At 34.7% G+C, this 55,440-nt stretch carries 76 protein-coding genes, 1 tRNA gene and 1 pseudogene (2 of these 78 running past the window's edge); 16 read left to right on the forward strand and 62 right to left on the reverse strand.

Going from position 1 to position 55,440, the window contains the following annotated elements; all coding sequences use genetic code 11:
- Positions 1-970 carry the 5' portion of a TraB/GumN family protein gene (locus LQ50_RS07190; RefSeq protein WP_034627604.1) on the reverse strand. The gene continues 206 nt to the left of window position 1, outside the view, so the window shows 970 of its 1,176 coding nt (coding positions 1-970); it begins with the start codon at positions 968-970; its stop codon lies beyond the left edge, outside the window.
- A gap of 205 nt (positions 971-1,175) precedes the next feature.
- Here LQ50_RS07190 and LQ50_RS07195 point away from each other — a divergent pair, with 205 nt between their 5' ends.
- Positions 1,176-1,586: an SET domain-containing protein gene (locus tag LQ50_RS07195; protein ID WP_034627606.1), complete on the forward strand. Its 411-nt coding sequence runs from the start codon at positions 1,176-1,178 to the stop codon at positions 1,584-1,586.
- Positions 1,587-1,659: 73 nt separating this feature from the next.
- Here LQ50_RS07195 and LQ50_RS07200 read toward each other — a convergent pair whose 3' ends face one another.
- Positions 1,660-4,773, reverse strand: a complete 3,114-nt coding sequence (locus tag LQ50_RS07200; protein WP_034627608.1) for an efflux RND transporter permease subunit — start codon at positions 4,771-4,773, stop codon at positions 1,660-1,662.
- Between the two features lie 16 nt (positions 4,774-4,789).
- Positions 4,790-6,199, reverse strand: a complete 1,410-nt coding sequence (locus LQ50_RS07205) for an efflux RND transporter periplasmic adaptor subunit (RefSeq protein WP_034627612.1) — start codon at positions 6,197-6,199, stop codon at positions 4,790-4,792.
- A 302-nt stretch (positions 6,200-6,501) separates the two neighbouring features.
- Between LQ50_RS07205 and LQ50_RS07210 the strand changes: the two genes are divergently transcribed.
- Entirely contained in the window at positions 6,502-6,936 is a 435-nt protein-coding gene (locus tag LQ50_RS07210) for a hypothetical protein (RefSeq protein ID WP_034627615.1), read from the forward strand.
- A gap of 65 nt (positions 6,937-7,001) precedes the next feature.
- Here LQ50_RS07210 and megL read toward each other — a convergent pair whose 3' ends face one another.
- Positions 7,002-8,186, reverse strand: a complete 1,185-nt coding sequence (gene megL / locus LQ50_RS07215; RefSeq protein WP_034627617.1) for a methionine gamma-lyase — start codon at positions 8,184-8,186, stop codon at positions 7,002-7,004.
- A 252-nt stretch (positions 8,187-8,438) separates the two neighbouring features.
- Here megL and LQ50_RS07220 point away from each other — a divergent pair, with 252 nt between their 5' ends.
- On the forward strand, positions 8,439-8,804 hold the full coding sequence (locus LQ50_RS07220) for a hypothetical protein (RefSeq protein WP_034627621.1): 366 nt from the start codon (positions 8,439-8,441) through the stop codon (positions 8,802-8,804).
- 97 nt (positions 8,805-8,901) lie between these two features.
- Positions 8,902-9,066, forward strand: a complete 165-nt coding sequence (locus tag LQ50_RS25350) for a hypothetical protein (protein WP_161784661.1) — start codon at positions 8,902-8,904, stop codon at positions 9,064-9,066.
- A gap of 339 nt (positions 9,067-9,405) precedes the next feature.
- Here the strand turns inward: LQ50_RS25350 and LQ50_RS25180 are convergent, their stop codons facing one another.
- Positions 9,406-9,642 carry a hypothetical protein gene (locus LQ50_RS25180; RefSeq protein ID WP_152608174.1) on the reverse strand — a complete coding sequence of 79 codons (237 nt, stop codon included), beginning with the start codon at positions 9,640-9,642 and terminating at the stop codon, positions 9,406-9,408.
- A gap of 339 nt (positions 9,643-9,981) precedes the next feature.
- On the opposite strand from LQ50_RS25180, the gene LQ50_RS07225 reads away from it, so the two are divergent.
- Entirely contained in the window at positions 9,982-10,179 is a 198-nt protein-coding gene (locus LQ50_RS07225) for a hypothetical protein (RefSeq protein ID WP_034627625.1), read from the forward strand.
- Positions 10,180-10,354: 175 nt separating this feature from the next.
- Here the strand turns inward: LQ50_RS07225 and LQ50_RS07230 are convergent, their stop codons facing one another.
- From LQ50_RS07230 to LQ50_RS07240, 3 genes are all read right to left on the reverse strand, one after another.
- Positions 10,355-11,089 (reverse strand): FixH family protein, encoded by a 735-nt coding sequence (locus tag LQ50_RS07230; protein ID WP_034627628.1) that lies wholly within the window; start codon positions 11,087-11,089, stop codon positions 10,355-10,357.
- 209 nt (positions 11,090-11,298) lie between these two features.
- Entirely contained in the window at positions 11,299-11,559 is a 261-nt protein-coding gene (locus LQ50_RS25730) for a hypothetical protein (RefSeq protein WP_052144632.1), read from the reverse strand.
- Between the two features lie 104 nt (positions 11,560-11,663).
- Positions 11,664-12,569 carry a phosphatase PAP2 family protein gene (locus tag LQ50_RS07240; protein WP_052144633.1) on the reverse strand — a complete coding sequence of 302 codons (906 nt, stop codon included), beginning with the start codon at positions 12,567-12,569 and terminating at the stop codon, positions 11,664-11,666.
- A 198-nt stretch (positions 12,570-12,767) separates the two neighbouring features.
- On the opposite strand from LQ50_RS07240, the gene LQ50_RS24885 reads away from it, so the two are divergent.
- Positions 12,768-12,851 (forward strand): YjcZ family sporulation protein, encoded by an 84-nt coding sequence (locus LQ50_RS24885; protein ID WP_034627631.1) that lies wholly within the window; start codon positions 12,768-12,770, stop codon positions 12,849-12,851.
- A 348-nt stretch (positions 12,852-13,199) separates the two neighbouring features.
- On the opposite strand, the gene ykzS is transcribed toward LQ50_RS24885, so the two are convergent.
- From ykzS to LQ50_RS07265, 4 genes are all read right to left on the reverse strand, one after another.
- Positions 13,200-13,394, reverse strand: coding sequence for a protein YkzS (ykzS, locus tag LQ50_RS07250; protein ID WP_034627634.1), 195 nt, complete (start codon positions 13,392-13,394; stop codon positions 13,200-13,202).
- 58 nt (positions 13,395-13,452) lie between these two features.
- On the reverse strand, positions 13,453-14,844 hold the full coding sequence (locus LQ50_RS07255; protein ID WP_034627637.1) for a PAS domain S-box protein: 1,392 nt from the start codon (positions 14,842-14,844) through the stop codon (positions 13,453-13,455).
- Between the two features lie 231 nt (positions 14,845-15,075).
- Entirely contained in the window at positions 15,076-16,197 is a 1,122-nt protein-coding gene (gene ald / locus LQ50_RS07260) for an alanine dehydrogenase (RefSeq protein ID WP_034627640.1), read from the reverse strand.
- Positions 16,198-16,331: 134 nt separating this feature from the next.
- A complete protein-coding gene (locus LQ50_RS07265) occupies positions 16,332-16,751 on the reverse strand; it encodes a hypothetical protein (RefSeq protein ID WP_034627641.1) in 420 nt (139 codons plus the stop codon).
- Between the two features lie 142 nt (positions 16,752-16,893).
- Here LQ50_RS07265 and LQ50_RS07270 point away from each other — a divergent pair, with 142 nt between their 5' ends.
- Positions 16,894-17,325: a DUF2621 domain-containing protein gene (locus LQ50_RS07270; RefSeq protein WP_034627644.1), complete on the forward strand. Its 432-nt coding sequence runs from the start codon at positions 16,894-16,896 to the stop codon at positions 17,323-17,325.
- A 126-nt stretch (positions 17,326-17,451) separates the two neighbouring features.
- Positions 17,452-17,568, forward strand: a complete 117-nt coding sequence (locus LQ50_RS25950; RefSeq protein ID WP_237563665.1) for a DUF6254 family protein — start codon at positions 17,452-17,454, stop codon at positions 17,566-17,568.
- Between the two features lie 583 nt (positions 17,569-18,151).
- Here LQ50_RS25950 and LQ50_RS07275 read toward each other — a convergent pair.
- Complete coding sequence (locus tag LQ50_RS07275; RefSeq protein ID WP_034627646.1) at positions 18,152-18,661, reverse strand: CcdC family protein; 510 nt, start codon at positions 18,659-18,661, stop codon at positions 18,152-18,154.
- Between the two features lie 213 nt (positions 18,662-18,874).
- Between LQ50_RS07275 and LQ50_RS24890 the strand changes: the two genes are divergently transcribed.
- Positions 18,875-19,045: an aspartyl-phosphate phosphatase Spo0E family protein gene (locus LQ50_RS24890; RefSeq protein WP_084138650.1), complete on the forward strand. Its 171-nt coding sequence runs from the start codon at positions 18,875-18,877 to the stop codon at positions 19,043-19,045.
- A 42-nt stretch (positions 19,046-19,087) separates the two neighbouring features.
- On the opposite strand, the gene LQ50_RS07280 is transcribed toward LQ50_RS24890, so the two are convergent.
- From LQ50_RS07280 to LQ50_RS07295, 5 genes and pseudogenes are all read right to left on the reverse strand, one after another.
- Positions 19,088-20,881, reverse strand: a complete 1,794-nt coding sequence (locus tag LQ50_RS07280) for an ABC transporter ATP-binding protein (protein WP_034627649.1) — start codon at positions 20,879-20,881, stop codon at positions 19,088-19,090.
- A complete protein-coding gene (locus tag LQ50_RS07285; protein ID WP_034627651.1) occupies positions 20,871-22,634 on the reverse strand; it encodes an ABC transporter transmembrane domain-containing protein in 1,764 nt (587 codons plus the stop codon). The genes LQ50_RS07280 and LQ50_RS07285 overlap by 11 nt, the downstream gene beginning before the upstream one ends.
- Positions 22,635-22,865: 231 nt before the next feature.
- A complete protein-coding gene (locus tag LQ50_RS07290) occupies positions 22,866-23,420 on the reverse strand; it encodes a DUF3231 family protein (protein ID WP_034627653.1) in 555 nt (184 codons plus the stop codon).
- Between the two features lie 285 nt (positions 23,421-23,705).
- Positions 23,706-23,786: pseudogene (locus LQ50_RS25185) on the reverse strand (YneF family protein); the annotation flags it as partial.
- A 147-nt stretch (positions 23,787-23,933) separates the two neighbouring features.
- The gene (locus tag LQ50_RS07295; RefSeq protein WP_034627656.1) at positions 23,934-24,215 is read right to left on the reverse strand and encodes a hypothetical protein; all 282 of its coding nucleotides are present in this window, start codon (positions 24,213-24,215) and stop codon (positions 23,934-23,936) included.
- 194 nt (positions 24,216-24,409) lie between these two features.
- Between LQ50_RS07295 and LQ50_RS07300 the strand changes: the two genes are divergently transcribed.
- Entirely contained in the window at positions 24,410-24,652 is a 243-nt protein-coding gene (locus tag LQ50_RS07300; protein ID WP_237563666.1) for a helix-turn-helix domain-containing protein, read from the forward strand.
- 51 nt (positions 24,653-24,703) lie between these two features.
- Here the strand turns inward: LQ50_RS07300 and LQ50_RS07305 are convergent, their stop codons facing one another.
- From LQ50_RS07305 to LQ50_RS07330, 6 genes are all read right to left on the reverse strand, one after another.
- Positions 24,704-24,931 carry a helix-turn-helix domain-containing protein gene (locus LQ50_RS07305; RefSeq protein WP_052144634.1) on the reverse strand — a complete coding sequence of 76 codons (228 nt, stop codon included), beginning with the start codon at positions 24,929-24,931 and terminating at the stop codon, positions 24,704-24,706.
- On the reverse strand, positions 24,924-25,091 hold the full coding sequence (locus LQ50_RS25355; protein WP_161784662.1) for a hypothetical protein: 168 nt from the start codon (positions 25,089-25,091) through the stop codon (positions 24,924-24,926). Before LQ50_RS25355 ends, LQ50_RS07305 begins: the two co-directional genes overlap by 8 nt.
- A 210-nt stretch (positions 25,092-25,301) precedes the next feature.
- Positions 25,302-25,493 (reverse strand): hypothetical protein, encoded by a 192-nt coding sequence (locus LQ50_RS07315; protein ID WP_034627659.1) that lies wholly within the window; start codon positions 25,491-25,493, stop codon positions 25,302-25,304.
- 293 nt (positions 25,494-25,786) lie between these two features.
- Positions 25,787-26,314: a hypothetical protein gene (locus tag LQ50_RS07320; RefSeq protein WP_034627661.1), complete on the reverse strand. Its 528-nt coding sequence runs from the start codon at positions 26,312-26,314 to the stop codon at positions 25,787-25,789.
- 14 nt (positions 26,315-26,328) lie between these two features.
- Complete coding sequence (locus LQ50_RS07325) at positions 26,329-26,925, reverse strand: replication-relaxation family protein (protein ID WP_308417916.1); 597 nt, start codon at positions 26,923-26,925, stop codon at positions 26,329-26,331.
- Positions 26,849-28,153: an FtsK/SpoIIIE domain-containing protein gene (locus tag LQ50_RS07330; protein WP_052144636.1), complete on the reverse strand. Its 1,305-nt coding sequence runs from the start codon at positions 28,151-28,153 to the stop codon at positions 26,849-26,851. Before LQ50_RS07330 ends, LQ50_RS07325 begins: the two co-directional genes overlap by 77 nt.
- A 303-nt stretch (positions 28,154-28,456) precedes the next feature.
- On the opposite strand from LQ50_RS07330, the gene LQ50_RS07335 reads away from it, so the two are divergent.
- Positions 28,457-28,687, forward strand: coding sequence for a hypothetical protein (locus tag LQ50_RS07335; RefSeq protein WP_034627664.1), 231 nt, complete (start codon positions 28,457-28,459; stop codon positions 28,685-28,687).
- A gap of 39 nt (positions 28,688-28,726) precedes the next feature.
- Here LQ50_RS07335 and LQ50_RS07340 read toward each other — a convergent pair whose 3' ends face one another.
- The gene (locus LQ50_RS07340; RefSeq protein WP_202595362.1) at positions 28,727-28,924 is read right to left on the reverse strand and encodes a superinfection immunity protein; all 198 of its coding nucleotides are present in this window, start codon (positions 28,922-28,924) and stop codon (positions 28,727-28,729) included.
- Between the two features lie 152 nt (positions 28,925-29,076).
- Between LQ50_RS07340 and LQ50_RS07345 the strand changes: the two genes are divergently transcribed.
- The 3 genes from LQ50_RS07345 to LQ50_RS07355 all read left to right on the forward strand — a co-directional run bounded on the left by LQ50_RS07345 (position 29,077) and on the right by LQ50_RS07355 (position 30,840).
- The gene (locus LQ50_RS07345) at positions 29,077-29,433 is read left to right on the forward strand and encodes a YhjD family protein (protein ID WP_034627668.1); all 357 of its coding nucleotides are present in this window, start codon (positions 29,077-29,079) and stop codon (positions 29,431-29,433) included.
- Between the two features lie 272 nt (positions 29,434-29,705).
- Positions 29,706-30,584, forward strand: coding sequence for a hypothetical protein (locus tag LQ50_RS07350; protein WP_034627671.1), 879 nt, complete (start codon positions 29,706-29,708; stop codon positions 30,582-30,584).
- 16 nt (positions 30,585-30,600) lie between these two features.
- Positions 30,601-30,840, forward strand: coding sequence for a hypothetical protein (locus LQ50_RS07355; protein WP_034627673.1), 240 nt, complete (start codon positions 30,601-30,603; stop codon positions 30,838-30,840).
- Positions 30,841-31,092: 252 nt separating this feature from the next.
- On the opposite strand, the gene LQ50_RS07360 is transcribed toward LQ50_RS07355, so the two are convergent.
- The 15 genes from LQ50_RS07360 to LQ50_RS07425 form a co-directional block, all read right to left on the reverse strand.
- Complete coding sequence (locus LQ50_RS07360) at positions 31,093-33,249, reverse strand: phage tail tape measure protein (RefSeq protein ID WP_034627676.1); 2,157 nt, start codon at positions 33,247-33,249, stop codon at positions 31,093-31,095.
- Positions 33,249-33,497, reverse strand: a complete 249-nt coding sequence (locus LQ50_RS07365) for a hypothetical protein (RefSeq protein ID WP_034627679.1) — start codon at positions 33,495-33,497, stop codon at positions 33,249-33,251. The genes LQ50_RS07360 and LQ50_RS07365 overlap by 1 nt, the downstream gene beginning before the upstream one ends.
- Before the next feature lie 65 nt (positions 33,498-33,562).
- Complete coding sequence (locus LQ50_RS07370; RefSeq protein ID WP_034627681.1) at positions 33,563-33,889, reverse strand: hypothetical protein; 327 nt, start codon at positions 33,887-33,889, stop codon at positions 33,563-33,565.
- A 58-nt stretch (positions 33,890-33,947) separates the two neighbouring features.
- The gene (locus tag LQ50_RS07375) at positions 33,948-34,499 is read right to left on the reverse strand and encodes a hypothetical protein (RefSeq protein ID WP_034627684.1); all 552 of its coding nucleotides are present in this window, start codon (positions 34,497-34,499) and stop codon (positions 33,948-33,950) included.
- Between the two features lie 7 nt (positions 34,500-34,506).
- Positions 34,507-34,950, reverse strand: a complete 444-nt coding sequence (locus LQ50_RS07380) for a hypothetical protein (protein WP_034627687.1) — start codon at positions 34,948-34,950, stop codon at positions 34,507-34,509.
- Positions 34,947-35,282 (reverse strand): HK97 gp10 family phage protein, encoded by a 336-nt coding sequence (locus LQ50_RS07385; RefSeq protein WP_034627689.1) that lies wholly within the window; start codon positions 35,280-35,282, stop codon positions 34,947-34,949. Before LQ50_RS07385 ends, LQ50_RS07380 begins: the two co-directional genes overlap by 4 nt.
- Entirely contained in the window at positions 35,282-35,602 is a 321-nt protein-coding gene (locus tag LQ50_RS07390; RefSeq protein WP_034627692.1) for a hypothetical protein, read from the reverse strand. Before LQ50_RS07390 ends, LQ50_RS07385 begins: the two co-directional genes overlap by 1 nt.
- Positions 35,599-35,904: a phage head-tail connector protein gene (locus LQ50_RS07395; RefSeq protein WP_034627695.1), complete on the reverse strand. Its 306-nt coding sequence runs from the start codon at positions 35,902-35,904 to the stop codon at positions 35,599-35,601. The genes LQ50_RS07390 and LQ50_RS07395 overlap by 4 nt, the downstream gene beginning before the upstream one ends.
- Positions 35,905-35,917: 13 nt before the next feature.
- Positions 35,918-36,106, reverse strand: a complete 189-nt coding sequence (locus LQ50_RS07400) for a hypothetical protein (protein WP_034627698.1) — start codon at positions 36,104-36,106, stop codon at positions 35,918-35,920.
- A 63-nt stretch (positions 36,107-36,169) separates the two neighbouring features.
- Positions 36,170-37,093 (reverse strand): major capsid protein, encoded by a 924-nt coding sequence (locus LQ50_RS07405; RefSeq protein ID WP_034627701.1) that lies wholly within the window; start codon positions 37,091-37,093, stop codon positions 36,170-36,172.
- 32 nt (positions 37,094-37,125) lie between these two features.
- Complete coding sequence (locus LQ50_RS07410; RefSeq protein ID WP_034627705.1) at positions 37,126-37,710, reverse strand: DUF4355 domain-containing protein; 585 nt, start codon at positions 37,708-37,710, stop codon at positions 37,126-37,128.
- A 132-nt stretch (positions 37,711-37,842) separates the two neighbouring features.
- Positions 37,843-38,697 (reverse strand): phage head morphogenesis protein, encoded by an 855-nt coding sequence (locus LQ50_RS07415; RefSeq protein ID WP_034627709.1) that lies wholly within the window; start codon positions 38,695-38,697, stop codon positions 37,843-37,845.
- Positions 38,681-39,205: a phage portal protein gene (locus LQ50_RS26220; protein WP_152608176.1), complete on the reverse strand. Its 525-nt coding sequence runs from the start codon at positions 39,203-39,205 to the stop codon at positions 38,681-38,683. The genes LQ50_RS07415 and LQ50_RS26220 overlap by 17 nt, the downstream gene beginning before the upstream one ends.
- Positions 39,202-39,963: a phage portal protein gene (locus tag LQ50_RS26225; protein WP_152608177.1), complete on the reverse strand. Its 762-nt coding sequence runs from the start codon at positions 39,961-39,963 to the stop codon at positions 39,202-39,204. Before LQ50_RS26225 ends, LQ50_RS26220 begins: the two co-directional genes overlap by 4 nt.
- 12 nt (positions 39,964-39,975) lie before the next feature.
- A complete protein-coding gene (locus LQ50_RS07425) occupies positions 39,976-41,610 on the reverse strand; it encodes a hypothetical protein (RefSeq protein ID WP_052144637.1) in 1,635 nt (544 codons plus the stop codon).
- A 177-nt stretch (positions 41,611-41,787) separates the two neighbouring features.
- On the opposite strand from LQ50_RS07425, the gene LQ50_RS07430 reads away from it, so the two are divergent.
- Positions 41,788-42,465, forward strand: a complete 678-nt coding sequence (locus LQ50_RS07430) for an SH3 domain-containing protein (protein ID WP_034627711.1) — start codon at positions 41,788-41,790, stop codon at positions 42,463-42,465.
- Between the two features lie 324 nt (positions 42,466-42,789).
- On the opposite strand, the gene LQ50_RS07435 is transcribed toward LQ50_RS07430, so the two are convergent.
- Positions 42,790-43,206 (reverse strand): phBC6A51 family helix-turn-helix protein, encoded by a 417-nt coding sequence (locus LQ50_RS07435; protein ID WP_034627715.1) that lies wholly within the window; start codon positions 43,204-43,206, stop codon positions 42,790-42,792.
- Positions 43,207-43,263: 57 nt separating this feature from the next.
- Here LQ50_RS07435 and LQ50_RS07440 point away from each other — a divergent pair, with 57 nt between their 5' ends.
- On the forward strand, positions 43,264-43,914 hold the full coding sequence (locus tag LQ50_RS07440) for a V-type proton ATPase subunit F family protein (protein ID WP_034627718.1): 651 nt from the start codon (positions 43,264-43,266) through the stop codon (positions 43,912-43,914).
- Between the two features lie 53 nt (positions 43,915-43,967).
- Here LQ50_RS07440 and LQ50_RS25360 read toward each other — a convergent pair whose 3' ends face one another.
- The 21 genes from LQ50_RS25360 to LQ50_RS07520 form a co-directional block, all read right to left on the reverse strand.
- Positions 43,968-44,117 (reverse strand): hypothetical protein, encoded by a 150-nt coding sequence (locus LQ50_RS25360; protein WP_161784663.1) that lies wholly within the window; start codon positions 44,115-44,117, stop codon positions 43,968-43,970.
- Positions 44,110-44,373 carry a hypothetical protein gene (locus tag LQ50_RS07445; RefSeq protein WP_034627721.1) on the reverse strand — a complete coding sequence of 88 codons (264 nt, stop codon included), beginning with the start codon at positions 44,371-44,373 and terminating at the stop codon, positions 44,110-44,112. Before LQ50_RS07445 ends, LQ50_RS25360 begins: the two co-directional genes overlap by 8 nt.
- An 18-nt stretch (positions 44,374-44,391) precedes the next feature.
- The gene (locus LQ50_RS07450; RefSeq protein ID WP_034627724.1) at positions 44,392-44,619 is read right to left on the reverse strand and encodes a hypothetical protein; all 228 of its coding nucleotides are present in this window, start codon (positions 44,617-44,619) and stop codon (positions 44,392-44,394) included.
- Positions 44,620-44,778: 159 nt separating this feature from the next.
- Positions 44,779-46,200 carry a toll/interleukin-1 receptor domain-containing protein gene (locus tag LQ50_RS07455; RefSeq protein WP_052144638.1) on the reverse strand — a complete coding sequence of 474 codons (1,422 nt, stop codon included), beginning with the start codon at positions 46,198-46,200 and terminating at the stop codon, positions 44,779-44,781.
- Between the two features lie 180 nt (positions 46,201-46,380).
- The gene (locus tag LQ50_RS25365) at positions 46,381-46,554 is read right to left on the reverse strand and encodes a hypothetical protein (protein ID WP_161784664.1); all 174 of its coding nucleotides are present in this window, start codon (positions 46,552-46,554) and stop codon (positions 46,381-46,383) included.
- 70 nt (positions 46,555-46,624) lie between these two features.
- Positions 46,625-46,698 (reverse strand) — tRNA-OTHER (locus tag LQ50_RS07460).
- Positions 46,699-46,724: 26 nt separating this feature from the next.
- On the reverse strand, positions 46,725-46,937 hold the full coding sequence (locus tag LQ50_RS07465) for a hypothetical protein (RefSeq protein WP_034627727.1): 213 nt from the start codon (positions 46,935-46,937) through the stop codon (positions 46,725-46,727).
- Positions 46,934-47,098 carry a hypothetical protein gene (locus tag LQ50_RS25370; RefSeq protein ID WP_161784665.1) on the reverse strand — a complete coding sequence of 55 codons (165 nt, stop codon included), beginning with the start codon at positions 47,096-47,098 and terminating at the stop codon, positions 46,934-46,936. Before LQ50_RS25370 ends, LQ50_RS07465 begins: the two co-directional genes overlap by 4 nt.
- Entirely contained in the window at positions 47,091-47,336 is a 246-nt protein-coding gene (locus tag LQ50_RS25200; RefSeq protein WP_152608178.1) for a hypothetical protein, read from the reverse strand. The genes LQ50_RS25370 and LQ50_RS25200 overlap by 8 nt, the downstream gene beginning before the upstream one ends.
- Positions 47,333-47,581 carry a hypothetical protein gene (locus LQ50_RS07470; RefSeq protein ID WP_152608179.1) on the reverse strand — a complete coding sequence of 83 codons (249 nt, stop codon included), beginning with the start codon at positions 47,579-47,581 and terminating at the stop codon, positions 47,333-47,335. Before LQ50_RS07470 ends, LQ50_RS25200 begins: the two co-directional genes overlap by 4 nt.
- 105 nt (positions 47,582-47,686) lie before the next feature.
- Entirely contained in the window at positions 47,687-47,965 is a 279-nt protein-coding gene (locus tag LQ50_RS07475; protein ID WP_034627733.1) for a hypothetical protein, read from the reverse strand.
- Positions 47,965-48,351 (reverse strand): hypothetical protein, encoded by a 387-nt coding sequence (locus LQ50_RS07480; protein ID WP_034627736.1) that lies wholly within the window; start codon positions 48,349-48,351, stop codon positions 47,965-47,967. The genes LQ50_RS07475 and LQ50_RS07480 overlap by 1 nt, the downstream gene beginning before the upstream one ends.
- Before the next feature lie 279 nt (positions 48,352-48,630).
- Positions 48,631-48,843 carry a hypothetical protein gene (locus LQ50_RS07485; RefSeq protein WP_034627737.1) on the reverse strand — a complete coding sequence of 71 codons (213 nt, stop codon included), beginning with the start codon at positions 48,841-48,843 and terminating at the stop codon, positions 48,631-48,633.
- 389 nt (positions 48,844-49,232) lie between these two features.
- The gene (locus tag LQ50_RS24270; RefSeq protein ID WP_152608180.1) at positions 49,233-50,315 is read right to left on the reverse strand and encodes a hypothetical protein; all 1,083 of its coding nucleotides are present in this window, start codon (positions 50,313-50,315) and stop codon (positions 49,233-49,235) included.
- A 128-nt stretch (positions 50,316-50,443) separates the two neighbouring features.
- The gene (locus tag LQ50_RS24275; RefSeq protein WP_052144640.1) at positions 50,444-52,126 is read right to left on the reverse strand and encodes a hypothetical protein; all 1,683 of its coding nucleotides are present in this window, start codon (positions 52,124-52,126) and stop codon (positions 50,444-50,446) included.
- Between the two features lie 236 nt (positions 52,127-52,362).
- Positions 52,363-53,457, reverse strand: coding sequence for a hypothetical protein (locus LQ50_RS07495; protein ID WP_034627738.1), 1,095 nt, complete (start codon positions 53,455-53,457; stop codon positions 52,363-52,365).
- The gene (locus tag LQ50_RS07500) at positions 53,454-54,053 is read right to left on the reverse strand and encodes a hypothetical protein (protein ID WP_034627739.1); all 600 of its coding nucleotides are present in this window, start codon (positions 54,051-54,053) and stop codon (positions 53,454-53,456) included. Before LQ50_RS07500 ends, LQ50_RS07495 begins: the two co-directional genes overlap by 4 nt.
- Positions 54,054-54,110: 57 nt before the next feature.
- Complete coding sequence (locus LQ50_RS07505) at positions 54,111-54,320, reverse strand: hypothetical protein (protein ID WP_034627740.1); 210 nt, start codon at positions 54,318-54,320, stop codon at positions 54,111-54,113.
- Between the two features lie 63 nt (positions 54,321-54,383).
- Positions 54,384-54,938, reverse strand: a complete 555-nt coding sequence (locus LQ50_RS07510) for a hypothetical protein (protein WP_034627741.1) — start codon at positions 54,936-54,938, stop codon at positions 54,384-54,386.
- Positions 54,938-55,249 carry a hypothetical protein gene (locus LQ50_RS07515; protein WP_034627742.1) on the reverse strand — a complete coding sequence of 104 codons (312 nt, stop codon included), beginning with the start codon at positions 55,247-55,249 and terminating at the stop codon, positions 54,938-54,940. The genes LQ50_RS07510 and LQ50_RS07515 overlap by 1 nt, the downstream gene beginning before the upstream one ends.
- Before the next feature lie 133 nt (positions 55,250-55,382).
- Positions 55,383-55,440: the final stretch of a hypothetical protein gene (locus LQ50_RS07520; RefSeq protein ID WP_034627744.1), read on the reverse strand. The gene runs 542 nt beyond the window's last position; only the last 58 of its 600 coding nucleotides appear in the window; its start codon lies beyond the right edge, outside the window; its stop codon occupies positions 55,383-55,385.

Raw genomic sequence — 55,440 nt, forward strand, 5'->3', positions numbered from 1 at the left:
AACCAGCAAACCACCCAGCTGCAAGGAGTGGATACAAAGAAGTCAGTGGGGCCACAATAAATGCGGTAATCACCGTTAATGGATGCCCAAAAGCAATAGCTGCACCAATTGCGGCGAAAAAGCCATTCCAAAGCACCCAACTCATCGTTAAATTAACACCAACAGCTGGGTTGGCATAAAACGTATAACCTATAATCCCAAGTATTAGCAAGGGAATAAACCATGCAATTAATTTAGGGGTAACGGACTTAGGCGGTCTCTTGGATAAAGCATCTAAGTCATGATCTCTTTTGATTTCTTCTTTAATACCAGGAACATGCGCAGCACCTAATACAGCCACAATTTTATCTCCTGGTGCTTCTTTAATCTTTTGAGCTAAATATTGGTCCCGTTCATCAATTAGAGGTTTCTTTAATTTCGGAAAAGCGATTGTAAATTCATGTAGCATCGAATTTAGCATATCTTTTGATTTCATCTTTTCCATTTCCTCTTCAGAAATCTCATCTTTGCTAAAGACACTATATATAATTTCCATCATTAGTTTTGCTCTTCCCCACAATCCAACACCTTGCCATATTCGTGCAAAAGTAATTTGAATGTTACGATCAGCAAGAACGAGGTTTGCCCCGACCTCTTCAGCAGATTCGATTCCTTGAATCATCTCTTGACCAGGCTTTATACCGAATTGTTTCGCCATTCTCTTCTGAAATGACCCTATTATAAGATTCATTAGTAACAACGTTGCTTTCTTTTCTTTAAGCACTTTAAAAATATCCATGTTTTTCCATTTATTTGCATCTTTTATTGACTGATATCTTTGTTCATCAAGCTCCACACAGACGGTATCAGGTTTTTCTAATTCAATCACATCTTTTACTTGTTCCGCACTTTGCTTTGATACATGAGCCGTACCAATCAAAATTAACTCTTTCCCTGCTATATGTAACCTTGTTAAATTTTGTTCTGACATAAATTACCTTCCTTTATGTATTCTACTAAGCATAAATTGTCTTGTGCATACTCTCCATTTTAACACTAATTTTCGCATTGTGGAAAATATAACTTTTTAATTACGATCCTTTTCTTGGAGAAAATAAGAGTATTATTTGTAAAATATCATTAAATCTGCAAGAATGATTAATAGCGTAAAAAAATAATAACTTGTAGGTGACAATATGATCGAAGTAAAGAAATCAGATCTAAGTGATGGCGAATTTAACCGAGGTGTTTTTGCTACTATAGATATTAAAAAAGGGCAGCTTATTCATACTGCTCCTGTTCTGCCTTACCCAAATGAACAGGATATTTTAATTGACCATACCGTTCTAGCTGATTACGTATACGAATATGGAATCAACCATGGAGCAATTGTATTAGGATACGGCATGCTTTTTAATCATTCCTATACTCCTAATGCAACATATGATATTAATTTTGAAAATCATACATTTGACTACTATGCTTACACAGATATCAAAGCTGGAGACGAAATCTTAATTAATTATAACGGGGATGTGAATGACAAGGAGTTACTATGGTTTGATAAAAATCATCCCGAGAACAATAAAAATGAGACAAAGAAATAACTTATAACAACTAGCACAAGAAGGCTGTTTGAGAAAATGATTTCTCAAACAGCCTTCTTTTTATGAACAATACTTATTCCCCATCTAATTCCATCTCACGGTGCTTCTTCCGTTTAAATAATCTTTTCCACCAATTCGTAAAGTTGTCCGTGTAAATATACATTACTGGTACAAGAACTAATGTGATAAAAGTAGAGAAAGATAATCCAAACACGATCACCGTCGCCATCGGCGCTTGAAGTTCAGCCCCTTCTCCTATACCTATTGCAAGAGGTACCATGGCTAGGACCGTTGTAAGCATCGTCATTAGAATAGGACGTAATCTAGTTGGACCAGCTTCTAATATGGCTTCTTCCCTTTCAAGCCCACGTTCTCTTAACTTATTAATGTAATCAACTAATACAATTGCATTATTTACAACAATCCCCGCAAGCATAATGATCCCAATAAATGCAGGTGCACTAAGAGGTCTGCCTGTTAAGACGAACCCAAGTATGATACCGATGAAAGTAGCAGGAAGACTGAACATAACGATAAACGGATACAATACTTTTTCAAATTGGAATGCCATTACTGCATAGACGAGAAAAATAGCAAGTGCTAGTGCTAGAGTTAAATCAATAAAGGCATCAAGCATCATTTCATAATCTCCACCTGTTTGGTAATCATACCCTTCAGGGAAGATGTATTGATTAAGCTCTGCTTCAATTTCTGCCATAACAGTTCCCAAATCTCTATCCATGATATCGCCGGTTATTGAGACTCCACGTGCTTGGTCTTGGCGATTAATCACAGTTGGACCCTCAGCTTGAACAAATTCAGCTACATCTGATAAGGAGATCATATCACCTGTTGGAGTAAGGATAGGAAGGTTTTGAATTTGATTATAATTCTCCCTATATTCCACTGGTAAGATAACCGAAATATCGATCTCTTGTCCTTCTGTCCGCATCTGTGTTGATACAACTCCGGTCACACTGTTTCTCACCGTTTGCATCACATCCGCATAGGACAAACCGTATTGCGAGGCAACGTCACGATCAACATGTATTTGTACTTCAGGTCGTGCATCTCCCATCGAATGAGTCACGTTGGTTGTCCCAGGAACATTGTTGATGATTTCTTGAATATCGTCTGCAAGAAGTCTTAACGTATCAAAATCATCACCGCGTACTTCAATTTCAATAGGGTTTCCACCCATACCATCACTTTCAAAGGCCATGACACTAAGGTCGATATCAGGGAGATTTTCGGAAAAATCACTTAATCCCTTTATTACATCATTTGTCGTTTCGCTTCGTTCGTTAGCTGGGACAAGACGGATGTAGAGGTCTCCACTATTTCCACCTCCACCACCCATACCCATCATTCCCCCGCCACCAACAGAGGAATAAATGACTTCAGTTACTCCTGTATCTAATAAATAGTCCTCAAGTTCAACTAAGGATTCTCTCGTTTCTTCTAACGAAGTTCCTGTAGGCATTTCAAAACTAGCTGTTATCTCTCCTTGATCAAAGGCTGGAATTAATTCCACTCCTACAAACCTTACACCACCCAAACTAGCAATGAGTAAGATAAGTGTCCCAAACACAATCGTCTTCTTTCGTCTGATCGACCATTTCAACATTTTCTTGTATAGGTTATCGACCCCATCAAAGAAGCGACCAATACTTGCGCTTACCTTACGTAATCCTTTTGGATCTTCTTCAACCGATATCTTCGGCAATAATAGCCCTGACAACATTGGTACAATTGTTAATGCAACAACCAATGAAGCTAGTAGAGTAAAACCAACCGTAAGTGCTAACGGCATAAAGAGCTCTGCAGCAATTCCACCAGTAAAAACAATAGGAACAAAAACAACTAAGCTAGTTAATGTCGAAGCAATAACAGCAGAAGATACTTCCGATGCTCCTTTTTTTGCTGCCTCAATACGGCTATACCCTCTCTCACGATACTTATAGATGTTTTCCAATATAACGATCGAGCTATCTACTAATAAGCCAACACCTAAAGCTAGTCCACCAAGAGTAATAATATTGATTGTTTGACCAGCAAAGTATAACAATGTAAATGCTGATATAACAGCAATTGGAATAGACAAACCAATAATTAATGTACTTCTAAAACTTCTTAAGAAAACAAGAAGCACTAAGACCGCCATAGCTCCACCAAGAATCAAATTCATCACAACACTTTGAATAGAGTCCTTAATAAACTCAGCGGAATCCATGATTTTTGTTAATGAAACATCCTGTGTTAACTCGGATTCCAACGTCTCTAATTGACTTGAAACAGCATCTGAAACATCAACTGTGTTCGCATCCCCTTGTTTTACGATATCAAGACTCAAAGTCGGTTCCCCATTAACATAAGCTAATGAAGACATCTCACGAAACGTATCATTTACGTCTGCAACCTCAGATAGTTTTATTGTTCCTCCTGATTGAAGAGGAATGTTGATGTCTTCGATATCTGCCGTTGAGCGAAAATCCCCCACGATACGTAGTGGAACATCTTGTCCCCCTCGCTCCACTTCGCCAGCCGGTGCACTCATGCTTTCCCCACCAATAATTTGCGAAAGCTGAGTTAATGTTACCCCATAATTTTGTAGCATTCTTACATCAGGTTCAACAATAATTTCTCTTTCTTGAGCACCTGTTAATTCAACTTGACCGACACCAGGTATCCGTTCAAGGCGAGGGATAATGCTATCTTCAGCTACATGCGTCAGTCTCGTTAAATCCATTTCACCTGATATCCCAATTTGCATAATTGGCATTTGATTCGGATCAAAACGCATGACACTTGGGTCACTAGCACCTTCTGGCAGCCCTTGTCTTACCATATCTATCCTTTCCCTCAGGTCTAACATGACGGTATCTAAATCTGTATTAAAATCATACATTAACAGAATGACCGATTGATTTTGAGCAGAAATGGACTGCATCGTGTCTAATCCTTCAGTAGCACTAAGTGCCCCCTCAAGAGGTCTAGTTACTAAGTTTTCAACTTCTTGAGGGGCAGCACCGTTATACGGTGTCATAACAACAGCAATTGGCAAGTCCATATCTGGCATTAAATCTACTTTTAATCCAGATAATGAAACTCCTCCTAATATCATCATCACTAGAGCAATGATAATTACGCCAACCGGTCGTTTGACAGATTCATTAATCAGTTTCAACTAAAGTACCCCCGTTTTAATCTCCTTTAGTAGAAGATCCTTCCGCATTTTCGTTCGTTTCCTCTTCATTCATATCTTCATTTGAAGTTTCATTTTTTTCATCTGCAACTTCATCTTCTTGTTCTATTTCATCATCTTGCTGATTACCAAACGATGGATTAATATCGTTTCGAATATTAATTAAGGCACCATCATATAATTGATGACTTCCTCTTACAATAACGTATTCTCCTTCTTGTAAGCCACTTTCAATTCCAAACCACTCTGCTGTTTCACCATTGATTGTAACGTCGCGACTTTCTACACTTGTCCCATCTGTCGTCACATATACAAATGTCTCATTGTTCTGTTCAATGACAGCATTTACCGGAGCAACAATTTGTTCATGATCTCCACCCGTTTCAATTGACACTTCTGCAAGCATTCCTACTCGTAAGTTATCGTCTGGATTTGTAAGTTCAATCTCAACAGGATATGAACGAGATTGCTCAGCAGGAAGCAAGCTTATATAGGTAATCTTCCCTTCATACGTTTGGTTGAACGACCGAATATGAACGACCACATCTTGCCCTTCGCTTAAATTAACTAATTGAGACTCATTGACATTCACTTCTACGACTGGCGAGTCCATTTGTACTATTTGTAAAAGCGGAGCTTGAGGCGAAGCCATTTCTCCTACATTTGTGTCTAACCCAGTAACTTGTCCAGACATTGGCGCTTTTATAACAGCATGTGTTTTTTGTTGCTGGGCCATATCGACTGAAATTTCAGCTTGCTTAACAGAAGCTTCAGCTGCTTTAATTTGGTCTGTTGACTTTGCTTGTTCAACTGCGATCTCAGCTTGTTTTACAGCAGCTTGAGCTTGTTGTTTATCTTGTTCAGTCGGCATATTTCCACCTAGTAAACTACCAAATACTCCTTGAAGCTCTTCTGGTACTTCTGAAAGGTCAACATCTGAAGAACTTTCAGCATTTGAAATCATTTTTTGCGTGTTTTTTGCTTGTTCCAACTGCATTTCTGCCTGTTTTACACTTTGATCTCTCATGTTCTTTGCACTAGTTAGACTTGCTTGCGCTGCTTCTAATCCAGCACGAGCTTGAGCAATGTTTAAATCTGCATCTGTTGCATCTAATTCAAAAAGGGTATCCCCACGCTGTACTGTATCACCATTTTTGACATGTACTGCTTTAATTTCTCCTGTTAACATTGGCAAGACAGCCATATGTGAACCTGCCATCACATGTCCTGATAGAACTAAATCACTAGAAAGAGTGCCGCTTGTTATCTCTGCTATTTCTACTGGATGAACGGGTTCTTGTTCTTCATCAGCAGTGACACTATTGTCCGTTATATCCGAACTACACCCCGCTAACATGACTAGAAGAATCAACATTAATATCGCACTATAATTTCTCTTACGTACCATTCACTTGCCCTCCAATTATTTTCATTCGGCAATCCTTAGGTCCTAAGAATCAGCCTTATTGTAATTGACTAGTTTATTATGATCCAAATAACATTCTATCATTAATAAATGAACTGAATGTGAACTATTTTATGAACATCTTACAAAATTTGAGAGTATGCATGTTCTTTAAAAACTACTTCTTACTTATCGTACCAACCTTTTATGAACTGAGCATGAACTGCAATTAAATACTTCTGTTTATCTTGCTTGTTAGCTGTCAAGGCTAAGGAGGTGAAGTCTATTGTTAAGTGGAGGGGTTTATGCTTTCTTTTCGCGGAGATGCGCACAAATTTTATTTAAAAATAAAAAAGAACAATCGAAAAGGGTTTAGACCTGAGGAATCGAAAGAACTACAAGAATTAAAAGAAATCCGACATTTCTATCAAACGATTGAAACAAGAACCCTAGGAAATATACATTATTGGATTTTAAAAGAAAAAAGTGGTTCTGGATTAATACCTATATTAGTAACCGCTATCCCTTGGGTCCTCTTTATATTTGGGAATCAGGTACAAGAATTTTTCAAAAATGATGATGGATACCTTTGGTTACTGTTTGTCTTTATTTATTTAATCGCTGTGACAATTAGTGTTAGTATTCATTTCCGAGAACGTTCATGGGCAACGGTTCACTCACGTATTATTGAAGATATTATTGAAGAACGAGATGAAAAAGAAAAAAATTCCAACAACTAATGACAACAGTCCTATTGCACGTAAAAAAGATTCCTATAAGATCAAATGACCCTATAGGAATCTTATTATCGAGTCTCCAATGCCTGTTTTAAATCTTGCCATATATCTTCCCACGCTTCCAGCCCTACAGATAAACGAAGAAGTTCATTTGAAATTCCCATTTGGACCCTTTTTTCTAGCGGAACAACGGCATGTGTCATTGATGCAGGATGTTGGATTAATGTTTCAGCATCTCCGAGACTAACTGCAATTGGAATAAGTTGCAGGCGATCCACTACTTGAACAGCATCTTCATATGTCCCTTTTATTTCAAAAGAAAGAAGACCGCCTCCTTTTTTCATTTGCTTCTTTATAATATCTGAATCAGGATGCTCATCGTCTCCTGGATAGTACACGGCTTTTATTTTTGGATGTGTTTTCAAGTTTGCAGCTATTTTTTTTGCATTATCACAGTGCCGATCCATTCGAACAGCGAGTGTTTTCAAGCCACGTAATAACAACCAAGCATCAAATGGGGACAAAACGCCACCGATATCCTTTTGTGTTGTTCGTTTTATATCATTGATTAGCTCCTCATCCCCAACCATTACACCAGATATTACGTCTCCATGTCCCCCAATATATTTTGTTGCGCTATGAATAACCAGGTCACACCCTAATTGTAAAGGCTTCTGTAAATAAGGTGTAGAAAATGTATTATCAACAATAACTTTAATTCCTTTTTTCTTCGCAATTGAAGCTACTAATTCCAAGTCAACAACTCTCATCGTTGGATTAATTGGGGTCTCAACATAGATGCAAGTCGTATTTTTTTGAATACTATTAGTTATTTCTTCAACAGTTGCTAAGTCGGAGAACGTAGCATTTATGTTATACTTTTCTTTTAGTAACTGTAGTAAGCCAAATGTACAACCGTATACACCTTTTGAGCAAAGGATATGATCATTTGCTTTGGTGATTCCAATTAATGCTGATGATACCGCTGCCATACCAGACGCAAATGCTAGAGCTGCTTCTCCCTCTTCTAATTGCGCTACACGCTCTTCAAGGACTGAGATGGTTGGATTAGAAAGTCTAGAATAAATATAGCCATCTTCTTGTCCCGCAAAGCGCTTCGCCCCACTCATCATGGAAGGAAACGTAAATGTGGACGTCTGATAAATTGGTGTTGTTAAGCTATCAACATGTTCTTTTGAACGCTGCCCCGAGTGGATCACCTTCGTTTCAAATTGATAATTCTTACTCATCATTATCATGACCCCCTTTATTTAATTTCAAAATCAAATGTTTAAGGAAGTGCTTTCTTCCATTTTATTTAAAAATGGCTTGCTCTGTTCCGAAAAACGAAGAAACATTGCCCTTTATTTGCTACAATAAAGTTTTATATGTGATTGGTAGTATTCATTTAATTTGCTAAAATAAATATTTAATAATAAAAAGCGTCTACTAGAATAATGATTACATCTTTTTAGTAGCTTCAGATAAACAAAGGGGGGAATTTCTTGTATAGAGGAAAAGCATATTGTGAAGCTAATCTTTACATATATGCTCCAGCTAACGAACGTTATGAGTTTCTTACTAAACGCAAGAATATCATAGAAAAATATTGTAGCAACACCATTAAAATTACTGACGTTCGCATTAAAGACTCAGGAATTGACGAACAAACAAATGAACCATTTCTTTCCTTATCCGTTATGTCAGAAGTACTTGTCAAATATGACCCTATCATCACCCATTTAAATGATTATAGAGTTAATGCTTGTCGAGAATTTAGAAGGCAGTTTCCAGGTGCTGGAGCGATCATGGCCCATTATATTGATACGTATAGCCCTTTTCGATTAGATGGGTTTAAAAGCCGGACTTAATTTTGCCTTATTTGTATTATTAAGTTATTTTCCTTTTAATAAAAGGCAATGCTACAGAATATAATTTTGTGACATTACTTACCAGGGGGGAATCTTAATGGTACATTGGAAAATTACAGCCACCTTAAGAAATGGTGATTATGTAATTCAATATGGATCTTCCGAATCTGAAGAACAAGCTTATGAAGAAATGAAACTAGAAGAGTTATCAATAAGAAAGCAGTATAGCGACACTGTTACAGAAATGGATTATTGGCTATAAATATTATCTCTCTAGCATTAGAGTAAGGTCACTAAAAAGGTAAAGTTCTTCCTTTTTCAGTGACCTTTACGCTATGAGGAAAATGTTCCTTTGTTTTAAGCTTGCTATCAGTGAGTTTCTCGTAGCAGGTTCGCTAAGTGGAGATTACTGCTTCCTCAATTTGCTAAAAGAGACTTATTCAATGTCTGGGATTGCTGGTAATATAACATAATAGAGATATTCCTTTAAATGTAGGGAAAATAATATTTCAGAGAAGTTCTAGTAATCGAAGTGGTTTAGGTGATTAGGGTATGATGTATAGAAAAAAAAGCACGAACCAGGAGGAATAGATTGATCAAATTAAGCAAAAGCTTCATTCCTTCTGTGATATTGTGAATCAATCATTACATTAAGTACGTTTATTTCTTCCGTTGTAAGCTGCCTATTTAATTTACTTTCAAACTCTTCTCTTAATTCTTTTATAGTTACCATCAATGCTTCACTCCCCTTTTTCTTTTCTTTGGAGATTTCATTTACGTCAAAAGACCTTGTACCCCTTATTATAATGAAAAGGAAGGATTTTGCAAGCGTTTTCAACAACTATTATACTTTTTCTAGCCATATTAAGGTGACAAAAGTACCGTAACAATAAAAAATAATATAAATAATAATATTAAAGCCACCTCCCCCATATAATACTCTAAGACTGTATATTTTTAAAAAGACACGTTTTTAAAAACGAAGCCACAGGAGGGATTCACTCCCTTTTACGTGCCCTCAATAAAACATGTCTTTTTCTTTTTTTCAAAAGCATTGTTAAAAGCTCTACCCAAGAAAGAGGGTATGATGCAGGCATGAAAAAGTCCATTTTGAAGATTTGAGGAATTATAGATTTTTATGGAAACGTGTTATACTATCTTTAAGGAGCTGATTAGTATGAAAAAATTTCAAGTATCCGTTGAGTTCCATAGCGGACAGCAAGTTAATTTCACTACTAAGTCAGATGTTAGAAAGGATATGTACCGGCTCAACATCAACGGTGAAGACTGCATTGTAACCGATGATAATTTTGTCTTAAACATTTCCAAGATCAAAGCCTTAAAGGTAAAGAAATTAAAACGTAATTCTGCATAATTAAGTTGCATATGGTCTGTCTCAAATTCATGAACGAGAGGGAGCCATGACTTCGTTTGCTACTCGCCTTGAGAGGGGAAGCCCAATTCCCTCTCAAGGCTCTCAAAAGATTAGTAGCTCCTTCATTCCCTCAGGTTGTCTTAAAAATTTTTAAGCGGATTTTTTGGAACCCGCATTAAAAAGTTAGCTCTGCATGAACATGTTCATGTAATTCATCATCTTGAATATGTACAATAACAGAGTATTGACCTGATAAACCTTCAAGGTCATCTAGCTCATATACTCCATCGCCTATCTCTGATAAATCTAGCCATTTCCTTACGTCTTCATCTTCTTGCCACATTTCCAATGTCACATTGCCTTGCTCATACTTTTGACCTTCTACTACAATATGAACAACTAATGTATCATCTTTAACTTCTGTTTCAATATCAACATCATAGTGGTGATGATCATGATGATCCTCATGCTCCTGCTCATGACTATGATCTTCTGTATCTCCATTATCATCGCCAATTTGAATTTGGCCAGTTGGCATACGATGCATACCGCGAGCGGTTACATGTGTTTGGACATGATACAATCCCATTTCTTCAAACGTATGGTCCAAGGAATAAATATGGCCATTTTGAACATCTGCTTCTATCATTTTACTATCTTCCTTTTGTCCTTCAAGCCAAATTTCATAGATAACTTCATTAGCATCTTCAACTAAATCATCACCTTGAGTGACGCTGCTGTTAAAGGTTACCACTTCTCCTACTTCCGCAAATTCAGGAAATTCTAATTCTACTTCAATTGCGGTTAGTTCATCAACTTCTACACTACCTTGTTCCTCTTCAGCCTGTCCACAAGCACTTAACATACTTAATAAAACAACTAGTGCAGTTGCCTCTATTATCTTTTTCACGACATGTCACCTCTTTTTTGTATTTCTCTACTAGCCTATAACATTATCACCAGAAATTCCAACGTTATACTAAGAAATTCATTTTATTTTCACCTTTTCTATATTGTTTTCAAAAAAAAAGAGAAATCTATTGACTAAGGCATTATAAAAGATAAAAATCTTTTAATGTTTATGCCTCAAGATTCTCTTCATACTTTGTTTTTTATTTGTTATTTAAAAGCTTTGCCTTTTGTTAGATGACAGGCAACCCCTTTCCCTATTGCACCGGGTTTGCTCATTTTCTCTATATATTGTAATCCTCTCGTGCATTGTTTTTTACATGCAATGCACGTCGCTGATGTCACTACTTTCATCGTATATTGATATTTCTCTGATGCAGTCATTTTTGGAGCAGCTTTTTTCTTATTCTTTGTTGCCATATCCATCTCTCCGTTCTTTGTGATGCTATATAATATGCGATCAACTTCCAAACGGCGCACCTTCAAAAAAATAAAAAAATTTGTGCAAATCTCCGCACAAAAAGCGACTAAAGGGGGTAAGCCTTTTTCAGTCGCTTCCTTTGATTCAACCTTTTTTACACAGATAACTGCTCACTTGAATTGGTTGTTACATGCTCCTTCTTATAAATGTGAAGCTTTGCAAATACATAAGGTGCTCCGAGAAGCCCCCATAAACCAATGCAGCCATAACGTATAAAATCAAAAATCAACATTTCAGGGAACCATACTTTTAATCCAATTTGCAGTACGAATAGACCTACAAGCCCAACTGCATAAGCAGCTGCCTTTCTCCATACTTTTTTTGAAATCATCATTTTTATATGGGTCGATTCCGCTAAATATCCAATCCCAGCTCCTAACAAAAAGCCTGCATATTTAACCCCTTCCTCTTCAGGAAAAAGAGCCACAATCATAAGTGGAGTTAGTATGGCTAAAGTCCACTTTATCTTTTGTGACAGGTTAGAGAGCTTTTCTTGTAAGCGAATCGAAATAAGCAAGATCACCACCGCCACTAAAATACCAATTGCTACATCAGCCGGCCAATGAAGCCCAGAATAAAGACGAGAAAATGAAATACTTAAGATAAGAATGATCGCCAATACCCAAAATAAAGGCTTAGCAACTAAATAGGCGATATAGCCCCAGAGTGTGGTCGAACCTTGAGCGTGCCCACTCGGAAATGAATCGTAAGGGTAATGGCTCCCCACCTCCGCTGATTCTATAAACAACGAATTGATTCCTTCTGTTCCAATTGGTCGTTCAATAGCATAAGTAATTTTTAAGAAAGCATTGACGGTAACCGATAAAAGAAAAATGTAAAATAGCCGAAACCCTGCTTGCTTTGAAAAGCACCAATACACAATTGGCACTATCAAAAAGTAAAACTCTTCATTACCAAGAAACGTTAATAAAGCCGCCAGTGCGTTAAAAAAGGGCTGTTGATTCTCGGTAATACTTATTAAAAATTCCGTTTGACTCATAAAATCCCCCATATTCATTTTTTTACAACGATAGAAATATTCTACTTCGTTTACTAATATCCTTGTTAATCGTATAAAGTTCTACAAGTCTCATAAAAACTGAAAATTCCAACTATTATTTTATTAGGCTAATGCCCTTCCAATATTTCATACATGACATATTCATAACAGTGTATTGATTAAAAAGGAGGAATCTTCATGAGTCACACTTCTAACAGCTTTGCGTTAATTGTCGTTCTGTTCATCCTATTAGTTATCGTAGGTGCTGCATACATTGCCTAAAGAGTTAAAGGAAGTTGCATGATGTGGAACTTTCTCTAGAAAGCCACAATGGCTTTATTTTATACTCTTGGTGAAATCAGACACTTATTAAAAGTCCGCAGCTTACTGTTAAAGGGGGCACTAGGAGGGCATGATAACCTTTATGGCCCCCTTTCTAACTATCAATGAAACGTCAAGTCTTATTTCTATCGACTTAGCCTCCAATTAACAGCTCAAGTATGAACGGACCAATTTGATGTTTATTCATACAATACCTCAACAAACCTCTAAACTAAAAAGCACCTATTATAAATAACAGGTACTACTTTTAGAACTGCAATGTACATATGAACTTACGAATTCACCCTATTATTTCGTCCATTCAGGTTCATATGTATAGATTGTTTCCCCACCATGCTGGGCATTTCCACGAAAGTTGATTGCATCCTCCTGTTTAAGTAAATTGGTGCGAAAAATATGAAAATCTTCTTTAGTTACTCTATACGATTGCACTTCTTGATTGCGTAATTGATTTAAGATTGATAATACTTCTTGCTGATCCATCTTCATCCTCCTCTTGCTTACCCTATTTCAACTACACGGCGGTCATACAAAATGTTCTTTAATTTGTTTTGGGCTCTGCTTCAATCGGTAAATTAATCTCAATCGTCGTTCCTTTATCTTGCAAACTGGATATTTGTAATTTACCATTATGCGAATCAATGATTTTCAATGCTGTCATCAAACCCAGACCGGTACCCTTTTCTTTCGTTGTATAAAAAGGGGTCCCAATTTTCGAAAGAAATTCTTTTGGTATGCCGCTGCCTTGATCCATTACTTGCACTTGAATTTCATTCGAACGATACAATTTAGCTGTTATAACTACTTCTCCTCCATTTGGCATTGCCTCAATCGAGTTTTTAATTAAGTTTATAAAAACCTGTTTTAACTGACTTCCAATGCACTTCACTTCCGGTAACTCTTCAATATCTGTAATTACTTCGACATTATTAATTAAAGCCTGAGAACTTAATAGCATGACAACATCCTCAATGATTCTATTTAAATCTTCATATTGGAAATCTAATGCTTGAGGCTTAGCGAGCACCAGTAATTCACTTGTAATCATCTCAATTCTTGTTATTTCGTCAGACATGATCGTTAAAAAATCACCTCTGACTTCCTTATGATTTGATTTTATTAATTGTAAAAACCCTTTAATTGAAGTAAGCGGATTTCTAATCTCATGTGCAATCGATGCCGCAAGCTGTCCAACCGCTGTTAACTTCTCAGATTCATACAACAGTTTTTCCGTTCTTTTTTGATTAGAAATATCCTTAGCAATACCATATACACCAACAATCTCTTGTCCAACAATAATCGGCATATTGGTTACTTTTAAATCAATGATACTTCCATCTTTCTTCCTTACTTTTGTTTCATACGTCTCTGTTTTCCCTCGAGTAGCCTCCAAAAAACGCTTATTTGTATACTCTAGTTCCTCTTCTACCATTAATGGAATATAGGAGATCTTACAAAGTTCCTCTTCACTGTAACCAATTAATTGTTCCATTGCTGGATTCACCCTGAGAAAGTTTCCATCTAAATCAAAAGAATAAACAGCATCAGGGTTATTATCAAACAACGATTGGTAATGAGATTCACGGTTTAATGCGGAATGTTTGTGTTTCGTAATATCTTGGAAAATTACTGCTAGTCCCTTTTGAGAGGGATAAGCCTTAATATTAAACCATAACTTTAATGGCGGATAATACATCTCAAACGAAGCCGTCTTTTGTTTTTCAAGGGCTTTGTGGTATTGATCATATAAGGATAATTTAACGGTTTCCGGAAAGATTGACCACATGTTTTTTCCGATTACCTGTTCTCTTTCTCGTTGGAGAATTCTTGAGGCAGCTTGATTAAAATATGTAAAGTTCCAGTTAAGATCGAGTGCATAAAATGGATCGGTAATACGATCTAAAATTTCAAACTCCGTTTCGGATATGTTCATCTTAATACCCCACCAAAAATTATAATTAGTAGTTTAAAACTTCTATAAAATGACATAAAATTTTACAGTTAATTTTAGCTTATCATTCTTTATAAAAGAATGATACTAACTATCGACAAATAACGAGGAAATCCTAAAAAAAAAAGAAAAGCAGGCCGCTAATTTAGCCTATGAAAGACATCTTTGTCTCTTCATTTAGCTATATAACTAACGGTCTGCTGCTTTTTCTAATTAAATTCTTTCTAGCGCTTCCTTCGCAGTCATATATTCTAATCCTAAATCCGTCGCAACAGCTGCATACGTAACAGCTCCAGCAGCTGTGTTTAACCCTAACTCCAGTGCATGATTCTCAATTAGAGCCAGGTGCACTCCTTTATTAGCAATTTGAAGTGCGTAAGGGATTGTTACATTTGTTAAAGCAATGGTTGATGTACGCGGAACCGCTCCAGGCATATTTGCCACAGCATAATGAACAACATCATGTTTCGTATAGGTTGGCTCATCATGTGTTGTAATTCGGTCAACTGTTTCGATAATCCCACCTTGATCAATCGCCACGTCCACAACAACAGATCCTGGCTTCATTGACTGAACCATTTCTTCTGTAACCAATTTAGGGGCTTTTGCACCTGGAATAAGTACCGCACCAATTACTAAATCTGAATCTATCACTGCTTCAGCAATATTTAACGGATTTGACATTAGCGTTTGGATATCTGTTCCGTATAAATCATCTAATTGTCGCAAGCGGTCGGGACTTAAATCCATAATGGTCACATCTGCCCCTAGACCCATAGCAATCTTGGCAGCATTCGTTCCAACTACTCCTCCACCAATGACTGTTACTTTTCCTCGTTTCACGCCAGGAACACCTGATAAAAGGATTCCCATACCACCTTTTGGTTTCTCGAGGAATTGTGCACCGATTTGAGCTGCCATACGACCTGCTACTTCACTCATTGGTGTAAGAAGCGGTAACGTTCTCCCTACTTGAACTGTTTCATATGCTATTGCCGTGACTTCTTTTTCGACTAATGCTTTCGCTAGCTCAGGCTCTGCCGCTAAGTGTAAGTATGTGAATAGGATCAAACCTTTACGGAAATAAGCATATTCCGAAGGGAGTGGCTCCTTTACCTTCATAATCATATCGACTTTTTCCCAAATAGCTACTGGGTCCGCTTCGATTTCAGCGCCAGCTTGAACATAGGCTACGTCTTCAAAACCACTTCCAAGTCCCGCATCCTTTTCAATAATTACTTGATGGCCAGCTTGAACAAGTGTCATCACACTTGCAGGTGTCATCGCAACACGATTCTCATTGTTTTTGATTTCTTTTGGTACGCCAATTAGCATAATCTGCCTCCTTTTGCATTACTCAGTTACTATTAGTATAGACACTATTACATTCATTGCCATTGTAGACATTGCTAAACGCACCTTACACCATTTGTGAATCACCACAAAAGAATTACCATATTTTTACTTTTTTATATGTATAGGACGACTTTCATCATAAACATTGATAGTATGGCAATCATCAGTAAAAAACTATACAACCTTAATTTACTTATTTCATCATCTGCTTTGTGATTTTCCTCTAATTTTTCTAAAATGATCCGAACAGCTTTGGCAGTCATACCAAGCATAGCGCTAATAGCTAACCAAATTAGGACAACAAAGAGAAACCAGACTGTTAACCATTGAGTGGTCATAAAAAAACCAGAAACAATGGCAACAATGACACCTCCATGAGCTAGCCAAATAATCCGTTTGTATATTTTCAACAAAAGAGTAAACCTGCCAGGTTCGTCCAATAAACTTCCTTTAATTAAAAATGGAAATGGTATTAAGACAAAAAACAGAACCGATACTGCAATATGAAATGCATAGCTAACTAAATACAACATTTATTATTATCACCTCGATTATTAATCTTACCAAACGTTTTCTTAATTTGGAATCATTCATTACACCAAAGCTCCCTTCTATTCGCAGGTTCTCACTTTTTATGGTAGGATAAGTATGATAAAAAATTTGAGGTGAAAAACAATGCCTACTTGGTTTATGTGGTTCATTGTCTTATGGACAATCTTTCTAATAACAGTAATGTTTATTGGTGGGTATTTTATGTTTAGAAAATTCCTAAAAAGGTTCCCTAAAGAAGATGGCAAATCCATTCTAGATTGGCAAGACTATCATATTGAAAAAACAATCCACCTTTGGAATGACGAGCAACGAGAATTATTAAATGATTTAGTCGAACCAGTTCCTGAATTATTCAGAGATGTAGCTAAAGGAAAAATCGCCGGTAAAATCGGAGAGCTTGCCTTAGAAGATAACCTTGATTACCTGCCACAAGATTATATTATTAAAGGGTATATTCTTGCTACACCCAAACGTGACCATAAATTCCTTATAAAAAAACTCCGTCAGAGAAATATCGATATGGAGCCATATAAAGATCTTTTAGAAAGCTCATAGCTTGCTCTTTTGTGATTGTTTTCCCTGTTCAAGCTTACCATTTCTTTCTCTTATCTTCATTGGATAATCTAACGGCTATTTGGCAAACTAGAATTATTCAAATCAATAAGATAAAGGTGATGAACAATGAGCCAATCAAAAAGACAAGCCGAGCGACAATTTAGAGCACGTAAAGAATCTCAAAATCCTCACGGAAAAATCAAGTCATTAAAACGAATTGCAAAAGAAGATGCAGACAAATAGAAATTCATTGAAATTGAGGGAAAAGCCCTCATTTTCAATGTCAAACTATAGTTCGCATGAGTTTGTTTTGCATCTAGTATAATTAGCAGGAGGGCACTGATTAAATTCAGTGCCCTCCCTTGGTGTTGGCTCCCGTTTTTTTGCTTTATCTTTCGGATCGGGAGCCATCACACCTCTTTGGCTCCCGTTCTTTTGCTTTCTCTCTCAGTTCGGGAGCCATCACACCTCTTTGGCTCCCGTTCTTTTGCTTTCTCTCTCAGTTCGGGAGTCATCACACCTCTTTGGCTCCCGTTCTTTTGCTTTCTCTCTCAGTTCGGGAGTCATCACACCTCTTTGGCTCCCGTTCTTTTGCTTCTCCTCTTATTTCGGTAGCCATCACGACCCTTTGGCTCCCGTTCTTTTGCTTCTCCTCACTTTTCGGTAGCCATCACGACACCTTGGCTCCTGCAGTACACTCCTTCTTCTCCTCTCGTTCCGGATTCAATTCTCTAATTGCTCTTTAGAATTTAGATCATCCAAACCAAAAAAGCAGACACATCCCTTATCCGGAAATGTCTGCTTTTTGAGTTAACCTGCTCCCATATTATGTTTCCACAGGCATTGCGCCTTGGCTTTTAAGTGATTTTTTTAGATTGCTCTCTAGTTTACGATAATTCATATACATGGATATACGCCATGGAACGATCATCCCATATGCAAGCAGAAAAAACATGCCTGCCAATTCTTCTACATTTATCAAATCTCCAATTAGCAACTTAAAAATAATTCGAGCCAATAGCAATCCTATTAATATGAATGCGAATGCTTTAGATCTTTTCATATAAATTTGTTGATCTCTAATTTCAAATTTTGAGGTTTTTATCAGTAGAAATGAAAATAATATACCAACTAACACAGCTTCTATGACTTGTAAGAAAGCTGGACGGGCCGGTTCATATAAAAACATTAAAAACCCTGTCGACATAAAGATCGGCGGTACAATAATTTTTTTTGCTGATACCGGTCGTTTTGTCGCTTTTAACCGAATAAATATTGCCAATGATGCCATAACTACAGCCCCAACTGATGTTATCCATATATAAATATCATCCAAGCTGCTCACCCCTTTCTAGTCGGTGATGGTTGTCCATTACTTAAAGATACAGGAAAGCGCGTCTTGTTTCAATTTATTTCATTGAATTTCCACTTTGATATGAAAGACATCATGAAATATTACCTATTTTCGCTTCTTTCCCTCAGTAAAGGTTGTAAATTTACTAGTTAATTTGTATAATTATTACAAGAATTAGAGAAGAAGGGAATCTCTATGAGTGAAGGATTACTTAGAACCATTGAACAAAAGCGAAATGAATTAATAGAACTTGCCCTTATCAAAGGCCTTTCGTCACATGCCGTTTTGACAGTCAGTCAAGAGTTAGATACGTTATTAAACCGCTATGAAAATGCTAATAATAAAGAGAACCACTTTCAAAAATAAAGTTGGTTCTCTTTTTCAATTGACGCTTCTCATATATTTTCGCTAATGATTGACGTCCGCTAGTTCTGATGAACCTCTTTGCAATAAATACATTTTGTGGTAAAGCCCTTTTTGTTCTAAGAGCTCAGTATGGTTCCCACGTTCGACTATTTCCCCTTTATGAAGAACAATAATCTGATCCGCCTCTTTAATGGTTGATAGCCTATGGGCAATTGCTATTGTGGTACGTCCTTTTTGCATTTTTTTCAAAGCGTCTTGAATTGCCTCTTCCGTTTCAGTATCAACATTCGCAGTGGCTTCATCTAGGATAAGAATCTTTGGATTGGTGACAATCGTTCGAGCAAACGATAAAAGCTGGCGCTGCCCACTAGATAACGTTGACCCTCTTTCAGTAACTTTCGCATTGTATGAATGAGGAAGCTTTTCTATAAACTCATTCGCTCGAACAAACTCAGCTGCTCCTTTGATGTCCTGATCAGTTAGTTGATTTCGATATAAACGGATATTACTCGAAATGGTCCCTGTATAAAGGAAAGGATCTTGTAGAACGAGACCCATATTATCTCGCAACTCCGTGTTATCAAAGTGATGGATTGATTCGCCATCAATGACAATATCACCACGGTCAAGCTGATAAAACCTCATTAAGACATTTATGATCGAACTTTTTCCACTTCCTGTATGACCAACAAGAGCCACAGTTTCTCCTTTTTTCACTGAAAATGAAATATTTTTCAAAACATCTGTTTCTCCATCATAGGAAAAAGATATATCCTTAAATTCGATCGCGCCTTCTTCAATTTTAGGTGACTCTTGCCCCTTCTTTGCTGGAGCATAATTTTCATAGTCCATTAGTTTAAAGACACGACCGGCAGATACAATTGCTTGTTGAAAAAGTGATAATCGCATCATCATTTGGTTTACCGGCTCAAAAAAACGATCCAAATAGTTAACAAATGCATACAAGACACCTATTTCAACAGGACTTGTAAAAGACATCACTCCGAAGTAACTTAAAATCAAAATTAGTGCCAAAATGGAAATCAAATCAACCATTGGTCTAAGTAAAAGTCCGTCCAACTTCATACTCTTCATTCCGGCTTCTAGGTGTTCTTCATTGACGTCACTGAACTCTTTACGAAGTCTCCTTTCTTGACGAAACATCTGAACAATCGCCATTCCTTGAATCGTTTCATTCATTTTGGCATTGAGTTGACTGAGCTTCTCACTCATATCCGCATAAAATTTCGAGCTAATCTTTCTATATAACTGCATTAATCCAAAAATGATCGGCAATAAAATAAGACAGAAAAAGCCAAGAGTTGGATTCAAATAGAACATGGCTATACATATTCCGATGAGGAACATAATATTTTGAACAAAATTAGCAAGCACGGTTAAATAAAACTCTTTAATAGATTCTGTGTCATTCGTGATACGAGAGATCAATCCTCCCGCAGGGGTTTTATCAAAAAATGCCAACCCTTGTCGTTCGACATTTGAAAACACATCCACACGGAGCTGTTGCACAATTTTTAAAGATATTTTTTGAAACATAAAGGCTTGAAAGTAGTTAATAAAAACAGAAGACAAATGTAAGACTATATAAATAACCCCTAACCAAACTAATGGTTCTAACGGGAAATGCCTCGGTGTTAAATAATCATCGATAAAAATCTTAAGGAGTATTGGACCAAGAAGTTCTGCAGCTGTTGCAAGAAGGAGCAACGTAAACGCAACAATAAGGGACTTCGTATGTTTTTTCGCATAACGAAGTAAACGCCATAAAACGGCTCTTTGTTCTTGTTTGGTTAAGACTTGATCCTTATGTTGCATCCTCTTGCCCTCCTTGTTCCACCAATTCTTCTAGTTGTTGCTGCTCATACATTCTCCTATACCATCCGTCTTCTTTCATTAATTTATGATGATTGCCTCGTTGGATTATTCTTCCTTCATTTAATACAATGATGACATCTGCATGCTTGATCGCACTGAGACGATGCGCTGTTATAATGGTCGTTTTTTTAGCACGATTTACTCTTAATGATTCAAGAATTTGCTCCTCCGTCTTAGCATCCACTGCAGATAAAGAATCATCTAATATCAATACATTCGGGTCAGGTAAAATCGCCCTTGCAATCGCTATCCGTTGCTTTTGACCTCCTGATAACGTTACGCCACGCTCTCCTACTACCGTCTCATATCCCTCTTTAAAGCTAATAATATCATCATGAATACTGGCAAGTTTACAGCTATTCATAATTTCAGTAATTGATGCACTAGGTTTTGCAAAAGCTACATTATCAGCAATTGTAGCCGAAAAGAGGAAATGATCTTGAGGGACATTACCAAAACTAGCTTTTAAGTCATCTAATCTATACTCATTTAGCTTATAACCACCAATGGTAATCTTTCCGTTTTCTAAATCATATTCCCGTTGGAGGAGGCGAATTATCGTTGATTTTCCACTCCCGGTTTTCCCAACTATCCCCAACGTTTGACCTTCTTTTAGGCTAATCTCGATATTTTGTAAAGCATAATCGTTACTACCTGGATATGAAAATTGCTCAATGGCAACGTGAATATCTCCTGTTGCTATTTTCTCGCTTTTGGCAAATTCATCTGTAATATCTTGTTTTTCCGCAAGCAAGGATGAAATTCGGTCATAGGAAGCACGCCCACGTTCAACTATATTAAATAACCATCCAAATGCTAGCATAGGCCAAATTAATAGACCGAGATATAAAGTAAAACTCGTTAATTGACCAATAGTCATCTCCTCAGCTATGACAAACCTTGCCCCAAATACAACAGCTAAGAAAAAAGAAATTCCTACTATTAATGAGATCGTCGGATCAAACAATGCATCAATTTTAGCAACTGCAACGTTTTTATCAACGACATCCTTTGATTTATTTTTAAATCGTGTGATCTCATCCTCTTCTTGACCAAATGTTTTTGCTACACGAACTCCCGTTACACTTTCTTGAACCGTATCATTTAGATCGGAGAACGCGGCCTGCGCTAAGTGAAAACGCTTATGTAATAGGGTTCCATAATAACTAGTTAAATACGCCATAAAAGGCATTGGTATTAAACAAATGAGCGTTAATTTCCAACTAATCGTTGCCGCCATTGTCACAATAACGAATCCGCCCATCGTCAATGAATCAACTAAGGTTAATACACCCTGTCCAGCCGTCATTTGGACTGCTCTTATGTCATTTGTCGCATGAGCCATTAAATCGCCTGTTCTGTGACGTTGATAAAAGCGATGAGACATATTAGTAAAATGCTTGTATAATTGATTTCTAAGCAACCGTGCTAATCGTATGGACGCCCCAAATATCATAATTCTCCATACAAACCTTAAGCCGTATGTAAGAACGCCCACTATTAACAAAACACCAATCCACATTAATAAAATATTCGTTGTTAATGTTACATCTACTATGTGATCTACAATAATTCCCACTATGAGTGGGGGAGTTAGTGTTAATAAGGATACAAGTGCTAATACAAGAATACCTAATCCATATGATACTTTCTCTTGTTTAAAAAACCACCACAAATCTTTAAATACTTTCACGTTTCAAACGACACCTCTCCTGATACAACGTTAAAATGTCTATCTTTTTAGCTCAAAATTCAATGGTTGTAAAACCGTTCCACCTCCAGAATACGACTATTCGACATAAATTATAGTAATTCCTCTTAACGTTTAAAAAAAGCAAGATTCTTAACTTATAATCATCATGTCAAAAGAGAAACCTTTATAAAGTAGAAAAGCACCTCTACATGGAGGTGCTTTTCTATATGATTAATTAGATGGCTGTCCAGGTGGATAATAATAAGGTGGTATTTTCAACCAACCACGTTTGATCATTAACGCCTTTAACGTCACTCCAAAAGTAAGCATTTCCGTATGGAACTTATACCACATAACACCTAGATCTGTTCGAATTGCATCCACTTCACCTTTTGCTGACATCATAAGACATGCAGTCAATTTTAATGTTATTCCATTCGTGATTTCTTCATCAGATAATTTTACTCCTAATGGAATGGCATTCGATTCTGATTTTGGCTTGGGTGGAGAGGTTTCCGGCAAAGGGATCCCCTCTTTTTTCATAAAGCTACTTAATTTTTGAGCTTGATTTTCGCACATTCTTAGAGCATCATTTAACATTTCTACTACTTCATCATCAGTTGAAGTATTTAAACCGGCTTCTTCAAACCGAATGAACTCTGCTAATGAAGTAAAATAAGTCCAACAATCCATTGCCTCTCCAATATGCAATGGTGACTTTTGTTCATTCGCATTATCTACTTCTTTATTTACTATGTGCCAAAGGGCCTCAAAAGGATTTGACAAACCTTTCACCTTCTTCACTTTGGATTAATGTTAGTTTTTTACAGTTACTTAAAATAAATTCACTCTATTTTATATTTTATAAGAAACCAAATTACCAATATTTTACAATGTAGTGGTTATGATACTGACGCTTAAGCTCAACGCTTGTTGAACAAAAAACCACTTTTCCTGTTATTGAGATAACAGAAAAAGTGGTTTGTTTAGTCTTTTTAGAAAAGTTAATCCTGTTTTTTGGAGAAAAGACTCAAACTCACATTGCTCCAAAAAGTCATTGGCAACAAGGATTTACTTACCTTGTTGCTTCTGCATCGCTTTCATCATTTGATTAATTTTCTTCTGCGATGGATTTTGTCCCATTTGCATCATCCCCTTATGTATCAAGGGTTACGCAATCTAAAAATCCATTCCATCCGTTGAGAAAAATATACCACACACTTCTAAATAAGTCTAGAAAGATTAATAGAATTGTAAAATATGGTTTATTTTTCTCCTTGATATTTTCTTTTGGAGAGATTAAGCCGTCAATAATAAATAAGTTGAATAACTTCTTCCATTAAGTTGTCGTAATGACTCATCATTGTAATTTCCACTTAGCACATCATCCAGTATCCGCTTATCGTTTCTTTTTAAAATGCTATTTAACAAGAAACCAAGAAGGATTTCAGCGTTGCCATAATATGATCTATCACGTTTGAATACTGAATGTGTTGTAATTCTCTCCATTAATTGATCAATTTGCTCACCTTTTAACTCTAATTCCCCTGCAATCCTGCTTACATAACGATATTTCCCCATTTAAACCCCTCCATAAATAGCATTAAAGTCTAACCCATATTATGACAATATTTCGTACGTTTAAAAATAATAATTGGCATTAATAACTTGTTGAGTTAATAATAACTTATTTAGTTATTAACGTCAACAGTTATTATTAACTATTCAAGTTATTAACATGATATAATGTGCATATATAATAATGAAGGGATTTGATGAAAATGATTAAATTTAAATTAAAAGAACAGCTTGAAATTAAAGGAAAGACTATGTATTGGCTATCTAAACAAACTGGAGTTAGACCAAATACTCTTAGTCAATGGGTTAATAATGAAGATGTAGATAACTCAAATAAAAAGGTGAAATCGATTAGCCTCGAAACACTTGACAGTATTTGCGAAATACTTGATTGTGAAATTGGAGACATAATCGAACATGTGAAGAAAAAAGACCACTAATTTTGTTGATTAGTGGTCTTTTAAACGTTTAGTTATTTTGTTTTTGCTTTTTCACTTTCTTCCTATTTTGTAAACATAGCTATTACTATTGTTTTTATTATTAATCCAATCAAAAAATACATCTCGATGAACCTTTAATTGTCTCCCAAATTTCATTACAGGAAAATCACCAGAGTGCATAATTTCATAAACTCTATCTCTACCTAATCCTGTGATTTTTTGCACATCACTTACTCCTAATAATAGCTTTTCCTCTCTACTCTCATTTTCTTTATTCATTTTCATTTCCCTTCGTTTCGTCGTCATAAAGTATCTCAGGATATTCTTTAATAAGTTCTTTTACGAAAAAATTAATTGCTTTTTGTAATTTCTCTTCATCGTGAACATAATTAGGATTTTTTATTAAAATTGTGTCATCAAAGCTTACTTTTCTGGGCATTTTACCACTCCACTATAAATTCTAATTACATACTAAAAGATTTCCTTCTCAAAAAACTTCTTTATGGAATTAAATGCTTTTTCATCTCCATTGGGCAAGTTTAAGCAAGTGATGGTAATATTGTAACCATTAATCTTCTGAGTCGATTTATATGTTATTTTATCGTCTTGTTGCCCTTCTTTGATATATTGATAATTAGCAATTGTGACTTCACTCATCTGAATCACGTCTTGATTTGTGAACATCTTCTGTCTGAATTACTAACAAATCAGGATATTCAACTAGCAGCTTCTCTGCCAACCACTCATGAAATTGGTCGAGTTTTTTGTCTAATTCTTCCGCACTGTGCTTGACTTGCTCAACGGGTTCGTGTATAAAGACGTACTTAGATGCTTTAGGCATAGATGAATTTTCTCCTTTCATTTTGAGTACTTTCTATTTAACTCTAACGAATATTAACGTTGTAATCCTTAGTTGTTTTAAGGTATAAATTCAATCAATTTCCAATTTATGGTTTTAATTTTAGATATATTTTTAAATTTTATTTATAAATGAAGTTCAAAGCAACAAAAAAAGGACATAATCTCAAAACTGAGATCACGCCCTTTTTCAGAAAAAGTCACAACCAAATCCATTATAACATTTCCATATATTTTTATACACTCATTTCATATAAAAATTCTTTAATATTCTTGTTATATTAATGAAATAAAAGGCACACCAAACGCAACAGTATTACCAATTCCCACAAGTAACGACATCATAAGAGGCATCAATTGAACAAGAATATAGCCTATTGAAGCGTTCTGAATCAATCCAATTCCCTTGTCCTTTTGATTAATCATGAAAAGTAAAGCTCCTCCAGTTAACATTACAAGTGCTACAGGATAAGATAAGGCTTGAATCATGTCTACAAGTGGCATAAATGCTTCGACAATCTTTTCTTTTGCTGCACCTTTTATATAATCAGTTGCAGGATTAGCCACTTCTGCCATAGCTGTAATAGCTTCGGGTGTTGATGCATAGGCTGTATTAGTAAAAAGTTTATTAGTTATACTTATTGCAGTTGCTCCAGTTGTAAGCGTGATGAGAGACGCTTTTAACTTATGAGTTACTGCTTTTTTATTAAATTTTTTTACAGCGCGTCTAATCTCTCTTACATCTACACCATTTAGAAACTCCGAAACACTACCCACTGTTTGCACTCTCGGTTGAAATAACATGATGAATCGCCCCTTTAGTTAATATCGTCAATCAATAAGACTTGAGCATCCACACCATCACACAACTTCTCTAATTGTTTTTTGCGATAATCCGTAGTGGTTAACCAAATAATCTTAATTGGAAAGTTAGCGTGTTTAATAATGGCTTTGTACTTATCAATCTTAGAGCGATTCTTCAACATCTTTTGTGTATGATCTATTTCAACTGCGTAAAATACATTGTCTTTTTGATAGAACGAGTCAGCAATTATAAAGCCAATACCTTCAAATCCTAGCTTAACCTCATTCTTCCAATCATTTGGTTGCCCTAGATGAATATACAACTGATTTCTCATAAGATAATGTCCTACTTGAACTGATTTCTTCCTCACCTTATTACATTCAACACGCTCCCTACCTCCTGCATTAAGATAATACACCTTCTCTTTATCTCTAAAAGAAGAAACATAATCAGACATGTTAGCTAATACCTTCCTTGCGTTCCTGTCGCTTCCTAGTTTGTGCATGTGTTGAATTTGTGAGCGACTAAGATAATCACACCTCTTTAATGATAAAAGAATCTGCTCCTCTCTTTGCTCTCTCTTCAGTCTTTGTATCATTACTACTGTCATCTCCCTTCATGCTGTCTTCTTCCTGCCTAGCTTTAATAACAATGTGTGGTGAGATGGTTTTTTCAATGAATCCATTATCAATTGCAGGTGTCTGTACTTCTTCACATCTGATTGTTTTATATATAGCTCTTCCTTTTATAAGTGGTAGCTTCTCAGCGCCTTCTTGATCAATAACAACTCTACTTGCTGTAGCTGAATCAACTGTGAAACATAAACGCCCTATACAGTTACGCTTAACTTGTGAAGGAACAGTTTCAGCCGTTGGATATTGCGTTGCGTATATGAGCCTGTAGCCACTTGCACGACCTCTGCGAGCAATATCTTTAATAATGTCCTGACATTCTTCATCGTCCGCAATATCAGCTGCTTCATCAATAATAATGAAGTGTCTATCCTTCACACCTGCTTCTTTAATGTCCTCATAACCGTTTCTATAAAGCCACTTGTTAGTTTCAATCATTTGTTGTTGTACATCCTTTAATGCTTCCTTAGCCTCTTCAGGATCTTTAGCAACGGTATCAACTTGCTTCAATGAGTCATAGCGACCAAATGTAAGACCATCCTTCAAGTCGATAAGTGTTAGCTTTACTTTGTCTGCCTTCTTATCAATTAAGAAAGTGACTAAGCATTTAAGCCAATTAGACTTACCAAATCCAGGCACACCAGCAACTATTATGTTGGGTACATCATCGAAATTGTGCTTAATATAGTCTGTACGTCCAATACCAATAGGTACTTCCCATTCCTTATGTCTCTTTGTTAATGACTCCTCGAACTCATAACGTGTTGTAAGTGGCTCATTGTACACTCTAAATATCAACATACCATCAAATGAAATGTGTACTTCTTTCCTTAGATTACGCTTCTTTTCTAGTAACATTTGAATCTGCTTAACTATGTCTTTTTTCCAATTAATTTCCTTGAAGTCATGAATAGACACATCTGGAACACTCCTCTTAATGTTCAAACCATCTTGAAAGTTATCAAGCTTGCTCTCAAATTCTTTCGATGACAAGCCTTGTGGCATTTGGAAGACATACTCAGAATACTTCTTCTTTCTTGACTTTCGATGAATGCGAATTGTCTTTCCATCTTTTGCAACAAGACCACAATTCTTAGAAATGTTTTCAATTTTCTTAGTGTCATTCCCTCCCACTCCTGATTGATACAAATAGGTATAACTCGCTAAACCTGCCATCACAACAGATGATCCAATCTCAAGAAACATCAGCACCACCCTTTCTCCCTATTCTAATAAGAATAGTCCCTCCAGAACGGAACAAAAATAGTTAAGTCTAAGCATTGATAGTCTGAGGTTTATTGGTGCCGTTTATAGTGGTGTGGTGGAAAAATGAATGGTATATAGATTCGGTATATTTACTTGGTACACTACTGGAATTATAAATGGTAATCCGTTCGGAACTGTTTTGTTTGATATAGCTTACTTGGTACTGTTTGTCCAATATTACACTTTTTTGCACATGTTTAAAAAAAGGTAAATTTGACCAAGCTTATTCTGAGGTGATTAATCATGAGTTGGTTTGGCTTAGGAAAGAAAAGAAGCCGATTTGGAAGAATGTTAGATGATGAAGATATAACACAAGAAGAACTTTCTAATGTTTCAAGAGTTGGGCATACAACAATATCAAAACTATGTAATGATGATAATTACAGACCAAAACATTCAACTGCAATTAAAATAAAAAATGGATTAAAGCAATTGGGTGTAAATAAAGATGTAGACAAATACTTGGGGATTTAATAAGAGGAATAAACCAAATGTAAATAGAGAGAGCAAACCTTATGCTACTCTCTTCACTTCTGTTTTTTCATTCATTAAAGACCAAACTAATGCTATTACCCATCCTATAAATGTCCAACCAGCAAAAATGTTTAGTACAGTAATTGCCACTTTATTAGTTTTTCTTCGTGCAAATGCAATTAAAGTGGGAACAGGATAAAGAATTAATAATAATAAAGCGAATGATCCAAGTATCAAAATGCCATCTCCTATATTAAAATTTAACAACTAAATAATAATACTACACTTAATAACTTGATGCAAAGGGACTATGACTATTGGAGTGTCAATTATTCCGCCTTGATAAGCGAACAAACATTCGTATATAATCAAAATAAAAAGGTGATCTTATGCTAAGAGGAAATGATCTAGATTTAGTCTTAAGCTTTATATATCTTCCACTGACTCGTAAAGTATTAGAAAATAACTTAGGTAAAGTCAAGAATGTTGGTTTTAAGTTTGAAGAGCCTTACCTAAGTCTAATAGAGAAAACAATAAATAAAATTAGTATGGATATTCGTGATCTAAAGAAAGAAATGCGTAAAACTGGAATTACTGTATATGATCAAGGAAAAGTAAATGAAAAGTGTAGTTACTTAGTGGTGTGCAGGGGATATCGTGAAGAGTTTAATTTATTTCCTCATTTGATGAAAGTAGAGGTTCAGAACTATCTGAATCAGTATTTACTAAAAACTCAAGTACCCTAAGCTCAATACCTTTTAGCTTTCGATTTAATTTTGATTCAAATTCATTAATTAAAAGGTTTAATGTTGGTTTCATCTAAAATGCCTCCTTTTTCTTTAATAATAGTCAAAAAGAGACAAGAATCAACATGTTGAGTTTGATTTTCTAACACGAATATTTTTAACAATAAATGTTTATTCGATACTCAAAATATCATTGTCACAATAACCTCACACTCGCCAAATTTTAATATGAAATGTTAAAATATTAATAATTTACTATTTAGGGAGTTTTTATGAAAAAAATAAACGCATTAACGCATGTTAAACTAATAATTTGGCGAAGGAAATTAAGTTTAGTTTTTCTTATCTTATTCTTTTCAATATTATGGTTTTTACAAATTGATATTTTAAAAATATTAGGTCAGACTATTGTCAATATTATTCCTTTAGACCTTTCTGACCCTGCTTCTGCAGGTTTATTCGGCGCAATTGCTGGGGGCATATTATCTTTTATGGGAAGTATTATCACTCAAAGAAAACAATTCAAAAATAAGGGAATTGTCTTCCGTAAAAATGTCATATATACACCTCTTTATGATGATTTAAGAAAATTAAAAACAACTCTTACTGAGAATCATTACCCTACTTATTTAGTGTTTAAAAAGAACGACCCTTTTATTAATTTTGATTACCCAGTTTTCCTAGCATGGGAAAGAATCAATTCAGATGTCAGGTCAATTGAAGTCCCCAAGTATTTAGCCGATACCTTTAATAGACTTGAAAAAAGTGGAGAGTCATATTTAGAAGCTAGATCTAAAGCTTCTAAAGAGATATATCTTGAATTAAGTAAACTAACTCATATTTTCGATCAGAAGACACTAGACATGTACGATAGATCAGGGGATTCATTCTATCTAAACGAATTGATTGAAAATGAGGACATCCCACTTGAAAAAATAAATACTAAATATAGGTTTAAGCATGAGTATAGCAATGAAAATTTATTAGAAATTAAGGCTTGTATAAATTCATGTAAGAATTTTGAATCAATTGAAAGGGTTATATTAAAATATGAAGAATTCACCAGAATATTAGATGATTTAATTACTGCTTTAGAAAAGTTAATTTCTTTTATTCAAATTAAATATGAACATAAAAACAAAAATTATTAATAAAGGGGTACAATTAATGCATCATAGTCGTTATAGTTTAAGCGAATATAGAATAAAGGAAATTATTGAAAATAAACTAAACGAGAATCCAGATATTTTTTATTACATTGATAATTACCATTTGCAGAAGGTTGTTGACTCTTTAGTAGAAGGTATTGCTGAAGCAATGGCTGAAAACAACCAAAAGCTTGTAGACAATATAACAAAAATAATTGACGATGAGTATAAAAAACAAAAATTGTTTAGAGGGTATTAACCTATAAACAAAAAAGGGGTTTACCTCACTAACAAGGTAAACCCCTCAACTTCTGTGCATTACGTTCCATAACCCACTTTATAGCTCTTGTGAGCTACGATTAAATGAATCTAATATCAATACAAGGGTCAATACTTCCCTACCCTCACAACCTCTTATTTTCTATATTATGGTACATGAAATTATAAACTTGTCCATTCAATAAACAAAAAAGGCTTACCCACTGGATTAACCAATGAATAAGCCTAAGAATTATCTAATGAATCCATAAGGTTTCATTTTCGTTATGAAACGTTCTGTAGCCTTATCAACTAATTTATCAATGTTGATATCAGCACCTTTTTCAATCTTATCAATATGTAATAAATTTTCAATTCTTATAGTGTTAGTTGTTTGACTGCTATCAGTATTATTAGTGGTTTGATTACCTTGAATTCTTTCTTGAAGGCGATTATATACCGCATCAGCAAAAGGATCCATTTGTTTACCGACTAGAGGAACAATCGCCTCTTTACCCGCTTCACCTAGACCAGCGATAGTGGGTTCATCGAAGAATCCTCCATTTTTATGCCAATTCACTGAAAATGATGGTATAGGAATATTAAAGCGATTATCTCTATTAGTTGACATGCTCACTCTAGGGAGCTTTAACTTAGGTAATGACCATTCAAAATTGAAAGCATCCTTAATTCTACCAATCATTGTGCGTACTACATCAACTGCAGATGTAATTGGCTTTGTAATAGCATTCTTTATGTTATTAAATATTCTTTGTGCTGTTGAATAAATACCTGAAAAGATACTCGATACCGTATTAGCCATGGAGGAAAGAGTGCCGCTTACTTTACTTTGAATTCCGGTAACAACGGAGAAGATAAATGAGCTTATACCATTCCAAATATCAGAGAATACCTTACTAATTGATGTAAGAGCTATATTAATCACTGTAGATAATACATTCATGGCTTGTTTAATGATACCTTCTAAAACTGACATAACCCCACTAGTGATTTTCTTGATACCTTCGAAGGCTTTGTTCCAGTCCCCTTGTAAAATTCCTAGTACGGTCTGGACTATCCCTTGTATTACTGATAAAACACCCTTTATTACTGTTTGAGCATTTTTCATCGTATTTTGGACATAAGAAAGAATGGTACTACCGTACTTTTCCCATAAGTTAGATATTATTTCTAGCACAGTTTGTACAATCTCTCTTATAGTTTTCATGATTGATTGAATAGTATCTTTCATGCCTGAAAAAGAACCATCCGAATTAGATCGCATTTCTTCAAACTTTTCCTTTGCCCAATCAATCGTTTTTCCAATGAATTCAAATACTGTATTCATTGCATCCTGAAGTTTTGGAAGAATCTTTTCAGCGAGGTTCATCATAGCCTCACCAACAGGCATAAGACCAACCATTGCATTGTTTTTCATTATTTGAAAACGTTCACCAAGTGTAAGAGTATCTTGACCAGCTTTTTCTATGGTTTCTGAAGAGTTAGCAAGCGTATCTTGTAGTTCTTCTATAGAAAATGCACCTGATTGAATCATTTCAGCCATTTCAGGACCTGCTTTGGCTCCAAATATCTCCATAGCTCTAGCTGTGGCATCCCCTGCATCTTCCATATTTTCAATCTCATCTATAATTTGTGGCAATACTTCTGCTGGGTCTTTCCCATCCTTAGCAATATTAGCTATCCCTTTTGAGAAAGCTGACATTGCTTTGTCTGCGTCATAACCTTTTGCTTCAAGATTCCCCATTAAAGTAGCTGCATCATCGTATTCTAAACCTGCTGTACGCATAGTAGCACCGTGCTTATCCATCTGTGACATTAAATCACCAACACCAGCTCCGGTAGTTTGAGCCACTCGCCATAAGTGATCCATCTTATCCATAGACTCTTCAGCACCAATGCCCCAAGCCTCAAAACCACGACTACCACTTTCGATAAGTTGATCAGATGCTTCACCACTTATACGTGATAAATCAAGGTATTGTTTAGTTAAATCCTCTAAACTATCACCAGTTTCTCCGGTTCTCGTATTCAAATCGGCTAAGGCTCCTGCAACAGTCTCAGCGTCATCAGGCACTTCCTTAAACACATTTTTAAAGCTATCCTGCAGATCTTTTAAGTCATCACCAGTAGCACCAGTTCCATTCCTAATAATTCCAGTAGCTTTTTCAAACTCTTGACCTGCTTTAAAACTCGCTGTCCCGATTCCAACAAGAGCAGTACCAATAGACGCTACAGCACCAAGAGCAATTCCTCCTAGCACTTTGGACATCTTAGAGCCTTTCTTCTCCGTGTTATCCATGCCTTTTTCAGCAGTAGCTAACCCTTTTTCAAGTCCTGAACTATCGACGGTAATATTAGCTTTATATTCTCCGAGATTATATGTACTCATTAGTTATCACCTCCTTCAGCTTTTGAAGTGGTGTAACCAGTAATCGCTCTAATAGCGGATAGATCAGCATCTTTACGAGGATTCAAGTACCTACGTGCTTTGTCTAAATATTCCCTTCCTTCTTCTGATTTCTTTAATTCTTTTTCATGACATTGTTTGATATATGAAAGAAACATACTGTGGGGCATCTGTATGATGTATTCATGAGAGAAGTTGTAATAAGAGGCTAACAATGCGAAGTCACTCATTATTTCATACCCTTGATTATTAAAAGAAGCCGATTCTCCTTTTATCTCAGGAAGAATCGGCAATTTTAGTTTGGGTTTTCAGCATTTTCAGCTATTTTGTCTTTGTATGCTTTTACTATTTGTTGCATTTGAGTAATTTTTACTTTCTTTTTTACAAAATCTTCTGTAATAGTTCTATTTTCATCTTGATTTAAAATATGAGTTACCATTTTCACAAATAAACCAATATACTCTATCTCTGATTTTGACTTCATCGCCTTATCTTCAAAAGCTGCAATTTTCAAAACAAAATCAACTGTTGGCTCCGGAGGAATTGTAAACTGATCATCTTCCCCGAATTTTAAAATTAGTGGCTCCTGAGTTAATAATGAAAGATCAATAATATTTGACATATAATACACTCCTTATGATTTTTTCCTCAAAATAAAAAAGAAGGGTTTCCCCTCCTCCTTAAATTTCTTCTACAATTTTTACAATGTTACCGTTTGTTTTAGATGGATCACTTAGAAGCTTGAATTCGAAATTAAAAACTGACTCCGCTGTAGGGTTAAATGTAAGCTGTAAACCACTACGATTCTGAGCTCTATACATTTTAAGTTTGAGCTTCTTTCCATCTTGTCGCTTTGTGTGAACAAATAACATTTGCTTTACTGGAACAGTACGTTTACCACCAATACCAAGCGTACGTTTTGATTCATCTTCATTATAATAAGTAGAAGAAATTTCATTTAGCACTTTCATATCTAATGTACAAACTCCAGCATTAAACATAACTTCTTCCGAAGTCACGAAACTAGCTAGAATATCATTTCCGACACCGCCACGAACATCATAGAACTCTTGTGTGTAATTTAGTGTAGACTCACCAGAACTTTCACCAATTTTAAGCATCGCTTCCTCAATTTCTTCTTCTGTACTTTCATCTAAATCCACGCTGTCTGGCAGAACAAAAAGTTCACCAGCTCCAAACAGGATTGAATTTTCATTATTATTATTTGACATTAGTTAGTCACCCTTTCAGTGTAATTAAAAAATATTGATTTTGTTCGAACACTTTTTCATTCTCATGAAACAAAAAAGACCCACCTGTCATGAGCTGGGAGTTTAGAATAATTTGATTGTCTACTATGTTAGATGGACGATCATTTACTTTCTTTTTGAAATCAAGTAACTCAATTAAACGATTCGTAATATCATTTAATTGAATATCATTGGCTGTCACAAGCGTAACTTGTACTCTATGCTCATTTGCTACTTCTCTCTGAGACATAGGTACAACGTTATAAACAATGTAAGGATAATCAATAAAATTTCCTTTTTCGTTTAGTTGATCTTCACTAAATGCTTGTGTTCGGCCGAAGAATATCTTTAGCTTGTTCTTATATGGATAATGATCAAGCAATTCACTAAGTTTTATATCAGAAGTAAGATATTGAAAGAAAGTAATATTCATTTTGGGGTCATCCCCTTAGCAACCATTGATTGAATATTACTCTGGTTCTGTTCAATTGCATCACGTATGTATGGCTGTGCCGTAATATTACGAACAACTGACCCTTCATGAACAACTTCAGCATATTCAACATTATTTGTACCAACTTCAACAACTGAAGATTCTTCATTATGTTTAACTTCTGAACCAGTGCTACGTCTTAAGTGTCCTGTCTCTCCGACTGGCGCTCTAAATTTAGACTCACGCTCCATCAACATACCAATATCATTGGCAACTTTTTCACGTTTACTTCTAATATCTTTGATAGCTTGCTGGAATTTGAAATTCTTCATTAGTTAGTCCCCTTTCGTATAAGGACTTCAAAATGCTTATCATATTTCATGATTTCTGTAACCTTATAAGGCTCCTTTAGATACTCAACATCAGAAAGGATTTTTAAATTCTTGTTCGGCTTACAGAAAACACGATTTGTTACCTCAACAAAAACACCGTAAGTTCGCTCAGCTAATGTATTTGAGTATGGTTCAACTTCACCTTTGAATGGAGACTTAATTTGTTCAGGATCACCATAAATAGGACGACCAAATTGTTCATAATCAATTATTTCACCCTGTTCTTCTGTAACAATATACAAAGTTTTAGTAAGCCTCATACAACTCGAATCCTCCTATGACGATCTAAACGATTCATAATATTAGATGGATACTCGGTAATATATGATTCATTTAAACTCCCTTTTCCTTCAGATGTAATATTCTCTACACCTTTACTCAAATAAGAGAAAACAGCCATTTCCTCAATTACAGAATTCAAAGAAATTGGAATTTCTATAAGATTGCAATAATCCGTAACAAAATCAGTTGCTCTCTGAATATAAAGATTTAATAAAACGTCCTCAGTAGTATCTAAAATATCCTTTTCTAATAATGTTTTTACATGATCTAACTTAGCCATTGGTTATCATCACCTACTTAGAAGCCGTTTTCTTAGTAGGTGATTTCGGTTTATCAGTAACTTCCTTCACCAATTTATAGCCGAAATCATGAACTAAAATATTTTTAATTTCTTCTTTATTAGTTTCACCTTGACCATTTACAAAGGCAACACCATAAGTAGATCCATTGTAATTTTTATTTGGGGTTTCTATTTTAAACATTAAATCACTCCTTTATTTAAAAATAAAAGGAGGGTAATACACCCTCCAAACGTTTTTATGTAATTAAACAATTAATCCTTTAAGACGAGCTGCAGACTTGCCGTTAAAAATACCAATACCAGTATAGAATTCAATACGAGTACGATAAGCAGGTTTAGATTCAAGTTCACCCATATCGTAAACTTGTACTCCACCATTTGTTAAACCTGATACAAATTCATCTGCACCAAATTTAACCGCATAAATTGAAGTAGTATTATCATCAGTTCCCTGTGATTCGTTGTGACCAATTACCTTTGAACCATCTACATTTTCACCAGCTTCAAAGAATGGTACACCATCATATGAAACTACTGATCTGCCAAAAGCATCAGTTGCTGTATCAAAATATCCTAATTGACGAGCAATAGATTTAATTTTGAGCATTGTTTTTGAATCCATATATAAAGCATCCGCTTTACCTTGAACCTGATAAATTAATGCATCAAGCATTTCTAAAAACTTGTTTTGTGGTTCAATTTCAATTTTATAACCATTTGTATCAGCCTCAATTACCTGACTTCCAGTCAAGCGCTTCTTTAACCCATCAAATGACTTTGCATCAGTCCCAGTATCACCATTAAAGAAAGTATCTTGGAATTTATACGCTAATGCTTTGGTTTTCAAAGCCGTTTGCACAGCACGTTGATCATTAATGTTAGAACGAGTTTGAGCAATGAATTTATCAGTGTCAGCATCTCCACCAAGAATTACTAGACTTTCAGTCTTTGGATTAACTGTACCTGTTGATTCTTCATAACCTTCATTTACTCCTCGAAATGCAACGCCTGGTAATGTCTTTTCTTCATTGTACGTGTACGCATTCCCTACAATATCCATAAAAGGCATCATTTGAAGTACAGATGCATTTTGAACAAACGTTTCAGCAACTCCTCTTTTTAGTGTATCTTGAGATAATTTTGCAGATTCTAATAATGTTATAGCCATAGTATAATCACCTTTACCTTTTCAATTTTTTATTATTTTGTTTGCGAATAAGCTTGACTCATTAATTGAGTCGCAGACATATTGTCTGTATTACTATGATTAGATGAACCATCAGTAATGGTTGTACCATTTTCTTTTAATAGCTCTTCTTTTATTGATTGAATTGAAGAATTCCACACTTCCTCAAATTTTATGAGGCTCTCATTTGTAGAATCCTCATCGTTTCCAATCAATTTATCTAACAAGAATGTTGGAAGCTTCTTTTCTGATAGAGTAGACAAAGCCTTATTTTTCAAAGTCTCTCTTGTTTTCTCCGTTTCAATAGTTGCAAATTTTTCCTTCAATTCCCGAATTTCTTTTTGCTCAGGAGTCTCAGAAGGATTTTTCTTTGCTACTTCCTCATCTACTAATTTTTGAAGGTTATTGCCTTTCCAAGTCTCTAAACCTTTAGTAAAATAGCTATCAAGCTTTGGTTGCAATAGCTTTTTCCCTTCATCTGTATCAAGAAAAGCTGTAACTCCTTCAGATGTTACCTTTGATAACCCCTCTAAGTAGCCTTTGACATCCTCTTGACCTTTGTTCTCTTCCAAGAACTTTTTTACATCTTCTAAATTCATCTTTCATCCTCCTAACCCTTACCGTACAAGCCGATAAGTGTTAATATTTTGTTTCACATTGTTCTTTATGCCGTCTACAAAGTGAAAAAAGACATAATAAAAGCCACTCACTTATCATGGATAAGTAACTGACTATAAATTATTTGCTCGTTCCCACTCAGAATAAGTCTGATAAGGAATATACTCTTTTGTTTCATTATCTTTTCTGATATTTGTACCCTCTTCAAGATATGGAACCGTAGTACACCTACAATTCGGATGTCTAATTGGATCATATCCAATATCATAAATATTCCCATCAAGTTCAGCGCACTCTGAACATGTATTTGCTTCTAAAGTTGCTAAGTGCTGCACCTTCTGAATTCCATTTTCCCTATAAATTTTCTCACGAGAATTTTCAATTATGTGTGCTGTTTCAGTTCTAACCAATCGCATTGACTCTGAAGATTTACTCTTAAACTGTGCATCAAATACTTTTGCTATCTTATCAAGCTTATCTCCATTTTTAATACCTTTTTCAAGATTAATAGCTAGAGCATTCCTTAAAGCATTTTGATTCGTCCAAATTCTATCTGAAAAGTGTTTCCCTGACCAATTTTGATTTACAAATTCATCAAGTATCGATTGATTCACACGATTAAAGTTAATACCTACACCCAAGTTTTGTTCTATCGTAAATGCAGACTGGTAATAAGACTGAGTGAAAGCTACTCCTAATACAGTAGTCATGATTGCAACTTCTAGATTACCAATCTTAACAAGCTCTTCTTCAACTTGTTCATTAAATTGTTTAATAACCCCTGTTCTCTGAAGTTGGTTAAAGTCCAATTCACCATCAATACCATATTGCATATACATCTGAGCAACTAATTGTTTCAGTATATCTCTACTATGCTGATACTCTAACAACACTTCCTCAAAAGAATCATCAGATTGTTCAAGAAAATCCTCAAGCAACTTGAGCAATTCATTATTGAGTTTGTCCATATAACCCACCAAGTTGACTGCGTTCTCTAAGATCATTAGCAAAATTAGATGTATCGCTTTCGTTTTCCAACTTTTGCATTGACAGTGAAGGGTTATTAACCCTCGGAAGCCAAGAAACCAACTCCTCTGTAGGTAAGATCCCCTGCAAGTCTTTTACCATTTGTACAATAGATGCTTCATCAACTGGAACATTTCGAGTAAACGACACAGATACCTGATTACAGTTAAACTCTTTATTCTTTGCATGTTTAAGCCATTCACAGAATAATTTCATCCTCTTTTTTAATGCTTTTTCAAAGATTGACTCTTTTATGGCTGATAGGTTTTCTAACTCCTGTAATTTTAGGCGAATGCTAACCCCTGAAGTGTTACTTTGAAAGTTTTCATTTAGATTCACTTGATTGGTCTGTATGTATATTTCATCCTGCCAATCCTTCAGCATATCTTTAACAAACGAACCATTAATATCTTTTGTTGCCCAATATACTCTAGACCCTTTAGGCGTTATTCTTTCATTTTTTGAGCTTCCTCATGTGTCAAATTAGCATTTTCAATAACAAGATAGGCAGAACGGTGATCCTGTATCTCATTTGCTGCTGTACTATTAATAGAATTGTAAACATCAACAATACGAATAATATCAGCAAATGCAGACTTCTTTAAATCATTATTAGGAATTTCTGTTACTGGGCATCTAGAGAAGAAATGTTTTTTCTGTTCTAGTTGCTTTAAACCTTCCTCTAATTTATATCTTGAGAAATGCTCATTGTCCCAAACATCAACATATTCAGCCTCATCAAAAGGAACTTGATATTTTCTAACCGCTACGGAAACATTACGTTCAATAGATCCATCATTTAATACAATCATTTCAAGTGGATTAAAAATAGCACAACGAAACTCACCATCTGTATTTATATAGGCTGTTTCAAATACTGTTCCATAAATTTCTGTTTGTTGCTTAAGATTGATATTGTGTTCCTTTTCCCATTGTGAATAGTAATAATCAACGGTATCTAGAAACTCTTTATCTCCCTTTCGATGTGAGTAATTAACAGGCTTTCCAAGTAAATATCCGGTGTAATTAGATACTGTCTTACGACAATAGTTAAAGAAAACACGCTCATCTGACTTGGTGCTATCAACTTTAGATTTTTCATGTAAGACTCTATGGTCTCCATTATAATATTGCTGAAGCTTTAAGTATTTTGGTCGTTGTTTATCTAACTCTTTAATTAGATTTAATATTAATTTATCTTTTACCACACTTTCACCTCATTAAAAAAGCCACCCACGAGGGATGGATTTAATCTCTTTTTTTACTTCTATTTCATCTACACGATTGGCGAACTCAGCTAAACAATCGGCTGCATCATCATGGAGAGTAAATTGCTGACCAGAAAAGTCCATTAACTGATCTAAGAATTCCTTTTCAACTCTCTCCTCACAAAAAATAATCCTACCGTTGTCTACATCTGAGACAATAGTAGAAATCTTTTCATCCTTATTCTTTCTTTGCATTTCATTAATGAAGGTAATGCCTCTTTTGACCAATGATGAGTGTTTGCCTATTTCATTTTCAATACGCTCAACATCTAAACCGTTATATGTATTTTTCTCAATAAACACATGCGTAAGATCCTCAAATTCTTTCAATAAATCAATCACATGTTTTATGTACTGATCAAACTCATTAAACTTTCTAAGCTGCCCTTTACGTATATACTTAAAGCCGTTATCCGATTGCGAACCCACCACAAATGCAAAGTAATCTGAACGTGTCTTATTTTTATTCTTCACACCAGCCGTATCAATGGTCAGCATTGTCTTAGTAAATTCATTCTCTTCAATTTGTGCTGACGGCTTAGTAATATTTGATTTGAACCACTTATCACCGATATTTTCTACACTACACATTAGCTCTTGCATAAAAGCTAAACGTTTATTAAAGTAATCCTTAGCTAGTTCCCAGCAATTGTAACGACTCCAAATTGTTTTAAAATCCATAGTAGATTTATTTGCAAAGTAATATTCCTTTGCATCCTGTAGTGGGTTCTCTCTTTTATCATCAAACAAAATATTTCTAAATGTTTGCCATTGAATGTGATTATCGAAATACTTGTCAATATCAAAATCAACAACAGAACGATGAAATACTTTATAATCAGGATTCTTTTTTATTCGGTCAATAAAATCATTTGGGGCTAATGGAGTACCAATGACAACAAACTTCGTAGCTGGTTTTAATAATTTACCTTCTCGGATAACTGCTGAATCTCCAGCATCTTCAACTTCTTTTTGCCATCTTAAATACTTCTTTTGCTTTGATTCATCAGTTAATATGTCTGATTCGGAAATATAGTCATCGGCAATGACACAGGTAGGTCTAAATATACCATTAGGAGTTATGTAAGAAGTACCACGAACGGAGGTTTGAGAAGAGTACGCTTTTATCTTTGTATTATTATCTAGTTCTAATTCTAATTTATTTACTGTTCGCTTACGTGGTTGTACTAATTCACCAAAAGTATTTTTAATAAATGGATTATTCAATGCCTTCTTGGTTTTATCTACAAACTCAATTGCATCTGCCTCTAAATTGGCAAGTACAATTGTATAAATACTTTTTAAATAACAATGTAACCAACAACTTAATGCCATATCAATAATTGTTGATTTCCCAATCCCACGGCACATAATAAATTCTTCTTTATCGTGTGTATTATGAATAAACATTTTCTCTAATTCTGCCCAAATATCATAATGAACAGGTGCTAATTCTCTAACTAGATTATCTTCTTTAGGTACGAAGTAATCCTGTAAGAAATATAGACAAAAAAAGACTATACTGCGTTTACCAAGTGAGTAAGCAAGGCTTTTTTCACCGAATAGGTTTTTATCATGCTTAATCATAAGGACTTTCACTCGTTCCTTTGCCTCGGCCGAGGGTAAACCTTTATTGTGAGTAAATTCTTTATAGAGGTAGTCTCTAAGAAGATTACGATTTTCAATTGTGTTAAAATTGGTTATGTTAGTCACCTCCAAACAGGTAATATTGTAGTAAATACGACATTGAAAGGGTGAATAGTAATGTCTAATAATCTTCTAACTGACTTTTTAAACGCGTCTGAAAAAATAGGTAAATTTATGTTCGATGCACAAGAAGCATTATTAAAATTCAGCGCTAAAGTTTCTCCAGTAATTTTATTTTTAGTTGAAAACCAAGTAAGAATAGATAATTTTATGAAGGATTATAAGAAATTGGATGTTTTTTATGATGGTAATATCGAGGACATGCCATTAAATGAAATGCCAAATTTCGTGAAAGCTCTACATAGCGAAGGTAAAATTATTATTAATGAAGATTGGTCAATAGAGCTTGTTAAAAAACAAAGTTTAGAAGAGAAAAAGAGTACATCACTTGATTCTGTTAATAAGATACTAGGCACTGTATTATTAGCATTAGAAATAAGCAATGGATCAATAGAACTTGCTACAAATGTTAAAGACTTCTTCAACCAGAATGATAACCCTGTAATAATTGAGCAACCAGTAAGAAACGAATATCTCATAATGACAGAAGACCTTAATCTTCATTCACAAAAGAATAATGATTCTGATTCAATAACATCGCTTAGTATTGGCATGAAAGTCCATGTAATCACTACAGATGAGGAATGGTCACTCGTAGGAGTTTTGAATGAAGCTAATGAAATGATTTACAACGGTTGGCTAGAAAGTAAGTACATTAATCCTGCTGTTAAATAATCCAAACCGAGAAAATTTCATAAAAAATTGTATAGCTTGTTGCAGGGGATTTGAGGAATTTGAAAATAGAATGCCCCCACCCCTATAATCTATAACCAAATATCACTTATTATTTATGCATGATTTTATGCATTCTACTCATCCATCACTATGCATAATCTAACGGTATATCAACGCATACAAGAGTGTATAATTGAATAAACTTAGATAATTTTATATCATTCTCGAAACCCTTGGTACATAAGGCTTTTTTTCGTGAAGATTATTACATCATTACGTGTAATCTATATTTTACGTAATAATGTATGAATATAGATGTATACTCTATTCATCTTCCTTCTCTACTTCCCACTCTTCAAACTCAGCATCAAGAATATCCTTATCAACTTCATTTGCTGCGTTCATATCAGTTTCTATTTTATGGGTAGATGTTGGTTTACCAAGCCCTCTATCTATTATGTACTGCAATACCTGAGCTTTAACACGGCTATTTGTGGTTGTGTGAGCTAATTCAATCAACTCATCAACTGCGCTTTCTAATTTACTATCAATTACTTTTTCAACTAGAACTTTTCGTTGTTGTAACCGTCTGTCCAGCTCAGCCTTAAACTCTGTATTACTCAACCAATCATAAATAGCTTGCCTTGACACACCCGCACCCTTAGCAATATCAGTCTTAGTTTTAACTCCTTCGACTAATTCATTTATAACTTTATTTTTTCTTTCATCTAATATTTCCATTTATTTTCACCACCTTACAGTTTACAATTGTCTTATCAATGACAAGGAGGATTTACTATGATATTAAAACCCATATTGGGTGTATCAGAATTGTTTTATCGAAATGACTTAAGAAATTTACAAGAGTTGATTGACCGTACAGAATCTTATTTAGAAAAAGAAACAGTTGAATTTAATAAGATCGTTGAGACAAATGCAAGTAAACTCCCCGAAGATGAGCGTGATTATTATTATGATCATATGTCAGAAGATTACTTTAAGCTAAGTGATGAATTCCCACAGACAATAAGACAGTCAATGTTCCTTCAAGCTTTTTTTTCATTCGAAAATGTCTTGAATGATATTTGTAGCTGGCTACAAAAGAAACGAGAAATTAAAATCGGATTTAAAGATATTTCTGGACAAGGTATTATTCGCACTAAAGTTTATTTATCCAAAATATTCATGGTTAAAGATACTTTTGATTCAATTGAATGGCAACATATCAGACACTATAATTCTATAAGAAATATCTTTGTACATAATGGCGGATATCCAGTTAACGATAAAAAAGAGCATAAACAAGCAATAGATCAATTAGATCACTTATTTGTAAATGAAGATTACGGAAAGGTGTATCTAAATAAAGATTTTTGCTATAAAGTAATTGAAACCATTAATAAATTCCTTTTTAATTTAAGAAATGAATTTATAGAAAAGAAATTATAAAACTAATCAAATTAACGAGAGTAAAATTACACACGTGGTCGCAGGTGTTAATTTTACTCTTCCTCACCCATCCGCTTATCAATCATCCCTAACAAATTCCTCATCACTATCTTCTTTCCCTCTTCATCCGAGCTATCATGAATCATTACTAACTCTCTAATGGTTCTCTCAACTACAGCAGACATGTTTCTATATTCATTCACTCTTCAGCTCACCTGACACTAATTTACTTAATTCATTATTCACTCTTCGTTGTAGCGATTCATAACCCATATCAAGCTTCTCATGAGCTTTTATCTTCACTACTCCATTAACTTTAATATCTTCATTTCTCGCTGAATAGTGAACATCGAATCCGACCAACATTTGAGCGTTATCTAAACCAGTCAACCCTCCTCTTATCTCATAATATTGTGGTTCAATACTTTCTATATAAATATTCACTTTATACTTTTTCATTCACATTCTCCTCCTTCTTTAACTATGACAGCCAATAAAAACTTTATCACCATTATCAAGTATATACTTATCAACGTGACAACTTCCGAATCCCCAACTATTGATCCAATCAATTTCCCCATGCCACTCATGAAATTCTTTCGGTACAATAGCAATCCAATCTTCGTCTCCACCATTATTTGAAAGGTTTTTCAATTGATCAGGTGCATCTCTAAAATAATAAACTGTGATTGGCATACTACTCATTTAAAATTATCCTCCATTTAAATTTTAAAGCTTACATTTTAAAAAACATCACTACATTTTAACAGTACGAGACCTTCTATTTTAACTTTCTTCATCCTTTTCTCCTCCCATGATAAAAAGCACCCACGAATGGATGCTATAGATATACTTTTAAACTGTTTATGGTATTGTACATACTTCATCAGCTTTTATATAAGATTTTATATTTGGTAATGAATACATTGTACCTGTCGATTCGGTCTCAAAGTCATTAATAAAATCTTTAAGCTCCTGTTCATTTTCAAAATTGAACATACAATTCATTTCTTCAAACATTCTCTTAGACTTTAATCTATTCAATAACTTTGCTAATATATTTCTATTTCTTTCAGAGTAGAAGTGTGTGATCGGATACCAACCCCACGTATCAATTTTTACTGCTTTTGAAATAAAATAGAGTAATAAATCAGTACCCAGTATTTCCTTACTATAGTTCCCTGTTCGTTTGAATAAAGTGTCCGCTTGTAAGCTCACACGATTTAAGTTTAATCTTTGACTTCTAATATCAAACGACTCTGCGTGCATCCTAAATTGAGTAAAATCAATCGATTTATCACCAAACGGTGTGTTTATGAAAAACTCCGCATTAATTAGTTCCGTAATGACGGTATAATATCCATTTTTTATGAGTATTGCAATTGTGTGTAAAAACAATTCATGTGTTAAAAATTTGTAATGATCAAATTGGATACTATAACTATGTCCACTTTTTCTTACTTGTGTAAAAAGATACACTCTCTCAAAAAAGTCTATTATTAACTCTGAATCCACACAATCTGCCTCACATAATATCTCCAAAACATCCACATAGTCATCCTTCAGAGGTAACATTTCATCAATTAAATCTAGAATTTGCTGATCTCCTTCATGGATATTAGTGAATTTCTCAATCTCATATTCGTTTAACGTCTCTTCAAATAAATCATTAAATTCTCTTTGAATGTATTTTAATCGAGAGGGTTGTTTTTCTAAAGCAACACGCATTTTTCTTATTATGGATCTTAGACCGCTATGGTCTATTTCAGACTTAAATAAATATTCTGGAGGTTTCCCAAGTTTTGGTTTTTGATGTAGCGGTACTTTGTATATATTTCTAATTAATCTTTCTAGATTTTCTTCGTATGAATCCATAGAAGACAAATCTATATACAGTCGAGAGGCTATATAAGATGGTATAAAATCATTACCGCTTTCATCTCTTTCTGCTACTACTGGAATAAATTTCTCTTGCTTTACATCTTTATATACCTCAGGTGATATAATTTGCGTTTCTGTACCTACACCACCTTGTCGACCATCGGCTCTATTTTTATAACCCTCATCACAAATAATTAAAACTTTGTCAATTTCATCTGAATTAACCATACTTTCCATAAAAGCAAAAATATCTTGTCCTTCTTTTAAATCCCACTTATCTAATTTGACCTTTATTCCTACTTCCATTAATCTTGTCGCTAGGTCAACTACCCACTCTTCATGATCAGGGGTTGTCCAACTGTAAGAGATGAAAATTGTAGGATTAATTAAAGTACGTTCACTCATATAGAATTCCACCTTTTGTTAGAGATTACTTTAATAGTATTCTAAGTTTAAATGATAAAACTTACAACCTATTCCCCAAAAGGCTTCCTTGTATTATTTACTACCCTATATCTCATTAGGATTTGCACCTAATTTAGTACTCGACTGAGATAAAGAAAAAGCTAATCAACTTAGCTCCAATTAAAATTTATCAAACTCTTCATCTAAGAATAAAAAGGTATTCTTTAGTACTCTAACTTTCCCACTCATAGGCACATTATTTTCATTATAGAAACTCCGTAACAACTCTGAATGAGTATCAAAATCACCTGTCATATACTCTTTTCCAATATCCATTATTACTTTATATTTCATTCTTATCATCTCCTTTTTTATTAGCGTTTTTACACAATGTCAAAACGCTCACCCTGAATCACATTAATAAAGGATTAGGCTGGACTCGAACCAACAATTCACTCAGTCTAATGACTGGTTGCTCTACCATTAAGCTACTAATCCATAAAAAATAAGCTAATCTCTTAGCTTCAATTTCCCTCATCAAATTGTTCTAACAAATCAAAAATTGATTCCTCCACCTTCATCCATCTCACTTCTCCTTCTGAAGAATATTTTACTTTTACACACTCTAGTTCCTCACCGTCAATCTGAATAACATCTTCTTCAAATGACTCAACCGAATCCTTCCTGATGGCTTTAATACGATCCTGAAATAACGTAACGATTAAGAATTTGTTCATTTCCATTCCTCCTCTTTTTCATTTTCAAAAACTCGTTCATACCAGTATTCAAGTATATTTATCCTATCTTCATCACTTAAAAATTCATTCTTCTCAAGCTCAACAGCAAACTTTTCAAACGCTCTAGCTTTCGATTCTGCATAGCTCTTCTTTTTATTCACCATTCAAAATACCTTTAATCGCTTCTCGTTCTTCTTCCTTTAATCGCTCTAATCTATCAATTAAATTGGCAAATACCTCTAAGCTTTCAATAAATTTATCTTTTTGATCTTGACTCAATGTTAGGGTTTTTACTTTATCTAGTGATTCCCAGTCATCCATAGTACATTGACCACATTCCCAGTCAGATAATTCATCATTTGTGATTATTAAATTACAAACATTGCATTTGTAGCTCATTCTCCTTCTTCACACCCCTTATCTATTCGACTCCATAAATCATGATATTCAGCTAATTGTAAGAACCTATAAGCCCTGATATTACCTATTTCTTGTTGTGTAAGACCTGTTTCAATACTTAGTAATCTCATCAATTCCAATAGCTTATTAGCTGTTGCAAATTCACCACTTACTAACTCTTGTACTTTATTAATAGACTGTCCTAAAACTTCTTCTACACGCTTAGCAAATTGGTCTAACATCACCTTAACCTCTCCTTTTGTCCACTTTGTACATTTACCAATATCTTCTTAATTCCTTCATTGCACTTGTCGCATTTATCTGTAATGCTCATACATCGACTACAATAATTAATGAAGGACTGCAAATTCTTCTGTTCCATCTAGTTCAACCTCACAAAGTCTTTCTATTTTCAATTTCATCCACTCACCATTTTTAATTTCTCTAAGCGCCAACTGATAATAATCACCTTTTATCAATTCGTATTCGTTTCTAAAAAGCTCATTAACACTTTCTATCTTAGCTACCTCTTCAATACACTGTTCTTCACTTTCAGCGACAAATAAACGTACATCTTCAACGTTATCTAAGTGAACAGGAGTAACCAGATACAAATACCTCCTACACATTAACTCAACTCCTTAATTTTCAACTTTGGAGTGTACTTCTTTTGATATCTCCTCTGTCCATGCTCAGTTTTCTCTAAATATCGTTTAACCGCTTCAAGCTCTTCTTCACTTGGCTCCTCATACATCTCTTCAGGAGTTGTTCCTCTTGGCTGCTCATCTGTATCATCCGCAGAAGTAACAAAAGGTTTTTCCGTGCCTTGTATGTATGCTTTTAAATAATCCATTTCTTTAAGGATTCTTTCATTTTCATCAAACAACCTATTAATGAATGGCAAAATTCCACCAAACAATTGTTCATTTGCTTCTCGTGTTTTCTTATAAATCAATTTATCTAAATCATAATAATCCATCTCTACAAGCATCTTTTCACTTTTTCTTCTTCTCATTTTCATCTATCCTTTCAGCTCTAATTTGTTTTTTTAAGAGGCAACTTTCGAGGAAATTAAAAAACACATGTAAAGGGAGAATGAACTCCCTTGTGAACATGCGCTAGGAGAAAATATAAATGGCTCAAAATTATTTATAGACGCTTTGACAACGTCATAAAACTTGGAGGATCAAAATAAATGTATAAACAAACTATTATTTTGATATTTTCAACCTTATATTTATAGACCGAGGAAGAAATGGGCGACTAAATGGCTTAGCCGATGCGGTCAAGATATTTATCTATACCTGCTTTCCCAGTGGTCAGCTTGTAGGATTACATTTTTTATTTTCTGCTCAGTCTTCACACTCAAAGTTGATTTAAAATTAAACCACTGAGACAGTGCCGAACTTGAAACACCTATCGCTTTAGAAATATCTTTGTATGGAATACGTTTCAAGCGCCTTGTTTGATCTAGTTCAATTACTTCATCTTTTGTTAGTCGCTTCACTTTCACTCCCTCCTTTTCAGAGTAATTTATAATATATTTTCAGTAATAATTATTAAGCGTAAAAAAGAGAACAGGAGAGGAGAAATAACCTGTTCTCTAAAGACTTAGTAAGCTGGCAATTGCTTACTAAAGTTAATATCGTTATATGGAAATGGGGGAAATCAACTTATTGTTGACAAACTCGAAATTTAATACTATGATGTATAATAACGGGGTAAGTTTTAATTATAATATTAAAAATAAATTAGATTAAGAGGGGAATTCACCCTTCAGATGTCTGTAGTTCTTTCCTTTAGAGGGCATTAACGTCATAAAAAAACACACCTCAAAAACCCAAATAAAATGTACTTTTTTGAGGTGCTTACATTTAAAAACTGAATAACTCAGCGTTACATTTTTTGCTTCATTCTTCTTTTTCTTTGCCTTTCCCTCGCTTTCTCCTTCTTTCTCTTTTCATTACACTCTACACACCTAACCTGCCGCTGCTTCACTTGCTGAATCTCATTAGCACAATCGAAACATTTCACAAGTCCTTGTATATTCCTCCTAAGATTCCATATAATTACATGCCCTAGCGCATCCCATAATGTATCCTTATTAGCACTTTCTTTTTCCTCGTATAAATACTTTACTAAAACATCCGTTACAAAAAAGATATCATCGTTTATCTTTAAAAGCTCATCCTTTATCGATCTAATCACACGAAACTTCACTTTATTCATTGATTTACCTTGTAGTTTAGCTTCCTTTTGTATATCCCAGTGCTTCCCCTTATTCAATTTCTCATACCTATCAATAATTGCTTCAGCTTCTGGTGTATCAATTTTCCGACTCTCTACATGCATTAATTTTAAATAGTCATAGTCATCAACAACATTTTCCTCAAAGTGAACTCGATCACCAGTATTCGGAATTATGTTATCTAAGCGACTCATCACAGATTCATTTTTATCCGCAACCTGATTCCTCTTTTTATCCTTAGCATACATAAAGAAATATGCAACCTTACCACTCGTATATTTTTTAATTGTTTCATTAACCTCTGGCGGACGTTCTGGCATCCATAACGACTTTGCAAAATCGATACAAGCATTATTTTCAAACACTAGCCACTTTATCACCTTCAAGGCTTCTTCTTGTTCCTCATCCGTCCCTTTTTGCCATACATCACTATTCCATACCTTCGAGATATTGTTTGATATGTCACCTATGCTCATGTTTTTTGAATAAGCCGATATTAAGCTATCATAAATATTATCTTCATTAATTTTATCAGGCTTCGCTGAAGCTAATTCATAATCAAGTGGCACTACATTCTTTACATTACGTTCAGCTACTTCCACAATCGTATTGTCATTAACAATTAAGGAATCATCACCATCTACATCAAACATTAGAATTTTGCTAATTGGATCATGAATGCTTGTATAAATACAATTGGATACAAACCATTCCAGAGTCTCACCACTCACAATATTAGCTCTAAGACAATGCTCTTTATACAAATGGGGGCTTCTTAGTACGTTCAACCTTTCTCCATTCTCATACAACTTACATGAAACTTCCCCATTCTGTAATAACCCTGTTGGCTTTTCTTGCTTCAAAAGAGCCATTGAGCAAACGCATATGTATCAGGTGAAATAAATGTCCTCTTAGTACCATTAAGAATCAACTTTCCTGACTTCGCACGAGTAATCAAGGATTTCTTCGTCTCTTTGATAGTTTCTTTACTATGTACATCATTCAATAAATTAGGATATATCTCTAGAGCTTGTTGGAAACTACTCTTCTTATCATTTTCACTGGTCACACCAAGAATCTCTAACATTATGTCTTTATCATTTCCGACACTTTTTATTTGATTAACTGTCTTTGAAGATATGCCAGATAACTCACCTTCCTTGAAGTCTGTAAGAGTCTGCAAGACTTGATAAGATAAGGTTTTATCAGTAAAGCTATCCTCATTTTCTTCTTCACTTGCAATAGCTGCTTGACAATTATATTGTTTAAACGCTCGCTTATAGGCATCCCAATCATCAAAGAACTTCCACATTTTAAATTGCGATTTAGTAAAAATAGTCGTTATACCTTTCTCAATCACGTTATGAGGCTCATTCCAAATATCATAAACTATCGGACTAGCTTCCTTATTCATATCAATAAACTTCTTAAAATTAAAAGGTACGATCAAGCCTTTAAAATAGGGTAAACGAATCTGTATGGCTTTTTCGCTAACATCAAGTAAGCAAATACCAGCACCATCAGTATGAGGAATTGATATGTACTTTTCATCTGGTGTAATTTCATAAGTTTCCGAGTCAATATGTTCAACCTTACTCCATACGTCCGTTTCAAAGTCATCAACTACTATACATTTATCAATGTCAAAGCCCTCCCAAGGTACAGAAGCAGTCATTGTTAATGCGGTATAGGCATTATATTTATTAACGTTCATTCCACCTTGTTCATTAATCTTATCAATTGTTAAACCTGCATTTAGAGCATTTTTCACTTTCTCAGATACAGACTCACGCATAAATATAGACTTTTTATTTCTTATTGCTCCAGCAGATGAGGTATAGTACTTGTAAAGCTCTCGCTTGCCATCTTTATAGTAGTAAAATCCTTTTTTGACTAAACTCTCAAAAACCTTGTATCTAAAAGCACGAATCATAATAATATCAGTGGTTGTACTATTTTTTCCAACTCCTAGTGTACGAGTAAGAACAGAATCAAATTGACTTACCTTATTAGAATCCTTCAAATCCTCTTGCCTCATTACACGTACACCTTTATGCTGATCAGCTTCATTATCAAGTAATTCTTTGAGCTTATTAATACGCTCCTTCACTGGCTTAAATAGTTCGATTTTCTTCTTGCGAATATCCTTTTTTATCTCCTTGATATCCTTTTGATTCTTCTCGATATCCTTTGGAGACTTCTGAAGTAATTCGATGATCTCAGCCTCAAGATCTTCATTGAAAAAATTCATAAGAAACTTCATCGAAGGCTTGTTAGGTTTATATTGATCTCCAAGCTTAGTAAAAGACAGATTCTTATAATACTGATCAACTTTCTCATCAGTAACATTCTTGAGTTTCTCCAGCTTATTTAATTCCTTTTTGTATAAACTTAAACCCAAGCTCAAGCTTTGCTTTTCTTTATGTAGTTCATGCTCATTATCATTCAGGAAACTATCAGTCGATAAAGAGTAAATGTAAATTTGCTTGCTTAGGTTTCCTTCCATTTCAACTAGTTCATTTTCCATTAGAATATCTGTCATTCAATCGACTCCTTCTATTTTCATTTTTGATTTTTATATGTAAAGCAAGTTCAAAACCTTGGGGGAAGTAAAAGCGGGAAGATCATTCTTCCACGTTGTTCCAGAATGACTTCTTCGACCGCTTTCCCCCAAACCCCCTCGGTCGGTATGTATTTTTTAATAAGGTTGAAATTTGACACCTTGACCTACTAGTAGTATTTATTATTTATTAGAGACTCAAGGTGTCAAATTTTTATCTAAGTAAATAAACTATCTAGTTCATCGGCTATTTTATTTGTGATTTCATTTGGCAAGGCCGGCTCTAACTTCACTTTTTTAACTTTATGTATTATATTTGTTGAACCAGCTTTAATTAAAATATGTAATAACTTTTCAGTGTCTTCTATGTAACTATCTTCAATTCTGCAATTATCAATTTCTAACGTACCCCATACAGCCTCATTTTCTTTCAAAGCCTTTTTGCGTCTTTCATTTGCGTTATGTAAAAATTTATTTATTATAGTTTCATTTAATTTATCTTTTTGTATCTCAACATCGTTTAAAAGCAGATCCAAAATACTGTTATATGATGCAAGAATACCTTTTCGATTAAGCGTTATGTCATATACATAGTAATAAAAATCAATTTCATAAGCATTATCACTATAGATTTTTTCTTTCACACGTCGCTTAAATTCATACCATTTATTTGTACCAACAACATCTGAAACTTTTTGTATTTTCTTGCCAATTGATTCAGCATTCATTTCATCTAAAACTTCTCGTTCAAAGCTGATTATAAATTCTTCTTCATCTGTATTGGCTAATTCATGTTGATAATCATCTAAACGTTTTATCATTATTGCTTTCTTGAAAAAGATACAACGTCTATCCTCTAGGCTCTTGAGTGCTCGCTTTATCGTCCCTCTGAAGCTCGAATCACTTGAACTATAAAAATCGTAAACAATAGCCCGATTAACATTTATATGTTGCGCAAACTTAGGAATCATTCTTCCACACTCAGAATAATTGGAGTTAGCCATATTCATCGTTCTCAGTAACTGATTGTTAGATTTCACTATCCGTTTTTCCTTATTTCTAGCCAATAAGTCTAAAATAAGGAGTTCCACTAAGCGAATATAGTCAGAACCATTCTTAAGCTTCGGCTTAGGCTTATCGTATATCTCCTCTATAATGAAAGAGCGCCCTTTCTTGGAGTACCTTAAGTATCGCTCTAAGTCTAATAGTTGATAAATCTTACCTTTACCACCTTTATATACGATCTCCAACTCAGCACATAAGGCTTTATAATTCTTTAACACTTGCCCTTCCCCTAGATTGCTAACTTTCATTCAATCCCTCCATCCTTGTTCATTTTTATCCCAATCTCTTCAAAAAACTTATGTATTTCCTGCAACTTCTCCGTATGCTCTATCTCTATATGCTTATCTCTCGGCAAGCTTCCAGTCTTCTTATGCCATTCCCTTGCCCTATGTTCAACAGATCGTAAGCTCAACCTAACGCTTCTAATGATCATTTCATCATCACCATTTAAGAAGCGACTATTTGAAATATTGCGAACTATCTTTCCATTCTTGAATTCAACAGCATATATGTGTTTCTTTCGCACATGAGGAATGGTTTCATCATGGTTGTAAACTTTCCCACCTAAAATTATGTATCGATACCGCAACCACTTTAACTCACTGTAAAGCTGATCAAACTTAAAGAGTGAATCCTTGCCACCATGATCAATGGTTTTACACAATTTGATTGCTGCAGAATCTGGTGTATCATCTTTTGGTTTATAGCCGTGATCCACTTTGACACCTTTATATGTAAATCTCACGTTGTCTTCAAAGAAGTGCTCAAAGCCATAGTGATAATGCGAGATTGGTATTTCTTGCTGGTTATGTAGTAACGTGAAGTTTGTATTTTTATATGGCAAATGGCAGCCTCCTTTTTAGTGTGATGAGAGGGCAATTAAGCCCCCCTCTATTATGTATTACCTTAACTCTTCTAATTCTTCTAAAATCGTATCAATCCTATTTCTTTGAGACTTAAGATGCTCACTTAGTTGATTAACAAGCCAACTGCGTTCGTTAGCTTTAAATCCACGCCTTATAAATTCATCACCCAATTTATCAAGCGTTTTTTCATCAAGTTCAATTTCAATACAAATTTCTGACATTAATGCCCAAAGCTTATTATCCAATTTAGTTTCTCCTATTCGTTTTAGATTGATAAGAGGGCAGTTAAGCCCCCTCTGTGATATGTATTACTGAATTAACTCTTCTCTACCCAGAGCGACAACAAGCCTACCTTCACCATCATCGTTAGAAAGATACAACGTTATAAAACCTCGTTCTTCTTTACTATCTTCACTATAACCACCACTGTTTTCAATTTCTTCTGAAAAATACTCGCGGACTGTTAATAATGCATCCCCATTAATTTGTGGAATAACTTTATCTTTTACAGATTTAACTCTTCTTGAATCTAAAGGAGTAAATTCTTCAGCCACTAATCCTAAACCAATTTCAGCAGTTTTATTTTCTACTCTTCTATTTAACGAGATATTATTCACGTAGCCATTAAATACGTTTATCACTAATGGACTACCTTCACCAAGACCAACATCAAAATATTTCAAACTACCATTCTCTTTAATAGGTTCACCATAAATTTCAATGTATTTTTCTAACTTTTCTCCAATTAAAGGGAATTTAGGTCTAGACTCTTCATCCTTTTTTGGCAATTTCTCCCATTCTTCTTCGGTGCCAACAAACGTTAAAAACTGTTCTTTATCTGTCATTGAATTGTATTTTTCCATTACTGAATTCCTCCTTTAGTTAACGCTTGCTCAATTAAAACAAATGCATCTAATCCTTCATCCGTCTCATCATCTAATTCAGTAGCTTCCATAATCAAAGAAAGCAGAAGGCTTCCATTGTCATGAGCTGTTGCATATCCAACTACATGCTTTGCCAATGTTTCAAATGCTAGTTTGTAAGATTCAGGTGAATAACTATCTTCTATAGAAATTGCGTCACCATTTACAAACTCATTCGCCTTTCCGTTTACTGCACTCGCCATTCCCATTACATCACTTACTCCGATAAATTCCTTTTTGTTATTTTCCATTTTGCATTACCTCCAAATTTTATTTTTATTTTTAGTTTTATGTATTGTTACCAGTGACACGACAGCCGTTACGTTTATAGATTGATAGAGTAGCTATAACATTTGTTCACCTCCTTAGATTGATAAAATTACCTTAATTTTTTAAAGCCTCAATCATTGATTTATGTATTCTCGTGAAGTCATGTATTTGT

Origin of the sequence: Halalkalibacter okhensis, assembly GCF_000787375.1 — a bacterium.
Classification (GTDB): domain Bacteria; phylum Bacillota; class Bacilli; order Bacillales; family Bacillaceae_D; genus Halalkalibacter; species Halalkalibacter okhensis.

Excerpts from the sequence above, each read along its gene's own strand:
- LQ50_RS07195 (WP_034627606.1), top strand. The coding sequence starts at position 1,176 with ATGATCGAAGTAAAGAAATCAGATCTAAGTGATGGCGAATTTAACCGA.
- LQ50_RS07205 (WP_034627612.1), bottom strand. The coding sequence starts at position 6,199 with ATGGTACGTAAGAGAAATTATAGTGCGATATTAATGTTGATTCTTCTA.
- LQ50_RS07210 (WP_034627615.1), top strand. The coding sequence starts at position 6,502 with ATGCTTTCTTTTCGCGGAGATGCGCACAAATTTTATTTAAAAATAAAA.
- megL (WP_034627617.1), bottom strand. The coding sequence starts at position 8,186 with ATGATGAGTAAGAATTATCAATTTGAAACGAAGGTGATCCACTCGGGG.
- LQ50_RS25350 (WP_161784661.1), top strand. The coding sequence starts at position 8,902 with ATGGTACATTGGAAAATTACAGCCACCTTAAGAAATGGTGATTATGTA.
- LQ50_RS07225 (WP_034627625.1), top strand. The coding sequence starts at position 9,982 with ATGAAAAAATTTCAAGTATCCGTTGAGTTCCATAGCGGACAGCAAGTT.
- LQ50_RS07240 (WP_052144633.1), bottom strand. The coding sequence starts at position 12,569 with ATGAGTCAAACGGAATTTTTAATAAGTATTACCGAGAATCAACAGCCC.
- LQ50_RS24885 (WP_034627631.1), top strand. The coding sequence starts at position 12,768 with ATGAGTCACACTTCTAACAGCTTTGCGTTAATTGTCGTTCTGTTCATC.
- ykzS (WP_034627634.1), bottom strand. The coding sequence starts at position 13,394 with ATGGATCAGCAAGAAGTATTATCAATCTTAAATCAATTACGCAATCAA.
- LQ50_RS07255 (WP_034627637.1), bottom strand. The coding sequence starts at position 14,844 with ATGAACATATCCGAAACGGAGTTTGAAATTTTAGATCGTATTACCGAT.
- ald (WP_034627640.1), bottom strand. The coding sequence starts at position 16,197 with ATGCTAATTGGCGTACCAAAAGAAATCAAAAACAATGAGAATCGTGTT.
- LQ50_RS07265 (WP_034627641.1), bottom strand. The coding sequence starts at position 16,751 with ATGTTGTATTTAGTTAGCTATGCATTTCATATTGCAGTATCGGTTCTG.
- LQ50_RS07270 (WP_034627644.1), top strand. The coding sequence starts at position 16,894 with ATGCCTACTTGGTTTATGTGGTTCATTGTCTTATGGACAATCTTTCTA.
- LQ50_RS25950 (WP_237563665.1), top strand. The coding sequence starts at position 17,452 with ATGAGCCAATCAAAAAGACAAGCCGAGCGACAATTTAGAGCACGTAAA.
- LQ50_RS24890 (WP_084138650.1), top strand. The coding sequence starts at position 18,875 with ATGAGTGAAGGATTACTTAGAACCATTGAACAAAAGCGAAATGAATTA.
- LQ50_RS07280 (WP_034627649.1), bottom strand. The coding sequence starts at position 20,881 with ATGCAACATAAGGATCAAGTCTTAACCAAACAAGAACAAAGAGCCGTT.
- LQ50_RS07295 (WP_034627656.1), bottom strand. The coding sequence starts at position 24,215 with ATGGGGAAATATCGTTATGTAAGCAGGATTGCAGGGGAATTAGAGTTA.
- LQ50_RS07300 (WP_237563666.1), top strand. The coding sequence starts at position 24,410 with ATGAAAATGATTAAATTTAAATTAAAAGAACAGCTTGAAATTAAAGGA.
- LQ50_RS07305 (WP_052144634.1), bottom strand. The coding sequence starts at position 24,931 with ATGAATAAAGAAAATGAGAGTAGAGAGGAAAAGCTATTATTAGGAGTA.
- LQ50_RS25355 (WP_161784662.1), bottom strand. The coding sequence starts at position 25,091 with ATGCCCAGAAAAGTAAGCTTTGATGACACAATTTTAATAAAAAATCCT.
- LQ50_RS07315 (WP_034627659.1), bottom strand. The coding sequence starts at position 25,493 with ATGCCTAAAGCATCTAAGTACGTCTTTATACACGAACCCGTTGAGCAA.
- LQ50_RS07320 (WP_034627661.1), bottom strand. The coding sequence starts at position 26,314 with ATGTTATTTCAACCGAGAGTGCAAACAGTGGGTAGTGTTTCGGAGTTT.
- LQ50_RS07325 (WP_308417916.1), bottom strand. The coding sequence starts at position 26,925 with ATGACAGTAGTAATGATACAAAGACTGAAGAGAGAGCAAAGAGAGGAG.
- LQ50_RS07330 (WP_052144636.1), bottom strand. The coding sequence starts at position 28,153 with ATGTTTCTTGAGATTGGATCATCTGTTGTGATGGCAGGTTTAGCGAGT.
- LQ50_RS07335 (WP_034627664.1), top strand. The coding sequence starts at position 28,457 with ATGAGTTGGTTTGGCTTAGGAAAGAAAAGAAGCCGATTTGGAAGAATG.
- LQ50_RS07345 (WP_034627668.1), top strand. The coding sequence starts at position 29,077 with ATGCTAAGAGGAAATGATCTAGATTTAGTCTTAAGCTTTATATATCTT.
- LQ50_RS07350 (WP_034627671.1), top strand. The coding sequence starts at position 29,706 with ATGAAAAAAATAAACGCATTAACGCATGTTAAACTAATAATTTGGCGA.
- LQ50_RS07355 (WP_034627673.1), top strand. The coding sequence starts at position 30,601 with ATGCATCATAGTCGTTATAGTTTAAGCGAATATAGAATAAAGGAAATT.
- LQ50_RS07360 (WP_034627676.1), bottom strand. The coding sequence starts at position 33,249 with ATGAGTACATATAATCTCGGAGAATATAAAGCTAATATTACCGTCGAT.
- LQ50_RS07365 (WP_034627679.1), bottom strand. The coding sequence starts at position 33,497 with ATGAGTGACTTCGCATTGTTAGCCTCTTATTACAACTTCTCTCATGAA.
- LQ50_RS07370 (WP_034627681.1), bottom strand. The coding sequence starts at position 33,889 with ATGTCAAATATTATTGATCTTTCATTATTAACTCAGGAGCCACTAATT.
- LQ50_RS07375 (WP_034627684.1), bottom strand. The coding sequence starts at position 34,499 with ATGTCAAATAATAATAATGAAAATTCAATCCTGTTTGGAGCTGGTGAA.
- LQ50_RS07380 (WP_034627687.1), bottom strand. The coding sequence starts at position 34,950 with ATGAATATTACTTTCTTTCAATATCTTACTTCTGATATAAAACTTAGT.
- LQ50_RS07385 (WP_034627689.1), bottom strand. The coding sequence starts at position 35,282 with ATGAAGAATTTCAAATTCCAGCAAGCTATCAAAGATATTAGAAGTAAA.
- LQ50_RS07390 (WP_034627692.1), bottom strand. The coding sequence starts at position 35,602 with ATGAGGCTTACTAAAACTTTGTATATTGTTACAGAAGAACAGGGTGAA.
- LQ50_RS07395 (WP_034627695.1), bottom strand. The coding sequence starts at position 35,904 with ATGGCTAAGTTAGATCATGTAAAAACATTATTAGAAAAGGATATTTTA.
- LQ50_RS07400 (WP_034627698.1), bottom strand. The coding sequence starts at position 36,106 with ATGTTTAAAATAGAAACCCCAAATAAAAATTACAATGGATCTACTTAT.
- LQ50_RS07405 (WP_034627701.1), bottom strand. The coding sequence starts at position 37,093 with ATGGCTATAACATTATTAGAATCTGCAAAATTATCTCAAGATACACTA.
- LQ50_RS07410 (WP_034627705.1), bottom strand. The coding sequence starts at position 37,710 with ATGAATTTAGAAGATGTAAAAAAGTTCTTGGAAGAGAACAAAGGTCAA.
- LQ50_RS07415 (WP_034627709.1), bottom strand. The coding sequence starts at position 38,697 with ATGGACAAACTCAATAATGAATTGCTCAAGTTGCTTGAGGATTTTCTT.
- LQ50_RS07425 (WP_052144637.1), bottom strand. The coding sequence starts at position 41,610 with ATGATTAAGCATGATAAAAACCTATTCGGTGAAAAAAGCCTTGCTTAC.
- LQ50_RS07430 (WP_034627711.1), top strand. The coding sequence starts at position 41,788 with ATGTCTAATAATCTTCTAACTGACTTTTTAAACGCGTCTGAAAAAATA.
- LQ50_RS07435 (WP_034627715.1), bottom strand. The coding sequence starts at position 43,206 with ATGGAAATATTAGATGAAAGAAAAAATAAAGTTATAAATGAATTAGTC.
- LQ50_RS07440 (WP_034627718.1), top strand. The coding sequence starts at position 43,264 with ATGATATTAAAACCCATATTGGGTGTATCAGAATTGTTTTATCGAAAT.
- LQ50_RS07445 (WP_034627721.1), bottom strand. The coding sequence starts at position 44,373 with ATGAAAAAGTATAAAGTGAATATTTATATAGAAAGTATTGAACCACAA.
- LQ50_RS07450 (WP_034627724.1), bottom strand. The coding sequence starts at position 44,619 with ATGAGTAGTATGCCAATCACAGTTTATTATTTTAGAGATGCACCTGAT.
- LQ50_RS07455 (WP_052144638.1), bottom strand. The coding sequence starts at position 46,200 with ATGAGTGAACGTACTTTAATTAATCCTACAATTTTCATCTCTTACAGT.
- LQ50_RS25365 (WP_161784664.1), bottom strand. The coding sequence starts at position 46,554 with ATGAAATATAAAGTAATAATGGATATTGGAAAAGAGTATATGACAGGT.
- LQ50_RS07465 (WP_034627727.1), bottom strand. The coding sequence starts at position 46,937 with ATGAACAAATTCTTAATCGTTACGTTATTTCAGGATCGTATTAAAGCC.
- LQ50_RS25200 (WP_152608178.1), bottom strand. The coding sequence starts at position 47,336 with ATGAGCTACAAATGCAATGTTTGTAATTTAATAATCACAAATGATGAA.
- LQ50_RS07475 (WP_034627733.1), bottom strand. The coding sequence starts at position 47,965 with ATGTGTAGGAGGTATTTGTATCTGGTTACTCCTGTTCACTTAGATAAC.
- LQ50_RS07480 (WP_034627736.1), bottom strand. The coding sequence starts at position 48,351 with ATGAGAAGAAGAAAAAGTGAAAAGATGCTTGTAGAGATGGATTATTAT.
- LQ50_RS24275 (WP_052144640.1), bottom strand. The coding sequence starts at position 52,126 with ATGACAGATATTCTAATGGAAAATGAACTAGTTGAAATGGAAGGAAAC.
- LQ50_RS07495 (WP_034627738.1), bottom strand. The coding sequence starts at position 53,457 with ATGAAAGTTAGCAATCTAGGGGAAGGGCAAGTGTTAAAGAATTATAAA.
- LQ50_RS07510 (WP_034627741.1), bottom strand. The coding sequence starts at position 54,938 with ATGGAAAAATACAATTCAATGACAGATAAAGAACAGTTTTTAACGTTT.
- LQ50_RS07515 (WP_034627742.1), bottom strand. The coding sequence starts at position 55,249 with ATGGAAAATAACAAAAAGGAATTTATCGGAGTAAGTGATGTAATGGGA.